Origin of the sequence: Vibrio sp. D401a, from assembly GCF_030248515.1 — a bacterium.
Classification (GTDB): Bacteria; Pseudomonadota; Gammaproteobacteria; order Enterobacterales; family Vibrionaceae; genus Vibrio; species Vibrio rotiferianus.
Genome location: NZ_JAHGAI010000010.1, coordinates 115,344 through 173,014, shown reverse-complemented (window position 1 = coordinate 173,014; position 57,671 = coordinate 115,344). Strand labels below are relative to the sequence as shown.

At 45.7% G+C, this 57,671-nt stretch carries 53 protein-coding genes (2 of these 53 cut by a window edge); 41 read left to right on the top strand and 12 right to left on the bottom strand.

Annotation, left to right across the window (positions count from 1 at the left end; all coding sequences use genetic code 11):
* The 4 genes in view from KIV41_RS06730 to phoU are tightly spaced (at most 32 nt apart) and all read left to right on the top strand, a layout consistent with a single transcriptional unit that may run on beyond the window.
* Window positions 1-1,594, top strand: the 3' portion of a protein-coding gene (locus tag KIV41_RS06730; protein ID WP_285335942.1) for an ABC transporter permease subunit. 611 nt of this gene lie to the left of the window's left edge; 1,594 of the gene's 2,205 nt are visible here — the last part of the coding sequence; the start codon falls outside the window, past its left edge; its stop codon occupies window positions 1,592-1,594.
* A 27-nt stretch (window positions 1,595-1,621) separates the two neighbouring features.
* On the top strand, window positions 1,622-3,295 hold the full coding sequence (gene pstA, locus KIV41_RS06725) for a phosphate ABC transporter permease PstA (RefSeq protein ID WP_285335941.1): 1,674 nt from the start codon (window positions 1,622-1,624) through the stop codon (window positions 3,293-3,295).
* A gap of 2 nt (window positions 3,296-3,297) precedes the next feature.
* On the top strand, window positions 3,298-4,116 hold the full coding sequence (pstB, locus tag KIV41_RS06720) for a phosphate ABC transporter ATP-binding protein PstB (RefSeq protein WP_010446113.1): 819 nt from the start codon (window positions 3,298-3,300) through the stop codon (window positions 4,114-4,116).
* A 32-nt stretch (window positions 4,117-4,148) separates the two neighbouring features.
* On the top strand, window positions 4,149-4,856 hold the full coding sequence (phoU, locus tag KIV41_RS06715) for a phosphate signaling complex protein PhoU (protein WP_285335940.1): 708 nt from the start codon (window positions 4,149-4,151) through the stop codon (window positions 4,854-4,856).
* On the opposite strand, the gene KIV41_RS06710 is transcribed toward phoU, so the two are convergent.
* From KIV41_RS06710 to KIV41_RS06685, 6 genes are all read right to left on the bottom strand, one after another.
* Complete coding sequence (locus KIV41_RS06710) at window positions 4,843-5,361, bottom strand: hypothetical protein (RefSeq protein WP_285335939.1); 519 nt, start codon at window positions 5,359-5,361, stop codon at window positions 4,843-4,845. The two genes, phoU and KIV41_RS06710, sit on opposite strands and share 14 nt — an antisense overlap.
* A gap of 50 nt (window positions 5,362-5,411) precedes the next feature.
* Window positions 5,412-6,056 (bottom strand): YadA C-terminal domain-containing protein, encoded by a 645-nt coding sequence (locus KIV41_RS06705; protein WP_010446117.1) that lies wholly within the window; start codon window positions 6,054-6,056, stop codon window positions 5,412-5,414.
* Between the two features lie 138 nt (window positions 6,057-6,194).
* Window positions 6,195-7,127, bottom strand: coding sequence for a LysR family transcriptional regulator (locus tag KIV41_RS06700; RefSeq protein WP_285335938.1), 933 nt, complete (start codon window positions 7,125-7,127; stop codon window positions 6,195-6,197).
* A gap of 9 nt (window positions 7,128-7,136) precedes the next feature.
* Complete coding sequence (ppk2, locus tag KIV41_RS06695) at window positions 7,137-7,913, bottom strand: polyphosphate kinase 2 (RefSeq protein ID WP_010446121.1); 777 nt, start codon at window positions 7,911-7,913, stop codon at window positions 7,137-7,139.
* A 66-nt stretch (window positions 7,914-7,979) separates the two neighbouring features.
* Window positions 7,980-8,723 carry a copper homeostasis protein CutC gene (locus KIV41_RS06690; RefSeq protein WP_285335937.1) on the bottom strand — a complete coding sequence of 248 codons (744 nt, stop codon included), beginning with the start codon at window positions 8,721-8,723 and terminating at the stop codon, window positions 7,980-7,982.
* Window positions 8,724-8,999: 276 nt separating this feature from the next.
* Window positions 9,000-9,608, bottom strand: a complete 609-nt coding sequence (locus KIV41_RS06685) for a peroxiredoxin C (RefSeq protein ID WP_005424820.1) — start codon at window positions 9,606-9,608, stop codon at window positions 9,000-9,002.
* 200 nt (window positions 9,609-9,808) lie between these two features.
* Between KIV41_RS06685 and KIV41_RS06680 the strand changes: the two genes are divergently transcribed.
* The 3 genes from KIV41_RS06680 to aceA all read left to right on the top strand — a co-directional run bounded on the left by KIV41_RS06680 (window position 9,809) and on the right by aceA (window position 14,411).
* Window positions 9,809-10,714, top strand: coding sequence for a hydrogen peroxide-inducible genes activator (locus tag KIV41_RS06680; RefSeq protein WP_005440336.1), 906 nt, complete (start codon window positions 9,809-9,811; stop codon window positions 10,712-10,714).
* 606 nt (window positions 10,715-11,320) lie between these two features.
* Window positions 11,321-12,949, top strand: a complete 1,629-nt coding sequence (gene aceB / locus KIV41_RS06675) for a malate synthase A (protein WP_005424786.1) — start codon at window positions 11,321-11,323, stop codon at window positions 12,947-12,949.
* 148 nt (window positions 12,950-13,097) lie between these two features.
* Entirely contained in the window at window positions 13,098-14,411 is a 1,314-nt protein-coding gene (aceA, locus tag KIV41_RS06670; protein ID WP_010446133.1) for an isocitrate lyase, read from the top strand.
* Window positions 14,412-14,551: 140 nt separating this feature from the next.
* Here aceA and KIV41_RS06665 read toward each other — a convergent pair whose 3' ends face one another.
* Together KIV41_RS06665 and KIV41_RS06660 are read right to left on the bottom strand one after the other, a co-directional pair.
* Entirely contained in the window at window positions 14,552-15,001 is a 450-nt protein-coding gene (locus KIV41_RS06665) for a CBS domain-containing protein (RefSeq protein WP_010446134.1), read from the bottom strand.
* 234 nt (window positions 15,002-15,235) lie between these two features.
* Window positions 15,236-15,457 carry a hypothetical protein gene (locus KIV41_RS06660; RefSeq protein ID WP_029560925.1) on the bottom strand — a complete coding sequence of 74 codons (222 nt, stop codon included), beginning with the start codon at window positions 15,455-15,457 and terminating at the stop codon, window positions 15,236-15,238.
* A 254-nt stretch (window positions 15,458-15,711) separates the two neighbouring features.
* Here KIV41_RS06660 and KIV41_RS06655 point away from each other — a divergent pair, with 254 nt between their 5' ends.
* The 6 genes from KIV41_RS06655 (at window position 15,712) to secF (ending at window position 22,862) form a co-directional block, all read left to right on the top strand.
* A complete protein-coding gene (locus KIV41_RS06655; protein ID WP_071236542.1) occupies window positions 15,712-16,875 on the top strand; it encodes a trypsin-like serine protease in 1,164 nt (387 codons plus the stop codon).
* A 245-nt stretch (window positions 16,876-17,120) separates the two neighbouring features.
* Window positions 17,121-18,173, top strand: coding sequence for a tRNA preQ1(34) S-adenosylmethionine ribosyltransferase-isomerase QueA (gene queA / locus KIV41_RS06650; protein ID WP_010446141.1), 1,053 nt, complete (start codon window positions 17,121-17,123; stop codon window positions 18,171-18,173).
* A 205-nt stretch (window positions 18,174-18,378) separates the two neighbouring features.
* Window positions 18,379-19,515: a tRNA guanosine(34) transglycosylase Tgt gene (tgt, locus tag KIV41_RS06645; protein WP_005424899.1), complete on the top strand. Its 1,137-nt coding sequence runs from the start codon at window positions 18,379-18,381 to the stop codon at window positions 19,513-19,515.
* Window positions 19,516-19,692: 177 nt separating this feature from the next.
* Window positions 19,693-20,022 carry a preprotein translocase subunit YajC gene (gene yajC, locus KIV41_RS06640; protein WP_010446143.1) on the top strand — a complete coding sequence of 110 codons (330 nt, stop codon included), beginning with the start codon at window positions 19,693-19,695 and terminating at the stop codon, window positions 20,020-20,022.
* Between the two features lie 21 nt (window positions 20,023-20,043).
* On the top strand, window positions 20,044-21,900 hold the full coding sequence (gene secD / locus KIV41_RS06635) for a protein translocase subunit SecD (RefSeq protein WP_081641210.1): 1,857 nt from the start codon (window positions 20,044-20,046) through the stop codon (window positions 21,898-21,900).
* A gap of 14 nt (window positions 21,901-21,914) precedes the next feature.
* Window positions 21,915-22,862, top strand: a complete 948-nt coding sequence (secF, locus tag KIV41_RS06630) for a protein translocase subunit SecF (protein ID WP_010446147.1) — start codon at window positions 21,915-21,917, stop codon at window positions 22,860-22,862.
* Window positions 22,863-23,046: 184 nt separating this feature from the next.
* Here the strand turns inward: secF and suhB are convergent, their stop codons facing one another.
* Window positions 23,047-23,850 carry an inositol-1-monophosphatase gene (suhB, locus tag KIV41_RS06625; protein ID WP_010446149.1) on the bottom strand — a complete coding sequence of 268 codons (804 nt, stop codon included), beginning with the start codon at window positions 23,848-23,850 and terminating at the stop codon, window positions 23,047-23,049.
* A 231-nt stretch (window positions 23,851-24,081) separates the two neighbouring features.
* Here suhB and trmJ point away from each other — a divergent pair, with 231 nt between their 5' ends.
* The 21 genes from trmJ to KIV41_RS06520 all read left to right on the top strand — a co-directional run bounded on the left by trmJ (window position 24,082) and on the right by KIV41_RS06520 (window position 43,802).
* Entirely contained in the window at window positions 24,082-24,801 is a 720-nt protein-coding gene (gene trmJ / locus KIV41_RS06620) for a tRNA (cytosine(32)/uridine(32)-2'-O)-methyltransferase TrmJ (protein WP_252041634.1), read from the top strand.
* 125 nt (window positions 24,802-24,926) lie between these two features.
* Window positions 24,927-25,433: a Fe-S cluster assembly transcriptional regulator IscR gene (gene iscR / locus KIV41_RS06615; RefSeq protein WP_010446153.1), complete on the top strand. Its 507-nt coding sequence runs from the start codon at window positions 24,927-24,929 to the stop codon at window positions 25,431-25,433.
* A gap of 28 nt (window positions 25,434-25,461) precedes the next feature.
* Window positions 25,462-26,676, top strand: a complete 1,215-nt coding sequence (locus KIV41_RS06610; RefSeq protein ID WP_088881286.1) for an IscS subfamily cysteine desulfurase — start codon at window positions 25,462-25,464, stop codon at window positions 26,674-26,676.
* 37 nt (window positions 26,677-26,713) lie between these two features.
* Window positions 26,714-27,097: a Fe-S cluster assembly scaffold IscU gene (iscU, locus tag KIV41_RS06605; protein WP_005424883.1), complete on the top strand. Its 384-nt coding sequence runs from the start codon at window positions 26,714-26,716 to the stop codon at window positions 27,095-27,097.
* 73 nt (window positions 27,098-27,170) lie between these two features.
* Entirely contained in the window at window positions 27,171-27,494 is a 324-nt protein-coding gene (gene iscA, locus KIV41_RS06600; protein WP_005424893.1) for an iron-sulfur cluster assembly protein IscA, read from the top strand.
* Between the two features lie 55 nt (window positions 27,495-27,549).
* A complete protein-coding gene (hscB, locus tag KIV41_RS06595) occupies window positions 27,550-28,065 on the top strand; it encodes a co-chaperone HscB (protein WP_005424897.1) in 516 nt (171 codons plus the stop codon).
* 21 nt (window positions 28,066-28,086) lie between these two features.
* Window positions 28,087-29,940 carry a Fe-S protein assembly chaperone HscA gene (gene hscA, locus KIV41_RS06590; protein WP_252041635.1) on the top strand — a complete coding sequence of 618 codons (1,854 nt, stop codon included), beginning with the start codon at window positions 28,087-28,089 and terminating at the stop codon, window positions 29,938-29,940.
* Between the two features lie 13 nt (window positions 29,941-29,953).
* On the top strand, window positions 29,954-30,292 hold the full coding sequence (fdx, locus tag KIV41_RS06585) for an ISC system 2Fe-2S type ferredoxin (RefSeq protein WP_005424889.1): 339 nt from the start codon (window positions 29,954-29,956) through the stop codon (window positions 30,290-30,292).
* Window positions 30,293-30,337: 45 nt separating this feature from the next.
* Window positions 30,338-30,532, top strand: a complete 195-nt coding sequence (iscX, locus tag KIV41_RS06580; RefSeq protein WP_005424887.1) for a Fe-S cluster assembly protein IscX — start codon at window positions 30,338-30,340, stop codon at window positions 30,530-30,532.
* Between the two features lie 172 nt (window positions 30,533-30,704).
* Entirely contained in the window at window positions 30,705-32,003 is a 1,299-nt protein-coding gene (pepB, locus tag KIV41_RS06575) for an aminopeptidase PepB (RefSeq protein ID WP_010446162.1), read from the top strand.
* 100 nt (window positions 32,004-32,103) lie between these two features.
* On the top strand, window positions 32,104-32,529 hold the full coding sequence (gene ndk, locus KIV41_RS06570) for a nucleoside-diphosphate kinase (protein ID WP_010446164.1): 426 nt from the start codon (window positions 32,104-32,106) through the stop codon (window positions 32,527-32,529).
* 210 nt (window positions 32,530-32,739) lie between these two features.
* Complete coding sequence (locus tag KIV41_RS06565; protein WP_010446167.1) at window positions 32,740-33,867, top strand: bifunctional tRNA (adenosine(37)-C2)-methyltransferase TrmG/ribosomal RNA large subunit methyltransferase RlmN; 1,128 nt, start codon at window positions 32,740-32,742, stop codon at window positions 33,865-33,867.
* A gap of 391 nt (window positions 33,868-34,258) precedes the next feature.
* Window positions 34,259-35,206, top strand: a complete 948-nt coding sequence (rodZ, locus tag KIV41_RS06560; protein WP_045393164.1) for a cytoskeleton protein RodZ — start codon at window positions 34,259-34,261, stop codon at window positions 35,204-35,206.
* A gap of 5 nt (window positions 35,207-35,211) precedes the next feature.
* Window positions 35,212-36,330, top strand: a complete 1,119-nt coding sequence (gene ispG / locus KIV41_RS06555; protein ID WP_005424674.1) for a flavodoxin-dependent (E)-4-hydroxy-3-methylbut-2-enyl-diphosphate synthase — start codon at window positions 35,212-35,214, stop codon at window positions 36,328-36,330.
* A gap of 54 nt (window positions 36,331-36,384) precedes the next feature.
* A complete protein-coding gene (gene hisS / locus KIV41_RS06550; protein WP_010446176.1) occupies window positions 36,385-37,653 on the top strand; it encodes a histidine--tRNA ligase in 1,269 nt (422 codons plus the stop codon).
* 125 nt (window positions 37,654-37,778) lie between these two features.
* Window positions 37,779-38,393, top strand: coding sequence for a YfgM family protein (locus KIV41_RS06545; RefSeq protein ID WP_285335936.1), 615 nt, complete (start codon window positions 37,779-37,781; stop codon window positions 38,391-38,393).
* Between the two features lie 12 nt (window positions 38,394-38,405).
* Window positions 38,406-39,566: an outer membrane protein assembly factor BamB gene (bamB, locus tag KIV41_RS06540; RefSeq protein ID WP_010446180.1), complete on the top strand. Its 1,161-nt coding sequence runs from the start codon at window positions 38,406-38,408 to the stop codon at window positions 39,564-39,566.
* Window positions 39,567-39,747: 181 nt separating this feature from the next.
* Window positions 39,748-41,244: a ribosome biogenesis GTPase Der gene (der, locus tag KIV41_RS06535; RefSeq protein ID WP_285335935.1), complete on the top strand. Its 1,497-nt coding sequence runs from the start codon at window positions 39,748-39,750 to the stop codon at window positions 41,242-41,244.
* 93 nt (window positions 41,245-41,337) lie between these two features.
* Entirely contained in the window at window positions 41,338-42,207 is an 870-nt protein-coding gene (locus KIV41_RS06530; RefSeq protein WP_285335934.1) for an alanyl-tRNA editing protein, read from the top strand.
* A 294-nt stretch (window positions 42,208-42,501) separates the two neighbouring features.
* Window positions 42,502-43,506 (top strand): sensor domain-containing diguanylate cyclase, encoded by a 1,005-nt coding sequence (locus tag KIV41_RS06525; RefSeq protein WP_138956051.1) that lies wholly within the window; start codon window positions 42,502-42,504, stop codon window positions 43,504-43,506.
* A gap of 71 nt (window positions 43,507-43,577) precedes the next feature.
* Window positions 43,578-43,802, top strand: a complete 225-nt coding sequence (locus tag KIV41_RS06520) for a zinc ribbon domain-containing protein (RefSeq protein WP_285335933.1) — start codon at window positions 43,578-43,580, stop codon at window positions 43,800-43,802.
* On the opposite strand, the gene xseA is transcribed toward KIV41_RS06520, so the two are convergent.
* Window positions 43,799-45,130 (bottom strand): exodeoxyribonuclease VII large subunit, encoded by a 1,332-nt coding sequence (xseA, locus tag KIV41_RS06515; RefSeq protein WP_237304536.1) that lies wholly within the window; start codon window positions 45,128-45,130, stop codon window positions 43,799-43,801. The genes KIV41_RS06520 and xseA overlap by 4 nt on opposite strands.
* A 232-nt stretch (window positions 45,131-45,362) precedes the next feature.
* Here xseA and guaB point away from each other — a divergent pair, with 232 nt between their 5' ends.
* From guaB to KIV41_RS06490, 5 genes are all read left to right on the top strand, one after another.
* The gene (gene guaB / locus KIV41_RS06510; RefSeq protein WP_038890730.1) at window positions 45,363-46,826 is read left to right on the top strand and encodes an IMP dehydrogenase; all 1,464 of its coding nucleotides are present in this window, start codon (window positions 45,363-45,365) and stop codon (window positions 46,824-46,826) included.
* 126 nt (window positions 46,827-46,952) lie between these two features.
* A complete protein-coding gene (guaA, locus tag KIV41_RS06505; protein WP_005424749.1) occupies window positions 46,953-48,506 on the top strand; it encodes a glutamine-hydrolyzing GMP synthase in 1,554 nt (517 codons plus the stop codon).
* Between the two features lie 164 nt (window positions 48,507-48,670).
* Window positions 48,671-50,194 carry a Na+/H+ antiporter NhaC family protein gene (locus KIV41_RS06500; protein ID WP_285335932.1) on the top strand — a complete coding sequence of 508 codons (1,524 nt, stop codon included), beginning with the start codon at window positions 48,671-48,673 and terminating at the stop codon, window positions 50,192-50,194.
* Window positions 50,195-50,394: 200 nt separating this feature from the next.
* Window positions 50,395-52,089, top strand: coding sequence for a chitinase (locus KIV41_RS06495; RefSeq protein ID WP_285335931.1), 1,695 nt, complete (start codon window positions 50,395-50,397; stop codon window positions 52,087-52,089).
* A 182-nt stretch (window positions 52,090-52,271) separates the two neighbouring features.
* Window positions 52,272-52,865 carry a GPR1/FUN34/YaaH family transporter gene (locus tag KIV41_RS06490; protein WP_010446201.1) on the top strand — a complete coding sequence of 198 codons (594 nt, stop codon included), beginning with the start codon at window positions 52,272-52,274 and terminating at the stop codon, window positions 52,863-52,865.
* A gap of 128 nt (window positions 52,866-52,993) precedes the next feature.
* Here KIV41_RS06490 and KIV41_RS06485 read toward each other — a convergent pair whose 3' ends face one another.
* Both KIV41_RS06485 and KIV41_RS06480 read right to left on the bottom strand, forming a co-directional pair.
* Window positions 52,994-54,541, bottom strand: a complete 1,548-nt coding sequence (locus KIV41_RS06485; protein WP_010446203.1) for a sodium:alanine symporter family protein — start codon at window positions 54,539-54,541, stop codon at window positions 52,994-52,996.
* 307 nt (window positions 54,542-54,848) lie between these two features.
* Window positions 54,849-56,105, bottom strand: coding sequence for a D-amino acid dehydrogenase (locus tag KIV41_RS06480; protein ID WP_285335930.1), 1,257 nt, complete (start codon window positions 56,103-56,105; stop codon window positions 54,849-54,851).
* A 106-nt stretch (window positions 56,106-56,211) separates the two neighbouring features.
* On the opposite strand from KIV41_RS06480, the gene KIV41_RS06475 reads away from it, so the two are divergent.
* Window positions 56,212-57,108 (top strand): LysR substrate-binding domain-containing protein, encoded by an 897-nt coding sequence (locus KIV41_RS06475; protein WP_285335929.1) that lies wholly within the window; start codon window positions 56,212-56,214, stop codon window positions 57,106-57,108.
* A gap of 215 nt (window positions 57,109-57,323) precedes the next feature.
* Window positions 57,324-57,671: the beginning of a methyl-accepting chemotaxis protein gene (locus tag KIV41_RS06470; protein WP_285335928.1), read on the top strand. Its footprint extends 1,602 nt past the window's final position; the window shows 348 of its 1,950 coding nt (coding positions 1-348); its start codon is at window positions 57,324-57,326; its stop codon lies off the right edge, out of view.

The window sequence follows — 57,671 nt, the reverse complement described above, 5'->3', positions numbered from 1 at the left end:
CCAAGTACTAGATGCGCTACCCATAACGGTTAATTACACCTTTTCTTCCGGTTTTGACTCGCCAGACCAAATACTGTTAACACCTGATGGGCAAAACTTGTACTTGCGTAATGGCTCTGAGTTAATCGTACTTGTGAAAGATGAAAGTAAGTTCTCGGTACGTGAAGTGATCGACCTAACGCAAGGTGATACAAAGCATTCAGTGAGAACGATGGATTTGCTAGCTGGGGCGTATTCTCTGCTCGTTACGCATAACGATGGTCGTGTATCGCAATGGTTTGATACGTTGCAGGGCGACAAACGTACTTTGACTCTCATTCGTGATTTTAAGTTGGCGTCTGAGCTGAAGTATTTACTTCCCGATTCACACCGCAAAGGTTTCTACAGCTTTTACACCAACGGTACGTTGCAAAGCCATTACACCACCAGTGAGAAATTGGTGTTGTTTAAGCGAGCCTACACACAAGCGCCAGCGATGGCGGGGATGTCGAATAACGAGCGCTATCTGATTACATGGCAAAACGGCGAATTGAATGTCGCGTTCGTTGATAACCCGTACCCCGAAGTCTCTCTGTCCTCCTTGTGGCAAAAGGTTTGGTATGAAGGTTACCCTGAGCCAGAATTCGTTTGGCAATCTACCTCTGCCAGTGATGACTTTGAAGCGAAATTCAGCTTAGTGCCAATTGCGTTTGGCACCATCAAAGCGGCGATGTTCGCGATGCTATTTTCAGTACCACTGGCTGTGCTTGGCGCAATTTATACCGCTTACTTTATGTCGCCACGTATGCGTCGAGTGGTGAAGCCATCAATCGAGTTAATGGAAGCTTTGCCTACGGTTATTATTGGTTTCCTTGCCGGGCTCTGGTTCGCCCCGATTGTGGAAGACCATCTGATTACCGTTGTGGTGATGCTGTTCATTCTGCCTCTAAGCACTATGGTGATGGGCGGTCTATGGGCACTGATCCCACAGCCGATACGTAACCGCCTTCCTAACGGGTGGCATGCCTTAGTATTGATGCCTTTGCTTCTGTTGTTGATCGGGCTGGGTGTGTGGGTGTCGCCAATGCTTGAGCAAGCCTTCTTTGGCGGTGATATGCGTTTGTTCTTGACTGACCACGGTATTGGCTTTGACCAACGTAACGCGCTGGTAGTTGGCTTGGCGATGGGCTTTGCGGTTATTCCAACGATTTTCACCATTGCCGAAGATGCGATTTTCTCTGTACCTAAGCACTTATCGGATGGTTCACTAGCACTCGGCGCGACGCCATGGCAAACCCTGATTTATGTGGTCCTGCTGACAGCCAGTCCGGGTATCTTCTCGGCAATCATGATGGGACTTGGTCGTGCTGTGGGTGAAACCATGATTGTATTAATGGCGACGGGTAATACGCCATTAATGGATTGGAACGTGCTAGAAGGCTTGCGCAGCTTGTCAGCGACCATTGCGGTTGAATTGCCAGAGTCGGAAGTGGGCAGTTCTCATTACCGATTGTTGTTCCTATCGGCATTAATTTTGTTTGTCTTCACCTTTGCGGTGAACGCCTTGGCAGAATGGGTTCGTCAAAGACTAAGAGATAAATATCGTGCGTTGTAATCAGTTAACGGAAGAGCGAGTAATAGCGTGTTAAATTGGATTCGTTCTGGCGCACCTTGGATTTGGTTAACCGGGGGAGCAGTAAGTATCAGTTTGCTTTCTGTCCTCGGTTTATTGCTATTGATTGGCTGGAAGGGGCTTACTTACTTCTGGCCTGCGCCACTTTATCAATGGAATGTTGCTGCGCTGACTCCAGTGCAGGGCGAAGTGCTGCATGAAAACTCGATTCTGGTTGGCCAGGTTTACGAGCGCAGTTTCGTACCCAGAAGTTACCTACCAAAAGAAGCGGCAAATAAACTCGCGGATGACGAAGAATTTGCGATACGTTTGAACATCAAAATTGCCAACCGCGAATTGTACCCAGCTGACTTTATCTCGGTACTGAAAATGCAGTTGGATGAGCCGACGACGCCGGGCGAATGGGCAGTGATTGAGCGCAGCAGTGGTGGCTACTTTTTCGGTAAGTTTGTTGCTTTCCAAGATGGTAACACGCGCTACGAAAACAACATTCAAACGCTTTTGGATCAGAAGCTTGATGATGCAGAAACCTTGCATCACGAAATCGACATGCTGGTGGATGATCAAGTAAAAGACTTGGGTTGGAAGCTAGAACAGCTTCGCTTAGACAAGCGCAAGCACGAGCTTAATGACACTATCACCGAAGAGTTTTTGGCAAACAACAGCCAACGCAAAGCAGAAATTGAAGCAGAGTTAGCCAAGCTAGACATGCAGCTTGATGGATTGCGTTTGGGCTTCTCCGATTATGCGCTCATTGTCGAAGACATGACCGGGACTCAAGTTTCGATTCCGTTAGAAGACATTTTGGACTACTGGTATCCCAACCAAATGTCACTGCCTGAAAAGGTGGCTCATTGGGGGAAACAGGTTTGGAAGTTCCTCTCAGAGGACCCACGCGAATCGAATTCTGAAGGTGGTGTTTTCCCAGCGATTTTCGGTACAGTTTTCTTGGTTATCATTATGTCGATCATCGTGATGCCATTGGGGGTGGTGGCAGCGATCTATTTGCATGAGTACGCTAAGAACAATGCGCTTACTCGAGTCATTCGCATTGCGGTTATTAACCTTGCTGGTGTTCCTTCGATTGTTTACGGTGTATTTGGTTTGGGCTTCTTTGTTTACACCATTGGTGCCTCGATCGATAACCTGTTTTACGCTGAAAGATTACCCGCTCCAACCTTTGGTACGCCGGGCTTGTTGTGGTCAGCATTGACGTTAGCTGTATTGACGTTACCGGTGGTGATTGTCACCACGGAAGAAGGTTTAACCCGTATTCCAAGCTCTGTTCGTCATGGTTCGCTAGCCTTAGGCGCAACGCAGTTTGAAACTCTGTGGCGTGTGGTGTTGCCTATGGCAACCCCTGCGATCATCACTGGTTTGATTCTAGCGATTGCTCGTGCTGCGGGGGAGGTTGCACCCTTGATGCTAGTGGGAGTTGTGAAGCTGGCTTCTAGCTTGCCAGTGGATGGGCAATTCCCTTACGTGCATTTGGACAGAAAGTTCATGCACCTAGGCTTCCACATCTACGATGTCGGATTCCAGACGTCAAATATTGAAGCCGCGCGTCCGCTGGTTTACGCGACTTCCTTCTTACTCGTGACCGTGATTGTGGGACTAAACTTAACAGCAATCAGTATTCGTAATAACCTGCGTGAGAAATACCGAACTTTAGGACAAGATTAAGCATGTTTAACTTTGATAATACATTGGGTTATGAGCCGCCGTTGGATGTTCATAATCTAACGGATGAACAAACGGCTATCTCTATCGAGAACCTTAATCTTTTCTATGGTCAGGCTCAGGCGCTGCACGATATTTCCATGCGCATTCCGAAAGGGCGTGTAACGGCATTCATTGGCCCATCAGGCTGTGGTAAATCAACACTATTACGTTGCATTAACCGTATGAACGACTTAGTGGAAGGCTGCAAGGTGACGGGTAAAGTTCGTTTGCACGGTAAGAATGTCTATAACCCAAGTGTTGACGTGGCAACATTGCGTCGCCGTGTCGGTATGGTATTCCAACGCCCTAATCCATTTCCTAAATCAATTTATGAGAATGTGGTTTACGGCCTCCGTCTGCAGGGCGTTAAGACTCGCCGAACTTTGGATGATGCGGTCGAGCGCTCGTTGCGGTCTGCGGCATTGTGGGATGAAGTTAAAGACCGTTTACATGAGAACGCATTTGGACTTTCTGGCGGACAACAGCAGCGCTTGGTTATTGCACGTGCCGTCGCGATTGAGCCAGAAGTACTATTATTAGATGAGCCGACATCAGCATTGGATCCAATATCAACTTTAACTATTGAAGAGCTTATCAATGAGCTCAAGACTCAATATACTGTGGTTATCGTTACCCATAACATGCAGCAGGCGGCGCGCGTAAGCGACCATACTGCGTTTATTCATATGGGTAAGTTGATTGAATACTCGGATGCGGATTCGATCTTCACCTCTCCAATGAAGAAACAAACCGAAGATTACATCACCGGTCGTTACGGTTAAGCCGCGACCTTTCAAGGATTAAAAAGAAAGCCATGCACTTTGGACGTCATATCTCAGGACAATTTAACGTAGAGCTAGAATCGATTCGTACCCATGTACTTACCATGGGTGGCTTAGTAGAGCAGCAACTGTCGTATGCTATTCAAGCCTTACATAAGGAAGACATCGAACTGGCACGTAAAGTTGTGCGTGATGATCATAAAGTGAACGCGATGGAAGTCTCTATTGACGACGCTTGTACTCGTATCATCGCTAAGCGTCAGCCTACGGCAAAAGACTTACGCTTGATCATGGCTATCATTAAGACCATCACAGATCTTGAACGCATTGGTGATGTTGCGACACGCATTGCCTACGTAGCGATCGAAAGCCCATCATCGCAAGAGCGCCAATTCCAAGTCTCGTTAGAGCCTTTATGTCGTCAGGCGATCCAAATGCTGCACCAAGTACTCGATGCTTTTGCTCGAATGGATGTGGAAGCGGCCGCAGAAGTACATAAGCTTGACGATAAGTTAGACGCGGAATATGAAGCAGTGATTCGCCAGTTGATGACTTATATGATGGAAGACCCAAAAAATATTCCTCACATTCTGCAAGTGATGTGGTCGGCTCGTGCCATTGAACGTGTAGGTGACCGTTGCCAGAATATTTGTGAGTACATTATCTACTTCGTGAAAGGGAAAGATGTACGCCACCTTGGCGATCAAAGTATTGATGACGTTTTATCTAAAGATGAATAACAATGCCTGTCGAAAAGGTCGCGCTCCAACTATTGCCTAGTAAGGTTTTCTTTTTATCAATATAGTTGAAGTCGCCTCCTATTCTAAGCCCAACATGTTCGTTTAAAAACAGAACCCACGCGCCTGAAATGCTTGCTCCTGAACCATGGGCGCTTCTTGATTTATCGGACCAGATATAGTCCCGTTGCCCTTCATACGCTACGAGGCCAGCTTCAATTTGAAAGCCAAGCTTATTCGGATGGTCTAAAAGTTGATATTGGCCTCCTATTCGGTAGGTCTTTAATCGGTCTTTATCCCATAATAACTCAGCGGATGTGTGAGAGTAGCTCATATAGAGGGCATCCAATCCGAGGACATCCGTTCCCCCAAGTTGCAAGCCTCCCCCTGAAATACCGGCCCCCCAGTATGGGCCCATTTTTATTTCAGGGGATATGTGTAGACTCTTCGCTGAAGTGACACCTGGTAGCAAAACTAAGGTGAACACTAATAAAAGGGTGTTTTTCATATTTATTGCTCCTGTAATCGCCCTCCTTGGCAACATGCAAAATTAATTTATCATCTGAAGTTAAACTGGATACCTACACCTCCAGCAACGTCAGACGATGAATATTTGCCTGATGATTCATAGTGGAATGTACCTGAAAGGCTAACTTGGTCCGTTAAGCCGTAAGCGCCGCCAATTGCTATTGCTTCTTTACTTCCCGCGAAACCAACACCAGCACCGATAGCCAGTTCACCATTTGTCGCATAAGGTCGAGCATTAGTGACAGCGTGTAAGCTTGCTCGGACTCCGTCCATTTGTTCTGCTTGCTGGTTTAAGCGGTAATCATATTCTGCCGCTAGCCCTTCCAAGTGAATCAATCGATCATCGGTGGTATCGCGCTCAATAGGTTGCTCTGGAGAAGCTGGTTGAGGTCGATTGGGTGGGGTAGAGTCTTCAATTGGGTGAACAGGCTGCTCTTCAATTGGATTAGTTGGAAGTTGTGGTTTTGGTCGCTCAGGTACACCTGGAATACCGTTGTCTGGCTCAGGAAGCGTTGGATGCTCTGGTGCAGGCTCAATCGGTGGAGCAATGGGGAGCTCTTCAATTGGGTTAGTTGGAACTTGTGGGATTGGACGATCTGGGACAACCGCGGAAACTGAGCTGAAAGAAGCCAGTAGGGTGCAAGCAGCGGTTAGCTTTACAAGTTTTTTAGTCATGTCTGAACTCTCAATAAGTAAACGAGTGACAGCATCCTTACTGTAAGCAATCGCTTTTTGTCATTTCCCTTAAAAGCAGGGCTATCTTATTGAGAAGTTTTATTTATGACCAAGTGACCGTTGTTATCTTGATGATAATCAGAACTTATTAGCTTGTAGTTTTAGACCTTGTTGGATAAGCTCTGTTAACCATTTTACTAGTGGGTTATTCCGGTTTCGAACATGCATGTGACAATGCACGGATTTCATTTGTGGTTGACCATCAATCGTGACGTCAACGGCTCTTAATCCCGGAAATTGCTCAACCGGAAGTAAATTGGAGTGAGGTAAATACATGTCAGTGTGTTTAACGACATCAAGTATTGCAGAGATCATTTCTGAGCGAAATCCAATGCTGTGTTCAACGCCCATTTCGGTGAGAAGCTCAGACGCGTAACTGAACTTGTCGTTCCACCCTGGGGAGATCAAAGAAGCAATTGGGTATCCGCCAAGATCATGTGGTTCAACATGAGGTTTGGTGATTGGGTGATCTTCACGGACAAAAATACGCCCTTTCAAATCCAGTAGCTTCGGCGTGTAGATCTCTTTATTGGTTAGAAGTAACTCGTAATTTACTCCCATCAGTGTCTCACCTTTCAAGATCTCATCAACCGTGCTGTTCGACCAACCAACTAATTCAAGTTGAGCGTTAGGGGCTAACGCTCTCATTTGTTCGAAGAGGAAACCGGGCAAGCAAGTCATTGTGATTGGTGCCAGTGCAATTCGGATTTTGTTGTCCACTTCAGCAGGATCAAATTGATGAGAGCGGTTAACTGCAGCCGCTAAACCATCGAGGTGCGACGTAATATCGTTGGCGAGAGATTCGGCGAACGGTGTCGGTTCAAGACCTGTTTTTACTTTTACAAACAGCTCGTCACCGAAGTGATTACGTAGCTTTTGTAGCGCTTGACTGATGGCTGGCTGGGAGACAAACAAGCGCTGTGAGGCTTTACGCATGTTTCGCTCTTGCATCAATATCATAAAGGTTTTGAGCAGATTTAGGTCAAGGGTATGGAACAGGTCTTTTGCCATGGTGTATCTCTAGTATTTTTCGGGAACAAAGGTTTGCTCATCAATTGGTGCTCTGACGTAGCCTTTTTTATTCAGTTTCGGCAGTTCGATTTCTGGATGTTCTAGCTCTTCATACTCGACTTGACTGAGCAGATGGCTGATGCAATTCAACCGAGCTTTCTTTTTATCATCAGAAGGGACTACCCACCAAGGGCAACTTTTGGTATCAGTGTAAGCAAACATTTTATCTTTGGCTTCGGAATACTCTGCCCAGCGATTACGCGACTCCAAATCCATCGGACTGAACTTCCAGTGTTTTATCGGAGTGTTGATACGTTCCAAAAAGCGTTTCTCTTGCTCTTCATCTGAAACTGAAAACCAATACTTTATCAATATGATACCTGAGCGAAGTAACATGCGTTCGAACTCCGGACAAGAGCGGAGAAATTCTTCATATTGGTCTGGAGTGCAAAAGCCCATCACTTTCTCAACACCGGCTCGGTTGTACCAACTGCGGTCAAATAAAACGATCTCTCCTGCAGCTGGTAAATGCGCCACGTAGCGCTGGAAATACCATTGTGTTTTTTCTTTTTCAGTAGGCGTGGGAAGGGCTGCGATACGGCAGACGCGAGGATTGAGTTTTTCTGTGATACGTTTGATGGTTCCGCCTTTACCTGCTGCATCACGACCTTCGAACAGAACCACGACTTTGAGCCCTTTATGCTTAACCCATTCTTGGAGCTTAACTAACTCAATCTGTAGCTTCTCTAACTCTTTTTCGTATTCCTTTTTCTTAAGTTTCGCCATGAATCCTCCCATCCTTAGTTATCAACATGTTAGCACTCAATAACCAAAGACGGGATTTAAAAGCCCTTAATTGAGAGCTGTTACCATGTTCGCGATAGCTTCGGTGTTAGTGACTGGAATCGAAAAATCATCCATATCGGTAGCGCCCATTTTGCTTTGATCGGCAATAAAGGTCATGTGACTAGGGCGAGTTGTCTTGCCCGATAAATGCACTTCGGTGACTTTGGCTTGTTCAACGATCTGACCAACATTGTCTGCATTCACACCGGCGCCCGCCATGATCGCAATACGTCCTTGTGCTTGCTCAACTAAGGCTTTAAGCACATCGATACCTTGCGGTGCAGAAGGTGCTAGGCCGGAAGTCAAAATACGCTCACAGCCTAAATTGATCACTTCTTCCAAAGCTTTTTCAGCGTCACGACACTGGTCAAAGGCACGATGGAAAGTCACGCCTAAGCCAAGCGCTTGAGCAAATTCACACAGTGCCGTTGCGTACGGCATATGAATGTTGCCGTCTTGAGTGAGCACGCCGAGCACGACACCATTCAAGCCAGCTTGTTTAGCAGCTTCAATATCCCAACGCATCATTTCGATTTCTTCCTCACTGTAGAAGAAGTCACCTTGGCGTGGGCGAATCATACCGTAAACCGGAATCGTAGACTGTTTAGCGGCTTGCTGCATAAAGCCGTAGCTTGGGGTTAAACCACCCAAAGCAAGTGAAGAGCAGAGTTCGATGCGGGTTGCACCACCGGCAATCGCGTTGTGGAGAGATTCAATGTTATCAATACAGACTTCAAGTTGAGTGTTCACGAGGTTGTCCTGAATTATTGTAATTACAGCAAATACTAGCAGGACGAAAGGGGAGAATCTGTACTAAGACCGAGTGAAATAGAGGTAAACTTTTTGTGTGGTGCTTGCCTCTTTTGCTTTTCAAAAGGGCAGATAAAAAGAAAGCCCAGAGCAGAACTCTGGGCTTTTTTATGACTTTACTTAGACTGATTGGCGTTTGCGGTTTTTCCGCTATAGCTTTTTGCTTTATATATACATCCAACCAACACACCCATTGAGCTTGGGTGGCAGTGTCTATTACTTGCTTAGGTCGTCTGCGTGCTCAGATAGGAACGCTGCAACACCTTTTGGAGATGCGTCCATACCTGCTTTACCTTCTTCCCATTGTGCAGGACATACTTCGCCGTGCTTCTGGTGGAAGTTTAGTGCATCAACCATGCGTAGCATTTCGTCGATGTTACGACCTAGTGGTAGATCGTTAACTACTTGGTGACGTACAAGACCGTCTTCGTCGATTAGGAAGGAACCACGGAAAGCAACGCCTGCTTCTGGGTGCTCTACATCGTACGCTTTACAGATTTCGTGCTTAACGTCAGCAACTAGTGGGTATTTAACTTGACCGATACCGCCATCTTCGATAGCAGTGTTACGCCATGCGTTGTGAGAGAACTGAGAATCGATAGAAACACCGATTACTTCAACACCTTTAGCTTGGAAATCAGCTAGACGGTTGTCGAATGCGATTAGCTCAGATGGGCAAACGAAAGTGAAATCTAGTGGGTAGAAGAATACTACTGCTTTCTTACCTTTAGTGAATTCTGCAAAGTTGAAGTTTTCAACGATTTCACCGTTACCTAGAACAGCTGCTGCAGTAAAGTCAGGGGCTTGACGACCTACTAGTACCATTTTTTTGCTCCTAAAAAATTTGGTTTGATCCAAACCTATATTCAGTTATTTAGGTTTGGTCCTTGTTTGTGCGAGACAAACTATAGTACAGATTGTAGTATGGAAAAAAGCGAAATAAATAGATTGAGTTCATCGAAAAAAGCGATAATAACGAAACTATTATCTCGATCACTGGAACAGCAATAGATACAAATAGAATTATGAATAAATGGCCTAGCTTGAAGCAGTTACACTATTTGGTCACTCTGCACGAAACTCGACATTTTAGTGACGCGGCTGAGCGTTGTTTTGTTAGTCAATCGACTTTAAGTAAGGGAATCCAAAACCTTGAAGAGTTGATTGGTTGCCCGCTTTACGAGAAGAAAGATAAGAAAAGCCCATTGGTATTCACCCAAGCAGGCGAGATGGTGGTACAGCACGGTCGCGAATTGCTTGCGAAAGGACAAGATCTCGTCGAACTGGGTCGCCTATGTCAAGGCGATGATATGGAAGGGCAGCTTAAAGTAGGTTGTATTCCGACCATTGCTCCTTTCTTGTTGTGCGACCTTGTTCAAGAGGTGAACTACCGCTTCCCTCAATTAAACCTTCTGTTAAGAGAAGACACGACGACTAACTTGCTGCAAGCGCTCCGCCACGGTGAGTTGGACGTGTTGATTCTTGCTCTGCCTGTTGAGATAGAGGGAATGGAAAGTCGCGTAGTCGGTCAAGACCCATTCCGCATGGTGATCAGCGCCAATCAAGCGGATTCCGTACCGGTGCCGATCCGTTATGCGGACTTGCCAGATGAATCTGTCTTCTTATTAGAGAAAGAGCACTGTCTTACAGAGCACGCAGTGTCGGCGTGTAAGTTGACTGATAAAGAGAAGATCAACCCATTCACCGCAACCAGTCTTCATACTTTGGTGCAAATGGTGGCGAATGGTCTGGGCACCACGTTTATTCCGCAAATGGCGATTGATCATGGTTTGCTTCACAACCAGAACTTGGTGGTAATCGACCCTCCTGGTCAGCAAGCATATCGCGATATTGGTTTGGTTTGGCGTCCAAGCTCGTCACGATCAAACACTTTCAATCAATTGGCAGAAGTCGTCTCTGAACTGCTTTAGCTATTAGTATTAGCCTGCTACTCCCGATCTAATATCAAAAAGCGCACTAGAAATGGTGCGCTTTTTAGCATTTTATTCTGTGCGTGAACTTTGACTTGTAAAATTTTACAGATGAACTTTCATGAAGCTTTCATAAAATAGTGAAATTTCACAATGTTAATTTTACACAACTGCCTGTGTAAAGCGTTTAAGTCGTGTTTAATTTCCTCTTCCTAGCCCTTGTGAATACAAGGATTTTTCTCCTGCTTCACTATTCATACACTTGTTTGAATTCAAAAATAGCCTATAAAATTTGTGTAATTAAATTACGTAATAACTTACAAATTGAACTCAAAAATCAAACACTTGTTTGATACCGAATAAAACTTTGAATTTAACGTTTTGTTTACTTGAGGGGTTTCGCTTAAACCTTTGTTGGGTTAGCTTAATTAAAGGCTTGTAAGACTTATGTCTAGATTGAAAAAGCAATTCAGGTTGCGCAAGGTATAGACACAATGAAACGAAGTGGACACCAAATCTAAGGATGTAATTTGTTGTTCATAACTTACAAATGTAGCTTTAGGCTGACTGCCCAAGATGGATAAAGCACGTTAAGGATGAATGATTATGCTTGCTCAGACAGAACAAAAAACACAACAACTAAAGCAAACCCAAGGCATGCTTGAGGTGAATGGAGTCGTTGCTCCTGAACATCAAGCAATTTTCCCTGTTGAAGCCCAAACCTTTTTATCTCTACTGTGTGAAAAATTTGCCGGACGTGTTGAACAGTTACTGGAAGCACGAGAAGAGAAGCAAGCACGCATCGACGCTGGTGAACTGCCAGACTTTCTACCAGAGACACAAGATATTCGTGAAGGAAGCTGGAAGATCCTTGGAATCCCGCAAGATCTGCAAGATCGCCGAGTGGAAATCACTGGACCAACCGATCGCAAGATGGTGATTAACGCACTGAATGCGAATGTAAAAGTGTTCATGGCAGACTTCGAAGATTCGATGTCCCCTGCGTGGAGTAAAGTTCTGGATGGTCAAATTAACCTGCGCGACGCTGTTAATGGCACCATCAGCTACACCAACCCTGGCAATGGCAAACACTATCAGCTGGCAGAAGACCCAGCGGTGTTGATCTGCCGTGTTCGCGGACTGCATCTAAAAGAAAAACACGTAACGTGGCACGGTCAGATCATTCCAGGTGCGCTATTCGATTTCGCTCTGTACTTCTACAACAACTACAAAGCGCTACTGAAAAAGGGAAGCGGTCCTTACTTTTACATTCCAAAACTGCAATCGCATCATGAAGCGAAGTGGTGGAGCGAGGTGTTCCATTTCACCGAAGAGTATTTCGGTTTGGATACAGGCACCATCAAAGCGACTGTATTGATTGAAACATTACCAGCCGTATTCGAAATGGATGAGATTCTGTTCTCATTGAAAGAGCACATCGTTGGTTTGAACTGTGGTCGCTGGGATTACATCTTTAGCTACATCAAAACACTGAAAAACCACCCAGATCGCGTACTTCCGGATCGCCAAGTGGTGACCATGGACAAGCCATTCCTCAACGCTTACTCAAGATTGTTAGTGCGTACTTGTCATAAACGTGGCGCATTTGCGATGGGCGGCATGGCAGCCTTTATTCCGGCTAAAGACCCACAAGAAAACCAAAAAGTACTGGATAAGATCCATAACGATAAATCGCTAGAAGCTAACAACGGTCATGACGGCACTTGGGTTGCTCACCCGGGGTTGGCAGACACTGCTATGGAAGTGTTCAGTGCCACACTGGGGCAGCGCACTAACCAATTGGATGTGAGCCGCTCAGAAGACGCGCCAATCACCGCCGCAGAGTTACTTGAACCGTGCGAGGGTGAACGCTCAGAAGAAGGTATGCGTCATAACATCCGCGTTGCGTTGCAATACATCGAAGCTTGGATCTCTGGCAACGGTTGTGTGCCGATTTACGGACTGATGGAAGACGCAGCAACGGCAGAAATCTCACGCGCCTCTATCTGGCAATGGATTCAACACGGCAAGTCGCTCGACAACGGATTGAAGGTCACTAAAGAGCTGTTCGAACTCTATCTGAAAGAAGAGATTGAAGTCGTGAAGCAAGAAATTGGCGAGCAGCGCTACCAAGCAGGTCGATTTGAAGAAGCAGCAGACTTGATGGCTAGGCTCACCACCAGCGATGAGCTGACCAACTTTTTAACCATTCCAGGTTATGACTACTTGGATTAAGCCAAAGATTTAGAACACTAATTTTATTTCACTAATACATGTTTATTTAACCAATACGTGAAGGATTCGAGGCAGATAAGGATGTACTGCCTGAGAACGGAAAACTCAACGCACATGCACAAGTGCACATTATAAGAGGGATAGACCAATGACTAACTTAACTCGCCGCCAACAAATTGAAGCTTTGGAAAAAGATTGGGCAACCAACCCACGCTGGAAAAACGTAAAGCGCACTTACACAGCAGAAGAAGTAGTAGAACTGCGTGGCTCTATGGTGCCTGCGAACACAATCGCACAACGTGGTGCTGACAAACTTTGGTCACTGGTCAACGGTAGCTCAAAGAAAGGCTACGTAAACTGTCTTGGTGCACTGACGGGCGGTCAAGCCGTACAGCAAGCGAAAGCGGGTATTGAAGCGATTTACCTATCTGGCTGGCAGGTAGCGGCGGACAACAATACCGCTTCGACTATGTACCCAGACCAATCTCTGTACCCTGTAGATTCTGTACCGTCGGTAGTAAAACGCATCAATAACTCATTCCGTCGTGCAGACCAAATTCAGTGGTCAGCAGGTAAGTCACCAGAAGACGAAGGCGGTATTGATTACTTCCTACCAATCGTAGCGGATGCAGAAGCAGGCTTTGGTGGTGTACTTAACGCTTACGAGCTAATGAAATCGATGATCGATGCAGGTGCGGCAGGTGTTCACTTTGAAGACCAACTGGCATCAGTGAAGAAGTGTGGCCATATGGGCGGTAAAGTACTGGTTCCGACTCAAGAAGCGGTGCAAAAACTGGTCGCGGCTCGCCTAGCAGCGGACGTTGCTGGCACGACAACACTAGTAATCGCACGTACCGATGCAAACGCAGCAGACCTACTAACATCTGATTGTGACCCTTACGATAAAGATTTCATCGTTGGTGAGCGTACGCAAGAAGGTTTCTACCGTGTTCGCGCAGGTATCGACCAAGCAATCTCTCGTGGTCTAGCTTATGCACCATATGCGGACCTTATCTGGTGTGAGACAGCAACGCCTTGTCTAGAAGAAGCACGTAAGTTTGCAGAAGCAATTCATGCAGAGTACCCAGACCAACTGTTGGCATACAACTGTTCGCCTTCATTCAACTGGGAGAAGAACCTAGATGCTGAAACTATTGCTAAGTTCCAACAAGAGCTGGCGGACATGGGCTACAAGTACCAGTTCATCACACTAGCTGGCATACACAACATGTGGTTCAACATGTTCGAACTGGCACACGCTTACGCACAAGGCGAAGGCATGCGTCATTATGTTGAGAAGGTTCAACGTCCTGAGTTTGAAGCGGCAGAAAAAGGTTATACGTTCGTAGCGCACCAACAAGAGGTTGGTACGGGTTACTTCGATAGAATGACCAATACCATCCAAGGTGGACAATCATCAGTGACGGCACTGACAGGTTCTACTGAAGAAGATCAGTTTTAATCACTAGTAGGTGGTAGCGAGAAAAAGCAGGCTTTCTCGCTACACATCAAAAGTGGATAATCGATTCTGGTAAAAATTGATATGTTTTGAGCGGCGGGAATCGCCGCTTTTTTTTGTTATCGCAATGGGTATTTTACCACTTATTCATTGGACTCGAGCTCTTCTGGCTCTACCTCTTCTTGTAGTTCAAGTAAGTTAATAGCGATGGTCACAAAATCGGTATCAGTGATGATCCCAACCAAATGTCCTTTATTGACCACAGGAAGACAACCTACTTTATGTTTTTGCATATAGATGGCGCTTTCTTTCAGGCCTGCTCTTGGTTCTGCAGTCATGATGTTGGTATGCATCACTTCATATAAAGGAGTATCGAGAGTAAACGATTGTTCCGCCTCGTCTGGGTGCAAACAGGATTCTTGTGCGGCAAGAATATCGCGGTGAGTCACCAAGCCTTTTAAATGTTTATTGGCATCAACAACCGGAATATGTCGAATATCAAGCGCCTCCATCATGCTTTTTGCATCACGCAATGTGTGTTCGCGCAATAAAGTATGAGGGTTACGAGTCATCATATCTTCAACCTTGATCATAAAGACCTCCAACGGTGTTGTCCTTTTCTTAAATATAGAGAAAAAATCAAACTATATCTGGGAGCTAACTCGTTTTTCATTAATAAAATAAGACGATTAGATGGAGATCAATCAGAGGTGTAAATGGGCTGGTATTTTCCATAAATCCAGCTACTCAATTGGGGGAGATTTAGAATGTAAGCGCTATCATAAATAACCAAAGCTAAGGCGCTTAAACCTTAGCTTTGGTTACTCTTAACGTTGCTTAAAATGCACACAAATAAGACCATAAGCTTTCGCGTCGACACAGCGACCGATGTAGCTTTTATCTGGCAGGTTGACGGCACATAAACGAGGCACCTGTTTTAGGTAACAGGCGTCTTGTATCACTTTGAGTCGATCATTGCTGGTGTTTGCTATTGCACCAGATGAAAACGCGAGTACGGCAGCACTCAGCGCTAGAGTTAACATCTTCATACTTACCTCAATAAATGTCTAAAGAGCAAATGCTCACTTTCAATATAGTTCATCGACCTTACTACTGGCATATTTGTTAGTTATTGCAGTTGGTTGCTGAAAAATGCCATGCGAGTCAGTTTGCATTTTTCACTGATAAGGTATGTGGTCAGAATGTAATCTAATGAGTTGAATCGCACATTTTTACTTGCTTGATTTTACTAGATAAGCCTGTGATAGAAGATACGCGCAACCTAATTAGAACGAAGATAATTATGTATAAAACACTGAGGTACAAAAAACTCATCGCGATGGCTATTGCGACATTGAGCGTACAATCTGCTCAGGCTATCGTGCTCGGTTCGTTGGAGAGGAATCCTTCTGATCGCGTAACAATACGGGCGAGCAACATGGCGGAGTTTCCAATATGTGGGGGAACTCTTATTGATAAGCAATGGGTACTGACTGCGGCACACTGTGTTGTTATGGGGCAAGGCACTGATGAGAGTTCATATTATGTTACAACTCCTGGTGATCTTGCGGTTACCGCCAAAGCTTACGACCTCAATAGTACCTCTATAGATAATTATTACACGGTTTCTCATGTTGTAGTTCATCCGTACTACACTCGAATTGCTAAAGCTAAATTGGATAAAAAAGGCAACGTTGTGCCAATTCAAACGGCTCTAGATAGTGATATAGCCTTACTATACCTTGATCGCCCAGTTACTAATGCCGCTGTTGCAACACTGGCTTCCATGGACGATATGATCGAGATTGAAGCAAGGTTAAACCTCGATTGGAGTCAGGAGTACACGACAAATCAGCGCTACCCAAATGTATCCGTATTTGGTTGGGGAACCACGACACCAAAAGCTGAAATTCCATCAGTTTATCTTCAAAAAACTACGAGTGCATTTTTACCAATTGATCAGTGCTATGAGCGTTTGGAAGTTGGGCATAGTTACCCTGGTGTGATTAACTCGAGAAATAATCAAACTAAACTTTGTACCTTACCAACAGAGGTTGATGTTCTCGAACCGCACGATCGGACGCAGTATGGCAATAGTGCTTGTAAAGGAGACAGTGGTGGTCCGTTAATTGATGATGCGACTGGTTTGCAAATCGGTATCGTGAGTGGGGGGCCGATTATTTTACCGACTTGTGGTTCTGTCACGATACCTAGCTTTTTTACCAAAGTAAGTCACTATTATGACTGGATACAGTCTTACGTTACCGCTGATGCGCCGCCCACGAGTTATATTATTGAGCCGAACTTTATTATTGTGGCCAGAGAAGAAGATGAAAAAGAGTGCCATGACGGTATTGCTACTAACAACTGTAACTTTAGAGGCTCTGAAGACGAGGGTGGTAGCTTAGGCGCTTGGCTATTCGGCTTGCTTGTTCCACTGGTGTGGGCGCGCCGACGCAAAAGTTAAACGATCAACGACTGATAAATACATTTGGACATTTTAAAAAGCAGCGCACTTCGCTGCTTTTTTTATGTGTGCCTTTTCTGCATCTTTCACGTTTTATTACACTCTTAGTGAAAGCTTTTACAGTCAATCTAGGGGGATTTGCTTGCTATTGCAGCATGTAAACATATACTAGTCTGCTGCGAAAAACTCGTCGCAATTTTATCGTCGTTCTTGACGTGATTTGACCAATAGATAAGACAAGTAACATGCAAGTATCAGATTTCCATTTCGACCTTCCAGATGAACTTATCGCTCGTTACCCTCAGCCAGAGCGTACTGCTAGCCGACTGCTGCAAATGGACGGCAATACTGGTGAGCTAATCGATGGCACGTTTACCGATGTGTTAGAACAAGTTCAAGCCGGTGACCTAGTGGTTTTCAACAATACTCGCGTAATTCCTGCGCGTATGTTTGGTCGAAAAGCGTCCGGCGGTAAGCTAGAAGTGCTGGTGGAGCGTATGCTCGATGAGAAAAGCATTCTGGCTCACGTTCGCTGTTCTAAGTCGCCTAAACCAGGCACAACCATCCTTGTTGGCGAGAACGACGAATACTCAGCTGAGATGGTGGCACGTCATGACGCGCTGTTTGAGCTGAAATTTAACTCTGATAAGACGGTACTCGAGATTTTGGAAGAAATTGGTCACATGCCACTTCCTCCATACATCGACCGCCCAGATGAAGACGCGGATAAAGAGCGTTACCAAACGGTTTATAACCAAAAGCCAGGTGCGGTTGCAGCGCCGACGGCGGGCCTTCACTTTGATGATGTTCTGCTTGAGAAAATCAAAGCGAAAGGCGCTGAGTTTGCATACGTTACTTTGCACGTGGGCGCGGGTACGTTCCAACCAGTAAAAGTGGATGACATTAACGATCACCACATGCACGCAGAATACGTAGAAGTACCGCAGGATGTTGTGGATGCGATTAACGCAACTAAAGCGCGCGGCGGTCGAATCGTCGCAGTCGGTACAACATCAGTGCGTTCACTAGAAAGTGCAGCTCAAGACGCGCTGAAAAAGGGGACAGAATTGGTTCCATTTTTTGGCGATACTGAAATCTTTATCTACCCTGGTTACGAGTACCAGCTGGTGGATTGCTTGATCACCAACTTTCACTTACCAGAATCAACGTTAATTATGTTGGTGAGTGCGTTTGCTGGTTACGAGAACACCATGAATGCTTACAAGCACGCGGTGGAAAACAAATACCGTTTCTTCTCGTACGGTGACTCAATGTTTATTAAAAAGAAGACAGCATAATGTTTTAACCCCTCTCTAGCCCTCTTCCTTGTGACGGGGTCGGTTAGGAAGGGTTAGAAAGCTAACGATTTACGAGTGCTAGCAGTACGCTAGGAAACAGAGCAGAACTTCTGCTTTGTCTCTCGCACGGAAGGCGACCGCTCCTTAAAGTGGGGGAAACCCCAAGATACATAGTCAGACTGTTTCTCTGACACTCGGAGGCATCGTGAAATTATCATTCGATCTTAAAAAGAAAAACGGCAATGCGCGTCGTGGTCAATTGACCTTCGAACGTGGCACTGTTCAAACTCCAGCATTCATGCCAGTAGGTACTTACGGTACCGTTAAAGGTATGACTCCGGAAGAAGTAAAAGGCACGGGTGCAGAAATCCTGCTAGGCAACACTTTCCACCTATGGTTACGTCCTGGTCAAGAAGTGATGAAAATGCACGGTGACCTGCACGATTTCATGAACTGGCACGGTCCTATTCTTACTGATTCAGGCGGTTTCCAAGTATTCAGCCTAGGTAAAATGCGTAAGATCACTGAAAAAGGTGTTCACTTCCGTAGCCCAGTAAACGGCGACAAGATTTTCATGGACGCTGAAAAGTCGATGGAAATCCAAAAAGACCTAGGTTCTGACATCGTAATGATCTTCGACGAGTGTACGCCATACCCAGCGACACACAACGAAGCGAAAAAATCGATGGAAATGTCACTACGTTGGGCACAACGCTCCCGTGACCACTTCGATAAGCTAGAAAACCCGAACAACCTATTTGGTATCGTTCAAGGTGGTGTTTACGAAGATCTGCGTGATGTGTCTATCAAAGGCCTGACGGAAATCGGTTTTGATGGTTACGCGGTTGGTGGTCTTGCAGTAGGCGAACCGAAAGAAGACATGCACCGTATCCTTGAGCACACGTGTCCACAGCTTCCAGAAGACAAGCCTCGTTACCTAATGGGCGTAGGCAAACCGGAAGATTTGGTTGAAGGTGTTCGTCGTGGTATCGACATGTTTGACTGTGTAATGCCAACGCGTAACGCGCGTAATGGTCACCTATTTGTGACTGGTGGTGTGATCAAGATCCGTAATGCGAAACATAAAACGGATACAACTCCGCTAGATCCGCATTGTGACTGTTACACTTGTCAGCACTACAGCAAATCGTACCTTCACCACCTAGAGCGTTGTAACGAAATCCTAGGTGCTCGCCTGAACACTATCCACAACCTACGCTACTACCAGCGTCTGATGGAAAGCATTCGTAAGGCGATTGATGAAGATCGTTTCGATGAGTTCGTTACTGAATTCTATGAGCGTCGTGGTCGTGAAGTACCACCGCTAGCAAAAGAGCAGTAATTAACAGATTAAAAGAATTAAAGCCTTTGGCATGTTGCCAGAGGCTTTTGCTAATAAAGTAGGCTAACGTACGTTATTTTTGAGAAGGTGATCTCTATTACTTAATCTCAAACTTGAATCTAAATTACGAAAGCCCAACTTGTTGGATTATCAATAAAATATAATGAGGATGTTTTAATGTTTATTTCTCAAGCTCACGCAGCAGCAGAAGGCGCACCAGCAGGCGGCGGTTTTGAAATGCTAATCATGCTAGGCATGTTCGCGGTGATCTTCTACTTCATGATCTACCGCCCACAATCTAAGCGTGTTAAAGAACACAAGAACCTGATGTCTTCAATGGGCAAAGGCGATGAAGTTCTAACAAGCGGTGGTCTAGTGGGTAAAATCACTAAGATTGCTGAAGACAACGACTACATTTCAATTGAGCTTAATGCAAACAATGAAGTTGTAATCAAGAAAGACTTCGTAACTGCAGTGCTACCAAAAGGTACACTGAAGTCTCTATAAAACAGCTAAAGGATCCTCGCTGTGCTAAACCGTTATCCATTATGGAAGTACTTGATGGTATTTTTTGCCATCGTCACCGCGGCGTTATACGCGCTTCCAAATATCTACGGTGAAGATCCGGCTATTCAAGTTACAGGGGCGCGTGGCGCCTCTGTAGATATGTCAACGCTGGATGCTGTCACTAAAGCTCTTGATAAAGAGCACCTTTCTCATAAATCCATTGCTCTCGAGAATGGATCAATCCTTGTACGTTTCAATGACACTGATACTCAAATCAGTGCACGCGATATTATCAGCGAAGCGCTTGGCAAAGATAAAATTGTTGCACTAAACCTTGCTGCATCTACGCCAGATTGGCTGGAAGCAATTGGTGCGTCGCCACTGAAACTAGGTCTTGACCTACGTGGTGGTGTTCACTTCTTGATGGAAGTGGATATGGACGCAGCAATGGAGAAGCTTGTTGGGCAACAAGAAGAAGCTTTCCGTAGTGAACTTCGTGAAGCTAAGGTTCGTTATCGCGCGATTCGCCCTTCTGGTAAAGATGGTGTCGAAGTCTTGCTACGTAACGAGGAGCAACTAGCGGAAGCGAAAGCAACGCTAGAAAAGAATCACCCAGACATGAACTTTGTCGAATCTGATTCTAATGGTCGTTACGCGTTGATTGCCACCTTTACCGAGCAACGTTTACAAGAGATACGTAACTACGCAGTTGAACAAAACATCACGATTCTTCGTAACCGTGTTAACGAACTGGGTGTTGCTGAACCATTGGTTCAACGTCAAGGTGCTAGCCGCATCGTAGTTGAACTACCTGGTGTTCAAGACACAGCTCGTGCGAAGGAAATTCTAGGTGCTACGGCAACACTAGAGTTCCGCGAAGTTGACGATAAAGCTGACCTATCAGCGGCGGCAAATGGTCGCGCGCCAGCAGGTAGCGAAATCAAGATGGACCGTGATGGTCGCCCAGTTGTGCTTAAGAAGCGCGTTATTCTTGGCGGTCAAAGCATCACGGATGCAAGCTCAAGTGTTGATGAATACGGTCGCCCACAAGTTAACATCTCGCTAGACAGCGAAGGTGGCAACAAGATGTCTGCGTTCTCTAAGAAGAACATCGGTAAGCTAATGGCTACCGTGTTTGCAGAATACAAAGACAGTGGTCGTCGTACGCCGGAAGGCAAAGTTATCCTTGATAAGCATGAAGAAGTTATCAACCAAGCAACGATTCAATCGGCTCTTGGTCGTAACTTCCGTATCACTGGTATCGACTCTGCAGCAGAAGCGCACAACCTAGCACTTCTACTACGTGCTGGTGCTCTAATCGCACCTATCTCTATCGTTGAAGAACGTACCATTGGTCCATCAATGGGTCAGCAAAACATCGATATGGGTATCCAAGCATGTATCTGGGGTATGGTAGCCGTAATGCTGTTTACGCTGCTTTACTACCGTGGCTTCGGTTTGATTGCAAATATCGCGTTGATGGCAAACTTGGTTCTTATCATTGGTGTAATGTCGATGATTCCAGGCGCTACCATGACGTTGCCAGGTATTGCCGGTATCGTATTGACGGTCGGTATGGCGGTCGATGCGAACGTGCTGATCTTTGAGCGTATTCGTGAAGAGCTTCGAGATGGACGCAGTCCACAGCAAGCAATTCACCAAGGTTACGCAAACGCATTCAGCACCATTGCCGATGCGAATATCACAACGCTTATCACTGCGATCATTCTATTTGCAGTGGGTACAGGCGCGGTGAAAGGTTTCGCAGTAACACTCTCTATCGGTATCTTAACTTCAATGTTCACCGCTATTGTGGGTACACGTTGTATCGTGAACCTAATTTACGGTGGCAAACGCGTTGATAAATTGTCGATCTAAGGCTGGGAATTAATATGTTTCAAATTCTAAAAGCAGAAAACACGATCGGCTTTATGCGTTGGTCGAAAGTCGCGTTCGTATTCTCTATCGTTATGATCGCTGCTTCTATCTTCACGCTATCAACCAAATGGTTGAACTGGGGCCTAGATTTTACGGGCGGTACGCTTATCGAGGTGGGTTTTGAACAACCAGCAAACCTTGAAGAGATTCGTGCAGCCCTAGACTCGAAAGGCTTCGGCGATGCGACAGTACAAAACTTTGGTAGTGCTCGTGATGTAATGGTTCGTTTGCGTCCACGTGACGACGTTTCAGGTGAAACGCTGGGCAACCAAATCATCGGTGCTATTAAAGATGGTACAGGTGAAAGCGTAGAAATGCGTCGTATTGAATTCGTAGGTCCAAACGTTGGTGATGAGCTAACGGAAGCGGGTGGTCTAGCGATTCTTGTATCGCTGATCTGTATCCTGATCTACGTATCAATGCGATTCGAATGGCGCCTAGCGGCTGGTGCGGTAATGGCACTGGCACACGATATCATTATCACGCTGGGTGTCTTCTCACTTATGCAAATCGAAGTGGACCTAACCATCGTAGCGGCGCTACTCACGGTAGTTGGTTACTCGCTCAACGATACCATCGTTGTATTCGACCGGATCCGTGAAAACTTCCGTAAGATGCGTAAGGGTGAACCTTCAGACATCATGGATGCTTCAATCACTCAAACGTTGAGCCGTACATTGATTACGTCTGGTACGACATTGTTCGTGGTTATTGCACTATTCATGCAGGGTGGTGCGATGATTCATGGTTTCGCGACCGCGCTTCTACTAGGTATTACTGTAGGTACTTACTCTTCTATCTATGTAGCATCAGCACTTGCGCTAAAACTGGGTATCCAGAAAGAGCACTTGATGCCACCTCAAGTAGAAAAAGAAGGTGCAGAGTTCGACGAGATGCCATAAGGCTGATTGAGAACCGAAAACAAAAACCGCTGAGCAGTCAGCGGTTTTTTTATGCCTGAAATACATGTAGTGCTATTTAATTGCTTAAGTCATATCTCGAAATTAGGATATAAAAAAGCCCCGCTCAATGAGCGGGGCTATTCAAAAGTCATCAGCGTGACGGGCTTAGTATGACTTCAGAATCTTACTTAAGGATCGCGCTGTTGCCGTTTTCGCGAACGTGCTTAAGGATAGATTTCACGCCACGAGCGCTAGAAGCAACAATGTTACCAGACTTCATGTAGTCAGTACCGCCAGCGAAGTCAGTTAGGATTGCGCCAGCTTCACGAGCGATAAGCTCACCTGCAGCCATTTGCCAAGGTTTTAGACCTAGCTCGAAGTAACCATCTACACGGCCAGCTGCCACGTAACATAGGTCAAGAGCAGAACAACCGCTACGACGGAAATCAGCACACTCAGTGAATAGAGAACCTACGATCTTGATGTAAGACTCAGAGTGTTGCTTCTGTTTGAATGGGAAACCAGTCGCTAGAACCGTACCGTGTAGGTCTTTAAGTTGAGTAACACGGATACGAGCGTTGTTTAGCTGAGCGCCAGCACCGCGTTGTGCAGTGAATAGCTCGTTTTGCATTGGATCGTATACACAAGCCACTTCAGTTTTACCTTTGAAGCGAACCGCGATAGATACTGCGAAAGTAGGGTAACCTTTTACAAAGTTATTAGTGCCATCCAGTGGGTCGATGATCCATTGTACGTCTTTATCTTTACCTTCGATAAGACCGGCTTCTTCAGCAACGATACAGTGCTCTGGGTAAGAGTGCTTGATAGTATCGATGATGATAGCTTCTGCTTCTTTGTCTACATTAGTAACAAAGTCATTAGTGCCTTTTAGCGTAGATTCAATTTTATCTGTGTTTTCTAATGATTTAGCAATGTGATTGCCTGCCTTTCGCGCAGCGCGAATAGCAATGTTTAGCATTGGATGCATACGAATTTCCCAACGGATGTTAAAGAACAATTTAAAGCGGCGGCGAGTATACCAGAGTGAAAGCAAAAAGGAAGTGGTTATTTTTTGTTCGCAGATAAAAGTAACCGCATTAGTTTTGTCGTAAAGCTCGAAAACAATTGATGAGAATGCGAATAGAAACCTGCTTCACTCTAGGGTGTGTTAGAAAGTTATGGTAACATCTTTCGGTTTTAAATCAGGTAGCAAATACAGATGTTGGATCAAGTAAAAATCGTACTCGTCGGAACTTCTCATTCAGGCAACATTGGCTCCGCTGCAAGAGCAATGAAAGTCATGGGGCTAAGCCAACTTGTATTGGTTGATCCGCAGTGTGAAGTGGATGAGCAAACCCTTGCTCTTGCTGCTGGTGCTGGCGATATCGCTCAAAATGCCACGGTTGTAAAGACGCTCGAAGAAGCCATTGCTGATTGTGGCCTTGTGGTTGGTTCGAGTGCTCGTTCACGTACACTTGAATGGCCGATGCTTGAGCCTCGTGAGTGTGGTGAGAAGTTTGCTGTTGAAGGGCAAAAACACGCTGTAGCATTAGTTTTTGGTCGTGAGAGAACAGGTCTCACCAATGATGAGTTACAGAAGTGCCACTACCATGTTTGCATCCCTGCTAACCCTGAATACAGCTCGCTCAATCTAGCCATGGCGGTACAGACGCTGAGCTATGAAGTTCGCGTTGCGCACCTCAATTTAGAGCAAAGCCAATATGCGCCGAGTGAGCCTGAAGAGTATCCACGCCATAAAGAGCTAGAAATGTTCTTTGAACACCTTGAAAAGGTGATGGTTGAGACCCAATTTATTAGCAAAGAACAGCCTGGCCAGGTGATGAACAAGCTACGTCGTTTGTACTCACGAGCACGACCAGAAGCTCAAGAATTAAACATTCTACGCGGTGTTCTAACGGCGATTGAAAAGAAGCTCTGATTAAATAATAACCTTTTTAGGTGTATGGATGAATACCTGACTAAAATAGTCAAACAAATACTTGACCAATTTGGTCGGGTATGGAAAAATCCTAATCATTACAAACCATGTGGATACGGTGTGGTATGAAACTTACATCTAAAGGAAGATATGCGGTGACAGCCATGCTGGATGTGGCACTGCATTCGCAACAAAACCCAGTACCTCTTGCTGACATCTCAGAGCGCCAAGGGATCTCGCTCTCATACTTAGAGCAGCTTTTTTCAAAATTACGTAAAGCAGGTCTTGTTGCCAGCGTTCGTGGTCCTGGCGGTGGTTACCGACTTGGCGCCGACGCGCACAGTATTGCTATTGGTACTGTAATCGCAGCCGTTGATGAGTCAGTCGATGCGACAAAATGCCAAGGCAAAGGCGATTGCCAAGGTGGCACTCGCTGCTTAACACATACATTGTGGCGTGACCTAAGCTCTCGCATTAGTGACTTCTTAAATAACATTACGCTCGGTGAGCTAATGACAGACAACGAAGTTTTAGAAATTTCTGATCGTCAGGACATTGATCTGGTGGTCACTCATGGGTTATCAAACAAAAATACAACCACCGCGCCCATCGGTGTAAACGTCCGCTCTTAGCGGTCAGCATTTTACATTGGAGTAGAGAATGAAACTGCCGATTTATCTTGATTATTCCGCTACATGTCCAGTAGATCCACGTGTTGCTGAAAAAATGGTTCAGTACATGACAATGGATGGCACATTTGGCAACCCAGCTTCGCGTTCGCACCGTTACGGCTGGCAGGCAGAAGAAGCTGTAGATACTGCTCGTGAGCAAATTGCTGACCTTCTAAATGCAGATCCTCGCGAAATCGTATTCACATCTGGTGCGACAGAGTCTGACAACCTTGCTATCAAAGGTGCAGCACATTTTTACTCTAAGAAGGGTAAACACGTAATCACTTGTAAAACAGAGCACAAAGCGGTTCTTGACCCATGTCGTCAGCTAGAGCGCGAAGGCTTTGAAGTGACTTACCTAGAGCCAGAATCAAACGGTCTGATTGATCTAGACAAACTTCAAGCGGCAATGCGTGAAGACACTGTTCTGGTATCAATCATGCACGTTAACAACGAGATTGGTGTAATCCAAGACATCGCTGCAATCGGCGAGCTATGTCGTGAACGTAAGATTGTGTTCCACGTGGATGCTGCACAGTCTGCGGGTAAACTGCCAATCGACGTTCAAGAATTGAAAGTTGACCTAATTTCACTGTCTGCGCACAAAGTATACGGTCCTAAAGGTATTGGCGCACTATACGTACGTCGTAAGCCTCGCATCCGTCTTGAAGCGCAAATGCACGGTGGCGGTCATGAGCGTGGCTTCCGTTCGGGCACACTTCCAACTCACCAAATCGTGGGTATGGGTGAAGCGTTCCGCGTAGCAAAAGAAGACATGCAAAAAGATTACGATCATGCGCTAGCACTTCGTAACCGTCTTCTAGATGGCGTTAAAGATCTAGAAGCAGTAACGGTGAACGGTGACCTAGAACAGCGTGTTCCACACAACCTAAACGTGAGCTTTGCGTTTGTAGAAGGCGAATCTCTTCTGATGTCACTGAAAGACCTAGCAGTATCTTCTGGTAGTGCTTGTACATCAGCGAGTCTAGAGCCATCTTACGTTCTTCGTGCACTTGGTCTAGATGACGAGTTGGCACACAGCTCTGTACGTTTCTCATTTGGTCGTTTCACGACTGAAGCAGAAATTGATTACGCAATTGAACAAATCCGCGTTGCAGTGACTAAGCTACGCGACATGTCTCCTCTATGGGATATGTACAAGGAAGGGGTTGATCTGAGCACTGTTGAATGGGCTCACCATTAATCTCACGGACTGAATAGAGGATTCGAGGTAATTTATCATGGCATACAGCGAAAAAGTAATTGATCACTACGAGAACCCACGTAACGTTGGTTCGTTCGATAAAGAAGATCCATCAGTAGGCAGCGGCATGGTTGGCGCACCAGCTTGTGGTGACGTAATGAAGCTTCAAATCAAAGTGACGCCAGAAGGCATCATTGAAGACGCGAAATTCAAAACATACGGTTGTGGTAGTGCAATCGCTTCAAGCTCACTAGTAACTGAGTGGGTAAAAGGTAAGTCTATCGACGAAGCGGCATCTATTAAAAACTCTGAGATTGCAGAAGAGCTAGAGCTTCCACCAGTGAAAGTTCACTGCTCAATCCTAGCGGAAGATGCAATCAAAGCAGCAGTTGCTGACTACAAGAAAAAACACCAGGAATAATTATTCCGTATATAATGGGAGCCCTTAAAATGCTCCCATTCCAAAACGTAATTTAGACAGACTAAGGTGCAGTATGGCCATCACAATGACAGAATCAGCGGCAAGTCGCGTAAAAGCATTCCTAGATAACCGAGGCAAAGGTATCGGTTTGCGTCTTGGGGTGAAGACGACAGGCTGTTCCGGCATGGCTTACGTCCTTGAGTTTGTGGATGATCTAAACGAAGAAGACGAAGTGTTTGAACTGTCGGATGTGAAGATCATCATTGATAAGAAAAGCCTAGTATACCTAGACGGTACTGAGCTGGATTACGTTAAGGAAGGGTTGAATGAAGGTTTTGAATTCAACAACCCTAACGCAAAAAGTGAATGTGGTTGTGGTGAAAGCTTCAACGTCTAATTGATTGTCCTTCTGGGCAAACGAGTCCAGAAGGCTTTACTAGGACCCGATCTTAATGAATCACTTTGAATTATTTGGGCTACCAAGTCAGTTTCAGCTGGATGGTAGCCTTCTTTCTTCTCAGTTCCGAGAACTACAAAAACGCTTCCACCCAGACAATTTTGCGACCGCTTCTGAGCGTGACCGCTTGATGGCAGTTCAAAAAGCAGCGCAAATCAACGATGCGTATCAAGTACTTAAGCATCCTATTTCTCGCGCTGAATACATTCTGGCAGAAAACGGCACAGAAATTCGTGGTGAGCAACAAACCATGCAAGATCCTATGTTCCTAATGGAGCAAATGGAACTGCGTGAAGAACTGGAAGACATTGCTGACAGCTCTGATCCTGAATCAGCGCTTTTTGATTTCGACTCTAAGGTCAGCAAAATGTACAAACAGCATTTGGCGAGTGTAGAACAAGAACTAGACCAAGGTCTTTGGGCGGAAGCTGCAGACCGAGTTCGTAAACTCAAATTCATTGCCAAGCTAAAGAATGAAATTGAACTGGTTGAAGACAAACTCCTCGGCTAGTTAGCGCGACAAGGACCCATCATGGCACTACTTCAAATCGCAGAACCGGGACAAAGCTCGGCACCTCATGAGCACAAGTTAGCAGCGGGTATCGACTTAGGTACCACCAACTCTTTGGTTGCATCTGTTCGCAGCGGTGACGCAAAAACACTGACAGACGACCAAGGCCGCAGTATTTTGCCTTCTGTGGTGAACTACGCTCAAGATACGGCGTTAGTTGGTTACGACGCAAAAGCAAAAGCGGAGCAAGAACCAGAAAACACCATCATTTCGGTAAAACGTCTGATTGGTCGTTCACTAAAAGATATTCAAGCTCGCTACCCATCTTTGCCTTATCAATTTAAAGAAAGCGACAACGGTCTGCCTATTCTGCAAACCGCTCAAGGTGACAAAAACCCGATTGAAGTGTCTGCCGACATTCTTAAAGCACTAGGCAAACGTGCTGAAGAGACACTAGGTGGCGAGTTGGCTGGCGTAGTTATTACCGTTCCTGCTTACTTTGATGACGCTCAACGTGCAGGTACAAAAGATGCGGCTAAATTGGCGGGTCTTCATGTGCTACGTCTGCTTAATGAGCCGACTGCCGCAGCGATCGCTTACGGTCTAGACTCTGGCCAAGAAGGCGTGATTGCGGTTTACGATCTAGGTGGCGGTACGTTCGATATCTCTATCCTTCGCCTGTCGAAAGGCGTCTTTGAAGTATTGGCAACAGGCGGTGACTCTGCGCTAGGCGGTGATGATTTTGACCACCTATTAGCGGATTACCTAATGGAGCAAGCAGGCCTAGAAGCGCCGCTTTCTGCTGAGAAAAACCGTGCACTTCTGAACATTGCAACAGCAACTAAGGTTGCTTTCTCTGAGCAAGACAGCGTTGATGTTGATGTATTTGGCTGGAAAGGCTCCGTGACTCGCGAACAGTTCGAAGATCTGATTCGTCCGCTAGTGAAGAAAACCCTAATGTCTTGCCGTCGTGCACTGAAAGATGCGGATGTGGATGCGGAAGATGTACTTGAAGCGGTCATGGTCGGCGGTTCAACACGCACATTGCTTGTACGTGAAATGGTTGGCGAATTCTTCGGCCGTACACCACTGACAAGCATTAACCCAGATGAAGTAGTTGCAATCGGTGCGGGTATCCAAGCAGACATCTTGGCAGGCAATAAGCCTGACTCTGAAATGCTGCTTCTGGACGTAATTCCTTTGTCCCTTGGTATCGAAACCATGGGCGGCTTGGTTGAGAAAATCATTCCACGTAACACCACCATCCCAGTGGCTCGCGCACAAGAATTTACGACGTTCAAAGATGGCCAAACAGCCATGAGCGTACACACCGTACAAGGTGAGCGTGAAATGGTGGACGACTGTCGCTCATTGGCTCGTTTCTCATTGAAAGGCATTCCACCAATGGCAGCAGGTGCTGCGCATATTCGCGTGACTTACCAAGTGGATGCTGATGGCCTGTTGTCTGTCACCGCGATGGAAAAGAGCACGGGTGTTCAGGCTGAAATCCAAGTGAAACCTTCTTATGGTCTAAGCGATGATGAAGTAGCAAATATGCTACGTGACTCGATGACTTACGCGAAAGAAGACATGCAGGCTCGTGCATTGGCAGAGCAGCGCGTAGAAGCGGATCGTGTCATTGAAGGTTTGATTGCAGCACTGCAAGCTGATGGTGATGAGCTACTATCAGACCAAGAGAAACAAGAACTATTAAAAGTGATTGAAGCGCTGATTGAACTGCGCAATGGCGAAGATGCTGACGCTATCGAGCAAGGCATCAAAGACACCGACAAAGCAAGCCAAGATTTTGCGTCGCGCCGTATGGATAAATCGATTCGAGCTGCACTGTCAGGTCAGTCAGTTAATGATATATAAGAGATAAGTAGTTATGCCTAAGATTATTGTATTACCACACGAAGATTTGTGCCCAGAGGGTGCAGTGTTGGAAGCAAACACTGGTGACACCGTTCTAGACGTAGCGCTAAAAAATGGCATTGGTATTGAACACGCATGTGAGAAGTCGTGTGCATGTACTACCTGCCACGTGATCATTCGTGAAGGTTTTGATTCGCTAGAAGAGAGTGAAGAGCTAGAAGATGACATGTTAGATAAAGCATGGGGTCTTGAGCCTGAGTCTCGTCTTGGTTGCCAAGCGAAAGTAGCGGATGAAGATTTGGTTGTTGAGATTCCAAAATACACGCTAAACCACGCGTCGGAAGATCACTAATACTATCTCCCCAATATAAGGGGTGAAGCAAAAGGAAGACGAGCAATGAAATGGACAGATTCTCGCGATATCGCGATTGAGCTTTGTGATAAGTTTCCCGACTTGGATCCTAAAACAGTACGTTTTACCGATCTTCATCAATGGATCATGGAGTTAGATGAGTTTGACGATGAGCCAAACCATTGTAACGAAAAGATTCTAGAAGCGGTTATCTTATGCTGGATGGACGAAGCGGATTAATGCTCGATTCGGCGGTAAAACGCAGCAGACTTAACAATTCTCACTAAAAAAAGCGGACCTTAAGGTCCGTTTTTTTATCAAGTTGACATTTTTACCCTACATAATGCTAACATCCGGTAGTTATTAAAAAAGAAGAGGCGTAGGCAACGCCGTTATAAGACAAGGAGAAACCATGTCTACACAGATGTCTGTATTTCTAAGCCAAGAACCAGCGGCACCACATTGGGGCGACAAAGCACTGCTTTCTTTCGCTGAGAATGGCACAACCATTCACCTGGGTGAAGGTCATGATCTTGGTGCAGTTCAACGTGCAGCGCGTCAGCTCGATGGCCAAGGAATTCGTTCAATTCTACTTGCAGGTGATAACTGGGATTTGGAAAGCATTTGGGCTTTTCACCAAGGTTACCGCAACCCGAAAAAACACGGCACGCTAGAGTGGGTTGCGCTTTCTGAGCAAGACCAAGCTGAGCTACATGCTCGCATCACCTCAACAGACTTTACTCGCGATATCATCAACAAAACAGCAGAAGAAGTGGCCCCTCGTCAATTGGCGACCATGGCTGCAGAATTCATCAAGTCTGTGGCGCCTCAGGGCACAGTAACAGCGCGTATCGTGAAAGATAAAGATCTGCTTTCAGAAGGTTGGGAAGGTATTTACGCTGTGGGTCGCGGCTCTGAGCGCACATCGGCAATGCTGCAACTTGATTACAACCCAACTGGCGATGAAAATGCACCAGTCTTTGCGTGTCTAGTAGGTAAAGGCATTACCTTTGATTCAGGCGGTTACAGCTTGAAGCCATCAAACTTCATGACGGCAATGAAAGCGGATATGGGCGGTTCAGGTACGATTACTGGCGGTCTTGCTCTTGCTATTTTGCGTGGTCTGAACAAGCGCGTGAAACTGATCCTTTGTTGTGCAGAGAACATGGTTTCGGGTCGTGCACTTAAGCTTGGCGACATCATCACTTACAAAAACGGTAAGACTGTAGAAATCATGAACACTGACGCAGAAGGTCGTTTAGTGCTTGCTGATGGTCTTATCTACGCAAGTGAGCAGAACCCTGAGCTGATCATCGACTGTGCAACCCTAACGGGCGCAGCGAAGAATGCACTAGGTAATGACTACCATGCACTGATGAGCTTTGATGATGAGCTTTCACATCAAGCGCTAACGGCGGCGAACCAAGAGAAAGAAGGTCTATGGCCACTGCCTCTTGCTGATTTCCACCGTGGCATGCTGCCGTCAAACTTTGCTGATCTATCTAACATCAGTTCTGGTGATTACTCACCAGGCGCAAGTACAGCTGCGGCATTCTTGTCTTACTTCGTTGAAGATTACAAGAAAGGTTGGTTGCACTTTGACTGTGCAGGTACGTACCGTAAGTCAGCTTCAGATAAGTGGTCTGCTGGCGCAACAGGTATGGGTGTGCGTACTCTTGCTCGATTCCTGAACGAACAAGCCACAAAATAAGACTTTTACCAGTGCAGACTTAGTGTCTGTGCTGGTATAACTAAGAGAGACGTAAGTCACTCATATAAAACTATTATTACAAGTACAAAAAGGAAACTTTATGGCTCTAGAAAGAACGTTTTCAATTGTTAAGCCCGACGCTGTAGAACGCAATCTGATTGGTGAGATTTACCACCGTATCGAAAAAGCGGGTTTACGTATCATTGCAGCGAAAATGGTTCACCTGACTGAAGAGCAGGCGAGCGGTTTTTATGCTGAACATGAAGGCAAGCCTTTTTTCCCTGCACTGAAAGAATTCATGACATCTGGCCCAATCATGGTTCAGGTTCTTGAAGGTGAAGATGCAATCGCACGCTACCGTGAGCTAATGGGCAAAACAAACCCAGAAGAAGCTGCATGCGGCACCATCCGTGCAGATTACGCATTGAGTATGCGTCACAACTCTGTGCATGGTTCTGACAGTCCTATCTCTGCGGCTCGTGAAATCGAATTCTTCTTCCCAGAGTCAGAGATTTGTCCTCGTTAATCTTGTTCTAATATGAATGTTAAGCCTCGGAATTTTCCGGGGCTTTTTATTATCAGAAATGGATTGAGAATTGATTACACGCATTGTCTAAATTTTAATCGGTTGGAATTTAATGCCTTAGCAAACTCAGGGTCTTACAGCCCTTGTTGTAGCTGCATAAAGGCTGTACAATTCGCGCCCTTATTCTTGTTTCAGTCATTGAGAGGCAACATGACCACTGAAAAAATCAATCTACTCGACTTTGATCGCAAGGGCATGCGTCAATTTTTCGCGGAAGAGCTAGGCGAAAAAGCGTTCCGTGCGGATCAAGTTATGAAGTGGATCTACCATTTCGGTGTTGATGACTTCGACAACATGACGAATATCAACAAGAAGCTACGTGAAAAACTGCAACACAAGTGTGAAATCAAAGCACCAACAGTAGCAGAAGCTCAACACTCTTCAGACGGCACGATTAAGTGGGCGATGAAGGTGGGTGACCAAGACGTAGAAACGGTTTACATCCCTGAAGATGATCGTGCGACTTTGTGCGTATCTTCTCAGGTAGGCTGTGCATTGGAATGTAAGTTCTGCTCAACTGCTCAACAAGGCTTCAACCGTAACCTAAAAGTATCTGAAATCATTGGTCAGGTATGGCGTGCCGCGCGTGAAATTGGTTTGCAAAAAGAAACCGGTCGTCGCCCGATCACTAACGTGGTAATGATGGGTATGGGCGAACCTCTTCTTAACATGAAGAACCTTATCCCTGCGCTAGAAATCATGCTTGATGATCTTGGTTTTGGTCTTTCTAAGCGCCGCGTAACCGTATCAACTTCAGGCGTGGTATCTGGCCTTGATCAGATGACAGGTAAAATTGACGTAGCATTGGCTATCTCTCTTCATGCGCCAAACGATAAGCTGCGTAGTGAAATCATGCCGATCAACGACCGTTGGGATATCCAAGATTTTCTAGCGTCTGTTCGTCGTTATATCGCGTCTTCAAATGCTAACCGCGGTAAAGTAACGGTAGAGTACGTGCTACTTGATCATGTGAACGATGACATGGACCACGCACGTGAACTGGCGGAACTGATGAAAGATACGCCATGTAAGATCAACCTGATTCCGTTTAACCCGTACCCAGGTTCTCCTTACAAGAAACCAAGCAACTCGCGCATCGACCGTTTCCAGAAAACACTGATGCAATACGAGCACACAGTAACGGTACGTAAGACACGTGGTGATGATATCGATGCGGCATGTGGTCAGTTGGTCGGTGATGTTATTGACCGCACGAAACGTACAGCGGCTTTAAAAGCTGCGCGTGGTGCAGACACCATTGAAGTGAAAGCGGTTTAACTCGCAACGAACTGATAAATAGCCAGAGCCTTATGCTCTGGCTATTTTTTTCTATCAGAGATCAATTAGGTAAGCAAAAAAGAGAACTTGTGTCATTTTTTGGACAAAAGCTTGAGCTATCTGTTAATTTGATAGTAAAGAGTTTTTGTCTTCCTAGAACATTCGCTTATCATGGAAGTTGTTTTATTACTATCGCTCTGACAGCACGCTAAGTTTGTCTCATAACGTTGTTTGAAATCTGCGTCTTCTAATACATTCAGATTCCAGCCTCAGAGCGTTTCAAAAAAGAATTTTGGTTAACGCGTTCAAGCTAGCTATCTTTAAGTAAGGCTTAAGAATAAGAACGAAAAATATACTGCGTTAGCCACCTAACAGATTTATTACCGCCATTATGACTGAACACGAAAAAAACAATGAAACTCCGCTGTCTATTGAAGCGGGCACTTTACTGAAGAATAAGCGCGAGTCTTTAGGCATGACTCAAAAGCAAATTGCTGATCGCCTAAGATTGCGTGTATCTGTCATCGAAGATATCGAAAACAACCAATTTGATTCTCATCAAGTCGCGACATTCATCCGTGGCTACTTACGTTCTTATGCAAAACTGGTTTCTGTTGATGAGCACTTAGTGCTTTCTGCTTTAGATACGACAGGTGAAGCGCAGCACCAAGAGCAGGAGATGCAGAGCTTCTCTCGAAAAACCAAAACAGAGAAACACAATAGCCGAATTATGTTGCTAACATGGGCTATTGCTATTGTGATTACAGGCATTTCCGCGGTGTGGTGGTGGCAAAACCAACAAGAGAACAGTTTAGCTCAAGTGGTTAATGAAGCTGCGGTTGAGACTGAAATCGTTGATGATTCTGCATTCGATACAGAGCCTACTGTGTCAACGGAAACTATTGCTGTTGAAGCTACTGCAGATGAAGCTCCAATCGTTGATGATGCGCCAGTTATGGTTTCGGAGGTTTCAACTGATACATCACCTGTTGATGCTGTGAATGAAGAAGAGACCAGTTCTACTGAAGAGTTAGCTCAACCAGTAACAAAGCCTACTGTTGTTGAAGTTGAAGAAAAGCCAGCAGTAATTCCAGCAGGTATGACACCAGTGACAATGACGTTTACCTCTGATTGCTGGATCCAAGTTAAAGATGCTAATGGCAAAACGTTAGTTTCAGGTACTCACAAGCCCGGTCAAAATGTCGAGCTTGCCGGAAAAGCACCATTTAAAGTGATTTTAGGTGCGCCAGAAGCCGTGACAATGACATTTGCAAGTGAACCTGTCGACCTTTCTGGGTATACTTCAGGCAAAGTAGCTAGATTCACTCTACCGTTATAAATATTATGCAACACGAATCTCCAATTATTCGTCGTAAATCGACGCGTATTTATGTGGGTGATGTACCAATTGGTGATGGTGCACCAATTGCTGTACAGTCAATGACAAACACTCGCACGACTGATGTGGAAGCCACAGTCGCACAAATCCGAGCATTAGAAAAAGTGGGTGCAGACATTGTACGTGTTTCTGTTCCTACCATGGATGCGGCGGAAGCCTTTAAGCTCATCAAACAGCAAGTGTCTGTGCCGCTCGTTGCAGACATTCACTTCGACTACCGTATTGCACTGAAAGTGGCAGAGTATGGTGTCGACTGTTTGCGTATTAACCCAGGTAACATCGGCAACGAAGAGCGTATTCGTTCGGTTGTTGATTGTGCCCGTGACAAAAACATCCCAATCCGTATTGGCGTCAATGGTGGCTCTTTGGAAAAAGATCTGCAGATGAAGTACGGTGAGCCGACGCCAGAAGCATTGGTGGAATCGGCGATGCGTCACGTGGACCACCTTGATCGCCTTAACTTTGACCAGTTCAAAGTGAGTGTGAAAGCGTCTGATGTTTTCCTTGCGGTGGATTCATACCGCCTATTGGCAAAACAGATCGACCAGCCACTACACCTTGGTATCACCGAAGCAGGTGGTGCAAGAGCGGGTGCTGTGAAGTCCTCTGTTGGCTTAGGTATGCTTCTAGCGGAAGGGATCGGTGATACGTTGCGTATTTCATTGGCTGCAGATCCAGTAGAAGAAATCAAAGTTGGCTTTGATATTCTTAAATCTCTACGTATTCGCTCTCGCGGCATCAACTTTATTGCTTGCCCAAGCTGTTCACGTCAGGAATTCGACGTGATTAACACAGTAAATGCATTGGAAGAGCGCTTAGAAGACATCATCACACCTATGGATGTGTCGATCATCGGCTGTGTAGTAAATGGCCCAGGTGAAGCCGAGGTTTCACATTTAGGTCTAGCAGGCAGCAACAAGAAGAGCGCATTCTACGAAGACGGTAAACGTCAGAAAGAGCGTTTCGACAATGATGATCTAGTGAACCAACTAGAAGCGAAAATCCGTGCGAAAGCGTCTGTGTTAGATCAAGCTAACCGCATCGATATCAAACAAGAAGATTAATCTCATAGCTCGAGCATGTAAGCGTGCTCGGGTTACTAAGCGACGGTAATTATTGTGGCAAAGAAAATCCAAGCAATCCGAGGCATGAACGACTGCCTTCCAACTCAATCTCCACTGTGGCAGAAACTTGAAAACGCAGTGAAAAGTACCGTGAGCGCATACGGCTACAACGAAGTGCGCATGCCTATCGTTGAAGAAACAAACCTATTCAGCCGCGCTGTTGGTGAAGAGACAGACGTCGTTTCAAAAGAAATGTACACCTTTGATGATCGTAACGGAGACAGCCTAACACTTCGCCCTGAAGGTACTGCGGGTTGTGTACGTTCATGTATTCAAAACAGCTTGATCAACCGTGACGAACAGCGTCTGTGGTACATGGGGCCAATGTTCCGCCATGAGCGTCCGCAGAAAGGTCGTTACCGTCAATTCCACCAGTGTGGTGTTGAGGTGTTTGGTCTTAATGGTCCAGATGTTGATGCTGAGCTTATCATGATGACAGCACGTCTATGGCGTGAACTGGGTATCAATGAACATGTTCGTCTTGAGCTTAACTCTATCGGTTCTCAAGAAGATCGCGCAGACTACCGTACGGCACTGGTTGCATTCCTTGAGCAACATATTGATGTGCTAGACGAAGATTGTAAGCGTCGCATGCACACTAACCCACTGCGTGTTCTGGATACAAAGAACCCTGACGTTCAGGCTATTTTAGGTGATGCACCTCGTCTTTCTGAGTACTTAGGCGAGGAATCTAAAGCTCACTTCGCAGGTCTATGTGAACTTTTAGACGCTGCAGGTATCGAATACACAGTTAACGAACGTCTAGTTCGTGGTCTGGATTACTACAACCGCACGGTATTTGAGTGGATCACTGAGAGCCTAGGTGCTCAAGGCACAGTATGTGGCGGTGGTCGTTACGATGGTCTTGTAGAGCAATTAGGTGGTAAAGAAACACCAGCAGTTGGTTTTGCAATGGGCCTAGAACGTCTTGTTCTGATGCTAGAAACACTAGAGCTAACAGACGTTCGTCGCAGTGTAGATGTTTACGTAGTAACAGCAGGCGAAGGCACCATGATGGCGGGTATGAAGCTAGCAGAACAGCTTCGTGAAGCTGTTCCTGGCGTTCGCGTGATGAGTCACTTCGGTGGCGGTAACTTCAAGAAACAGTTTAAGCGCGCAGATAAAGTGGGTGCTGTAGTAGCATTAGTTCTGGGCGAAAACGAAGTTGCGGATAACACCGTAGTACTAAAAGACTTGGTTGGTGGTGAGCAAGAGACTTACAACCAAGCAGAAGTTGCTGAGAAGATCGCAGCACTGATTTAAGTCTTTTAATAAGCTAAAGATTAAATCCTAATTCGTAATAGTAAGGCTCCCAAGATAGGAGCCTTTCGACGAAATAGGAACAATGGCAGTCTTGCTGCCATTTACATGTTTTAAGAGGACAGGAAGTGGAACTTTACGATACTGAAGAACAACAAGTTGAAGCAATTAAAGACTGGTGGAAGGAAAACGGCAAAGCCGTAATCATCGGTGCCGTGGTTGGTTTAGGTGGCCTATTTGGTTGGCGTTACTATCAAGATTCTGTTGTTCAGGCGAGTGAAGCGGCTTCTTTGAGCTACACAACGACAATGAACGCGCTACAAGCGAAAGGTGTTGATGCTCAAGCAGACGTGCAAGCGTTTATTGATTCAAACAAAGTACAAGAGTACTCAGTGTTGGCCGCGATGCAGCTTGCTAAAGCCCAAGTTGATGCGAAAGAGTTACCAGCTGCATTAACGCAACTGAAATGGGCTCAAAGCAACACTAAAGACGCAGCTCTAGCTTCACTAATTAGCTACCGTATTGCTCGAATTGAAGCTGAACAAGGTAACTTTGATGCTGCTAATGCAGAACTGAACAAAGTGACTGATACAGCGTGGGCTGGTCGTATTGCCGAGTTACGTGGTGATATTGCGCTTCGTCAAGGAAATCAAGATGCCGCTTACACAGCTTATACCGAAGCTCAACAAGCTGCAGATGCAAGCCCAACCTTGCAGATGAAGTTGGACGATCTAGCCAAATAAGGACCGCAGTGGATGAAAAGAGTCTTAAAGCATGCCTTATTGAGTGCGATGGCAGTGGGTATTCTTGCTGGCTGTGCCGGCGAGGAAGATACAATCGTTATGGCACCGCTACCGAAGGTTGATAATCAATTTACGCCAAGTACGAATTGGAGTACTTCAATTGGTGATGGCGTAGGCCATTACTTTTCAAAGCTATCTCCAGCTTTTGCTTACGACAAGTTATTTGTAGCAAGCCGTGATGGTCTGGTAAAAGCTCTGGATGCTGAAACCGGCAAAACGTTGTGGCAAACAGACTTAGAGCAAGATGTGATTGCGCGCCTATCAGGTGGCCTAACTGCCGCTTATGACCATGTTTACATTGGTTCTGAAAACGGCGAAGTCATTGCTTTAGACCAAGAAACTGGTGAAGTCACATGGCGTGTTGAAGTCGGTGGTGAAGTTCTTGCTAACCCTGTTGCTGATTCTGGTTTAATTATTGTAAATACCAGTCGTGGTACTTTGTTTGCTCTTGACCAGTTAACTGGTGAGCAAAAGTGGGCGATCAGTACTGAAGTTCCAAACCTAACCCTTCGTGGCGATAGCACACCAACAGCGGTTGCTGGTGGGGTATTTTGGGGCACGGCAAATGGTCGATTGGCAGCCGCGATTGTTGAGCGTGGCCAATTGATTTGGCAACAGCCGATCGGAACCCCTAAAGGGGCAACGGAAATTGATCGTCTTGTCGATGTAGACTCTTCACCGATTGTACTGGGCGGCACTCTTTTCACTGTTGGTTACAATGGACAGTTAATTGCCATTGATCTACGTTCAGCTAAACCTTTGTGGAAGCGTAATTACTCGTCTGCAAATGATTTAGCGACGGATGGTAGTCGTATCTTCGTTATCACTGAGAAAGATCATGTGGTTGCTGTTGATGCGCGCAGTGGTACTGAGCTGTGGGAAAATGCATCACTTGAGTATCGACAACTTACCGCACCAGTAGTAATCGATAACTACTTGGTCGTAGGTGATACTCTTGGCTATTTACATTGGATCGACCGCTCTACTGGTGAGTTCGTTGCTCAACAAGAAGTAGACAGTAGTGGCTTTGCTGTTGGTCCAGTCGCAGTTTCTGACGGTTATGTCATTACTACTCGTAATGGCGATGTAAAGAAACTGAGCATTAACGAATAATATCGTGATATAATTCACATTCGGCTCCTGGCTGGTAACAGTTAGGAGCCGTTTTGTTGTTTGAAATTTTTATTTATTAACCGTTATTCCTGACGTGGTTATAGGTAAAAAGCTTGTTTGATTTGGCATTGAGCAAGTCGTTACCTATAACTACAGAAGAAAGATTATTGTAGAGGTTGTTATGGTACCTGTTGTTGCTCTAGTAGGGCGTCCGAACGTAGGTAAATCTACACTATTTAACCGATTGACACGCACACGTGACGCGTTGGTTGCGGACTTCCCTGGCCTAACGCGAGACCGTAAATATGGCCAAGCTCGCCTTGGTGAAGAACATGAATTCATCGTTATTGATACCGGTGGTATTGATGGTACGGAAGAAGGCGTAGAAACGAAGATGGCAGAACAATCGCTAGCTGCGATTGATGAAGCTGATGTAGTACTATTCCTTGTTGATGGTCGTGCTGGATTAACGCCATCGGATGAAGCGATTGCCGCGCACCTGCGTAAAATCGAAAAACCAGCAATGCTGGTAGTAAACAAGATCGATGGTATTGATGCAGATGCAGCTTGTGCTGATTTCTGGCAGCTTGGTGTTGACGACATGTACCAAATTGCTGCGGCGCATGGTCGTGGTGTAACAGCATTGCTAGAACGCGCATTAGCGCCATTCTTTGATGATCTGCTGGCAAGTGAATCTGAAGAAGGTGAGATTGAAGATCTGACTGAATTCGAAGATGAAGAGCTAGCGACTGAAGATTACACCGAAGAAGACGCAGAAGCAGAGTTCAAACGTTTACAAGACCAGCCAATCAAACTGGCAATCATTGGTCGTCCAAACGTTGGTAAATCAACACTGACAAACCGTATTCTTGGCGAAGAGCGTGTTGTGGTATACGACATGCCAGGCACTACGCGTGACTCAATCTACATTCCAATGGAACGTGATGGTCGTGAGTATGTGTTGATCGATACTGCAGGTGTACGTCGTCGTGGTCGTATCAACGAAACCGTCGAGAAATTCTCTGTTGTTAAAACACTGAAAGCCGTAGAAGACGCAAACGTGGTTCTATTGGTTATCGACGCACGTGAAAACATTTCTGACCAAGATTTGAGTCTACTTGGCTTCGCATTGAACGCAGGCCGTTCAATTGTACTAGCGGTAAACAAGTGGGACGGTCTAGATAACGAAGTGAAAGAGAACGTGAAGAAAGAACTCGACCGTCGTTTAGGCTTCGTTGATTTTGCACGTATTCACTTTATCTCAGCACTTCACGGTACAGGCGTTGGCCACTTGTTCGAATCAATTCAAGAAGCGTACAAGTCGGCAACGACACGTGTTGGTACTTCTGTACTGACTCGTATTATGAAGATGGCAACAGACGATCACCAACCACCAATGGTTCGTGGCCGTCGAATCAAACTGAAGTACGCGCACGCGGGTGGTTACAACCCACCTATCGTGGTTGTTCACGGTAACATGGTTCGCGATCTACCAGATTCGTACAAGCGCTACTTGATGAACTACTTCCGTAAGTCGCTGGAAATCATGGGTACACCAATCCGTATTAACTTCCAGAACAGCGACAACCCGTACGAGAACCGTACAAACAAGCTAACTCTATCTCAAGAGCGTAAGCGCAAGCGTATGATGTCTGCAGTGAAAAACCGCAACAAATAATCGCTAAGATTTTCTGAATACCCAAGTTTCGACTTGGGTATTTTTTTATAAGCAGATTTTTACTCGAAGAAACTTATTAGAAGAACTCCAAACATGACAATCACAGCAACCAAGACCCGCTTCTGTCATCAGACATGGCAAATGGAAGCGCCAATACAACTTGTTCAGTCTACACATGAAGTCACTTACGTGATTACAGAAGTGACACCTTTCCATCCTGTGAGTCATATTTGGCCAGATCATCCTGCAGATAAAGGTACACTGACAGCAATGGGCACTGGATATGAAGTGATGGATTGCCAGGTTGGCGCGGTAGAGCTTGCAAGTGGAGAATTGCATGTCGGCACTGCAATTCCTGTAAAACGCGATACCGAAGGGTGGGTATTTGTGGTTGTCCATGTATTACCACGAACGGAAGTCCTTACTGTAGGTAATGTCGTGTCATTAGAAGTCGACAAAGAGTACCAGCTATCGCTGAGTCGTGGACATAGTGCAGGGCATATCGCATACCTTGCACTTAATAAAATATTGGCACAGAGCTACTGGCGAAAAGATGCAGACCGCAAAGACCCTCATGGGAATTACGACTTCAACAGCTACGCACAAGAAACCAGTTTTGTTACTCCAGATAAATGTCTGGACACCTATCGTTTAGGTAAAACACTCCGTAAAAGAGGTTTAAACAGTGCAGATATGTTGTCTGACTTGAAAAGCATCGAACAACAGGTGAATGTTCTGTTGGGAGATTGGCTAAAAAGAGATGCTGCGATCACCATCGATTGCCATGGTGAACGCCTTACTGATTCACGTTACTGGCAATGTGATTTAGGCGAAGGTGAAATTGCTGTCATCCCTTGTGGGGGAACGCATGCGAGCCATTTGAATGACTTTGGTTCTATTCGTGTAACACTGACGGAAATAGACTCACAGACAATTGAAATGCACACTGATGTAATAAGCTAAACTTCAAATTCGATCTTTTTATTAAATTCTGTTTATGTGCTTTTTTAATCTGCATTCTGGTTGTTTATTTTATTTAAAATTGAGATGCAGAATATGTAACTTATGCTTTCGGTGTGTGGTTATATAAATATTCTTTTAAGGGGTGATCGCTGATCAAAAGGGAAATATCCGATGATCAGCATATGATCTTTTATAGTGCCGCATTCACATAATGTGAGTTAGTTACCTGCGTCATATTTATAGATCTATTATATTTCGGGCTGATAAACATAATAACGATATGAATACAGCACAATGGACAAAGATAGACTGTTAGATGCTCACCGAGCAGTCAATCGTCTTTTGGGTAAGCTTGCACTCGGAATGGAACGAGACAGCCTCAACCACGAGGTTATTGAGTTAAGTGAACACCTATTTGGGAAGAGGCAAGCTTCCATACTACGATTGCACCCCGATACCAATACATTGCACTTGGAATTTGCCCCACACTTACCTGATTTCTACAATCAAGCGATCGAAGGAGTTCCAATTGGACCAGAAATTGGTTCATGTGGTGCTGCTGCATTCTTGAAGCAAATCGTGGTTGTTAGCGATATTGATCATCATGCTAACTGGGCTCCTTTCCTCGAACTGACTCAACAGGCTCAACTCCGTGCATGTTGGTCTGTCCCGATCATTGCTTCGGACGGCCATGTATTGGGAACATTTGCCGTATACAGCAATGCGCCTTCTGAACCTCACCCCTATGAGCTCGAAGTGCTCGAAATGTTGGCCGCTTTATATGCGGTGGCATTAGAGAAGTATCGTCTAGAAGAGCAACTTCACTTTCACGCTAGCCGCGATCCACTCACGCACTGCTTTAACCGTCGTGCTCTGTTGACAGAAGTCGACCGAAAAATTAATCACAAATGTGATCGTAATGCATTAGTCGGATGTTTCTTTGTTGATATCGATGAGTTTAAGTACATCAATGATCGCTTTGGTCATGAGACTGGTGACCAAGTCTTGGTGCTGGTAGCTGAGCACCTGAAACAGGCGTTTCGTTCTTGTTCAGTGATAGGGCGGTATGGTGGTGATGAGTTTGTTGGTTTCTGTTGTTTTCCAGATGAGCAGACCTACCTTCACTTTGTTTCTCGTTTAGCGGATGAACTTAATCAGATTTATCATCTAGAAGAATATCAAGTCAAAGCCAGCATTGGCGCTTCTTGTAGTACTGCTAGTGAGCGCTCGGTGTTACAAGAGCTTATTCAGCAAGCTGATGTGGCAATGTACCAGAACAAACGCGCCAAACGAGCGTGATTAAGATCAAAGCACCAATTTGGCTTATGATTAGACTGTAAGTCAGTAAATTGAAGTTTTTAGGGGTAGTCATGCAACCGAATATTTGTCCAACTTGCGATGTAGAATTGGAGTGGACGGGACAATACCATTGCAATCAATGTGAGTCGGATTATAAGAAGGTAGGGTTTTGCCCAGATTGCGATGCTGAGTTGGAGAAAGTACAGGCTTGCGGCGCGGCAAACTACTTTTGCAACAGTTGTAATGAACTCAAATCGAAATCACGTGTTCGATTTGAGTTTCAAAAAATCAGTTAATTAACGGTTGAGCGAAGCTCGCCATCAGATAAGCGGGTGACCAATACGTCGCCCGTTTTTACATCTTTCGCCTGGGTAACAACCTGACCTTGCTCAGTTTGAGTGATCGAGTAGCCACGTTTTAGTGTTGCCAGTGGGCTTACCGTATCTAGCTTCTCAGCCGCGATTGCAAGTTGATGGCGCATGGTCAGTAGCTTACGGTCCATCGCATCCAACAATTTTTGCTCAACTCTATCAAGCTTCGACTTCTGCTCAGCCAAGCGCTTTACTGGTGAGTTCAGTTGTAGGCGATGATGCTTACGCTCAACAGCTTGTTGGCGCGTTGTGATGAATCGTTGCATTGCGCGTTGTAGGCGCATGTCCAACTCATCAAGTTGTTGCGTCTGGCGCTGCAATTGATAGCTTGGATGCTGGCGCTCTAAGCGGTGCATCAGTTGAGCCGATTGCTGTTTTTGTTGCGTTAGGTAGTAACGCATTGCACTGGCTAGCTTATGTTGGCGAGTCACCAAAGCTTGATCTTTGTGGCTGTTATCGCGGCTTACCAATTCAGCCGCCGCTGATGGCGTCGGCGCTCGCATGTCCGCAACAAAGTCGGCAATTGTCACATCAACCTCATGACCAACGGCACTGATGATCGGAATTTGGCTTGCAGCAATAGTGCGAGCAAGGATTTCGTTGTTAAAGCACCAAAGGTCTTCTAACGAGCCGCCACCACGACCAACAATCAATACATCACATTCATCACGACTGTTTGCACGGCCGATTGCCTGCGCAATTTGAATAGCAGCCTCTTCACCTTGCACCATAGTTGGGTAAACCACCACGGGTAAGGAAGGATCTCGGCGTTTCAATACATCTAGGATATCGTACAGTGCGGCACCGGTTTTAGAGGTGATCACACCAACGCGTTTTGGGTGCTCAGGTAAAGGCTGCTTATTGGTTTGAGCAAACAAACCTTCTGCTGCCAGTTTCATCTTAAGTGCTTCGAACTCTTGTTGCAGACGACCATCGCCTTCTGGCTGCATACTTTCGATGATCAATTGATAGTCACCACGCGGCTCGTACAGAGACAGGCGTGCTTTAACTAGAACTTGATTGCCGTTAGCAGGTTTGAAAGTGACGCGACGATTGTTACCACGGAACATGGCACATTTAACTTGAGCGCGAGAATCTTTAAGAGTGAGGTACCAGTGACCAGAGACGGGAGCTGAGAAGTTGGATATCTCTCCCACAAGCCAGACTATCCCCATTTCGTTTTCGAGCAGCAGACGCACTTCGGCATTGAGACGAGAAACAGTGAAGATGTTTTGATTGGTCTGGGAGAGCACAGCTAATTTCGTAGACGTGAGTATGGAAATTAGCGGCAATATAATACATAGCAAGGGGGTAATTGCAAGAAAAAAATTAAAAAATTTGTGGTCAAGCGATTGCGTTAACCGTATAATCCCTCCGCAATATCTAATCCAAATGTAGCCAACAACCTAAAATTGGTTACCCTCATTATGCGAAACGATGAGATTGGATTGTTCTTTTTACTCCTATTATTGTGAGATATTGCAAATGCTAAGAATTGCCAAAGAAGCGCTGACATTCGATGACGTACTACTCGTGCCAGCTCACTCCACTGTTCTCCCAAACACAGCTGATCTTCGCACTCAGCTTACCAAGAACATCACCCTAAACATCCCAATGATTTCAGCGTCTATGGACACTGTTACTGAAGCTCGTCTAGCTATCGCGCTAGCGCAAGAGGGTGGCATTGGCTTTATCCACAAAAACATGTCTATTGAGCAGCAAGCTGCTGAAGTTCGTAAAGTTAAGAAGTTTGAAGCTGGCGTCGTTTCTGATCCAGTAACGGTTAACCCTGAAGCGACAATCGCTGACGTGGTTGCACTGACTGAAAAACACGGCTTCGCTGGTTTCCCTGTAATCACAGAGAACAACGAGCTTGTAGGCATTATCACCGGTCGTGATGTGCGCTTTGTTACTGACCTTTCTAAGAAAGTGTCTTCAGTAATGACAGCAAAAGAAAACCTTGCAGCAGTAAAAGAAGGTGCAACACGTGAAGAAGTGCAAGAGAAGATGCACGAAGCACGCGTTGAGAAAGTATTGGTTGTGAACGATGAGTTCCAACTAACCGGTATGATCACTGCGAAAGACTTCCACAAAGCAGAACGTAAACCAAACGCATGTAAAGATGAGCGCGGTCGTCTTCGTGTTGGCGCAGCCGTTGGTGCTGGTGCTGGCAACGAAGAGCGTGTTGCTGCTCTAGTTGAAGCGGGCGTTGACGTTCTACTTATCGACTCTTCACACGGTCACTCTGAAGGTGTACTAAACCGCATCCGCGAAACTCGCGCTGCTTACCCAGATCTAGACATCATCGGCGGTAACGTTGCGACAGGTGCTGGTGCTAAAGCACTTATCGAAGCGGGTGTTAGCGCAGTGAAAGTGGGTATCGGCCCTGGTTCAATCTGTACAACTCGTATCGTAACAGGTGTTGGTGTTCCTCAAGTAACAGCAATTGCAGACGCGGCAGAAGTGGCGAACTCATTCGGCATTCCAGTTATCGCTGACGGCGGTATCCGTTTCTCTGGTGACATCTGTAAAGCAATCGTAGCAGGCGCATCTTGTGTGATGGTTGGTTCAATGTTCGCAGGTACAGAAGAAGCACCGGGTGAAGTGATTCTTTACAACGGTCGTTCTTACAAGTCTTACCGTGGCATGGGCTCTCTTGGTGCAATGTCTCAAGGTTCATCTGACCGTTACTTCCAGTCTGACAATGCAGCAGACAAGCTAGTACCAGAAGGTATCGAAGGTCGTATCGCATACAAAGGTCGTCTAAAAGAAATCGTACACCAACAAATGGGTGGTCTACGTTCAAGCATGGGTCTTACTGGCTCTGCAACGATTGAAGATATGCGTACTAAAGCTGAATTTGTTCGTATCTCAGGTGCGGGCATGGCTGAATCACACGTACACGACGTTCAAATCACTAAGGAAGCTCCAAACTACCGTCGCGGTTAATTTTTACTGTTGTAAAAATAAAACCTATACACTCGACGTAAACGTTTGCTTTTTTCCTTGAAGCATTAATAAGAGGCGAGTACACTCGCCTCCGTTTTAATAACCTAGCTTATAAGACTGCTCAAAATGACTAAAAATATTCATGACCAACGTATTCTGATCTTGGACTTCGGTTCTCAGTACACTCAGCTAGTAGCGCGCCGTGTACGTGAAATCGGTGTTTACTGTGAACTGTGGAGCTGGGACGTTGAAGAAGCGGATATTCGTGAATTCAATCCAGACGGTATCATCCTATCTGGTGGTCCAGAAAGCGTAACGGAAGATAACTCTCCACGCGCTCCTCAATACGTATTTGACTCTGGTGTGCCAGTACTAGGTGTATGTTACGGCATGCAAACTATGGCTGAGCAGCTAGGTGGTAAAGTAGCGGGTTCTACAGAACGTGAATTCGGTTACGCACAAGTTAAAGTGTCTGGTGAATCTGCACTATTTAAAGATCTTGAGCTAACTCAAGACGTGTGGATGAGCCACGGTGACAAAGTAGTAGAAATTCCTGCTGACTTCGTGAAAGTTGGCGAGACAGACACATGTCCGTACGCTGCGATGGCGAACGAAGAGAAGAAATACTACGGCGTTCAGTTCCACCCAGAAGTAACGCACACGAAAGGCGGCCTACAAATGCTAGAGAACTTCGTTCTTGGCGTATGTGGCTGTGAGCGTCTATGGACTTCTGAATCTATCATCGAAGACGCGGTTGCTCGTATTAAAGAGCAAGTGGGTGACGACGAAGTTATCCTAGGTCTATCTGGTGGTGTTGATTCATCGGTAGTTGCTATGCTAGTTCACCGTGCAATCGGCGACAAGCTAACGTGTGTATTCGTAGATAACGGTCTTCTTCGTCTAAACGAAGGTCAACAAGTAATGGATATGTTCGGCGACCAATTTGGTTTGAACATCATCAAAGTTGACGCTGAAGATCGCTTCCTAAAAGCACTTGAAGGCAAGTCGGATCCAGAAGAGAAGCGTAAGACAATCGGTCACGTATTCGTAGACGTATTTGATGAAGAGTCTAAGAAGCTGAAAAACGCGAAATGGCTAGCTCAAGGTACGATTTACCCAGACGTTATCGAGTCTGCTGCATCTAAGACTGGTAAAGCGCACGTGATCAAATCACACCACAATGTGGGCGGTCTTCCAGATGACATGGAAATGGGTCTTGTTGAGCCACTACGTGAGCTGTTCAAAGATGAAGTTCGTAAGATCGGTCTAGAGCTTGGTCTTCCGTACAACATGCTTTACCGCCACCCATTCCCGGGTCCTGGTCTAGGTGTTCGTGTTCTTGGTGAAATCAAGAAAGAGTACTGTGACTTGCTACGTCGTGCAGACGCTATCTTCATTGAAGAACTACACGCTGCAGACCTATACAACAAAGTATCTCAAGCGTTCACGGTATTCCTACCAGTTCGTTCTGTAGGTGTAATGGGCGATGGTCGTAAGTACGATTGGGTTGTCTCTCTACGAGCGGTAGAAACTATCGACTTTATGACTGCGCATTGGGCACACCTACCATACGACTTCCTAGGTAAGGTTTCTAACCGTATCATCAACGAAGTTGACGGTATCTCTCGCGTGGTTTACGACATTTCTGGTAAGCCACCAGCGACAATCGAATGGGAATAATTTCCCGTTAGATATACCAAATTGAAAACCAGCCTTCGGGCTGGTTTTTTTATGCCTGAAAAGTGTGAACGCAGGTCTCAACTTTTTTATTAGAAAGTATATACATGCGATATTATTGAATGTACATTCATTTTTGGTGTTTAAATATTAAAGTTGGTATTGCTATGGAACAGGCAGAAGTTACCTCCCTCATCCCCATCATCATTACGTTAGTCCTCGCGTTAACTACAAGAAACGTTGTTGTCGGTCTTTTTGCCGGCGTTGTTAGCGGTGTGGCTATGTTAGAAGGCACATTCGTTGACAAAGGTCCGCTCGATTCGTTTAGCGCACTGATGAAAAGTTATCTGTTGCCGCAACTGACTGACAGTTACAATGCGGGCGTCATTCTTCTATTGGTTTTCATTGGTGGCTTTGTAGCCTTAATGGAGAAATCTGGCGGTGGCGTAGCGTTCGCTAAAAAGGTCACTCAATGGGTTGCTAGTAAATGCCAAGCGCAGCTTTCTGCTTGGTTCGGCGGCGTTGTTATTTTCTTTTCGGACCTTGGTACACCGTTAATTGTTGGCCCTGTCTTTCGTCCTCTTTTTGATAAACTGAAAGTCTCTCGCCAGAAACTAGCCTTTATCATCGATTCAACTTCATCCCCAGTGGCGATCCTCATCCCTTTCATCGGTTGGGGCGTTTACATCATGAGCCTGATTCAAAAAGAGTTTGCTGCACTGGATGTGGGTATCAGTGATTGGGATGCCTTTATTGGCGCTATTCCTTACCAGTTTTATGCCTTTTTAGCGATCGCGATTGTGCCGATTGTTTCTTTCTTCAAACTGGATTTTGGACCAATGGCGAAAGCTGAGCAGTTTGCAGAGCAGGGTTCTGATTTTGGAAAAGTGCAAGATTCACTGAATGTGTTTGAGCATAAAAATGCAAAAACAAGTTTTGTTTGGGCACCGCTTCTCGTCATGCTTGTGGTGCTTTGTTCAATATTGGTTCCTCATGGTTTTCCATTTCAGAAAGTAGCAGGCTCAACATTCCGTGCTGCACTGTCGTCGGCGTATTTCTTTGCTGCAATTACCCTAATTAGTTTGATGGCGTTTTATGGCGTGAGAAAGCTCTCTGATGGCATTCAGGTTTACCTAAAAGGGATGTCGAACATGATGTCCGTTGCGGTGATCTTGGTGCTGGCTTGGTCACTGAGTTCTGTCGGTAAAGAGCTTGGCGCAGCGGCCTACATTGCAGAGCAAGCACAAGCTGGCTTCCCATATTGGTTATTGCCTGCCGTAGCTTTTCTATTGGCAGGTATTATCTCTTTTGCCACAGGGTCGTCATGGGGCACTTTTGCCATCATGATGCCATTGGTCATTCCCACCGCAGTCGCGATTGATGCGCCATTGCTGGTGTGTATCGGTGCGGTGTTATCTGGTGGCTTATTTGGTGATCATTGTTCGCCAATCTCGGAAACCACCATCTTGTCCTCTACAGGAGCGGGGTGTGAGCAGTATGAGCACTTTAGAACCCAGTTGCCTTATGCGGTACTCAACGGCGCTATTGCCTTGACAAGCTTTCTCGTCGCCGGAGTAATGGCTTCTCCTGTAATTGTGCTGGTGGTAATCGTCGCGCAGTTTGCCATTTACTTGGTGCTCTCTAAGCAGCAATCTTCACCGACGTTAGAGCAAGCAACAGCAGAGCAATAGCAATAAATGAGAGCGGGGGAGTATCCCCCGTTTTCTTTTGAGTCGAGGTAACAGTTTTTGTGATACCCGCTGTGTAACAGTATTTATTTATGAAATTTGCGTCGCAGAATTAATTCACTTCACTCGGCGTTTTTTCTACATGATCCACTATGTGTCTAGTTATTCCTTGTATATTGTATTGTTAAATACGGAGATTAGACATGTTTGCACTCAAACATCTGCCTCTTGCATTAAGCTGTGTGCTCGCGGCACAAGCTCATGCCAGTATGAATATCCAACCTGATCCTCAAAACCCGAATGGCTACGTGATCGCTCGTGGTGACATTCAAGCGGTTGAGCAAAGCAAAACATCTGACCCAATGTATGCCATCTGGGCACAGGCGTTAGAGACTCGTCCGAACAGCGTTGTAGAAGCTATCGTACCGGGCGCAGCAGGTAACCCAGAAAACGTTAAACGTGTTGAACGTGTATTCCCCGAAAGTGAGTGGGACTTCCTAACGCAAATGGCTGCGCCTGAATACACTTATACTCGTTTCCTGCGCGCGATTGGTAAGTTCCCTGCATTCTGTGGTGAGTACACAGACGGGCGTGATTCAGATGCAATCTGTAAGAAATCCATCGTGACAGCATTTGCGCACTTTGCTCAGGAAACCGGTGGCCACATTGCGGTTGATAACGTATCGGACAACCCGCTCGCGCTAGAAGAGTGGCAGCAGGCACTTGTTCACGTACGTGAAATGGGGTGGTCTGAAGGTCAAGAAGGCTACACAACAGGCTGTGGTCAAAACGATTGGCAAAATAAGCGTTGGCCTTGCGAGCCTGGTCAGGGGTATTTTGGTCGTGGTGCAAAACAGCTTTCTTACCACTTTAACTACGGCGCGTTCTCTGAAGTGATGTTTGATGGTGATGCATCGGTATTGTTGAAAAATCCGGGCTTAGTAGCAGACTCTTGGTTGAACTTAGCTTCTGCAATTTGGTTCTTCTTAACCCCTCAAGCGCCCAAGCCAGCGATGCTGCACGTAATTGATCGTACTTGGGTGCCATCGCAACGTGAAACTGATGCGGGCATTGGTTACGGCTTTGGTACCACGATTAACGTCATCAACGGTGGTATCGAATGTGGTGAGCAAAACAAAGACAAAGGTCAGCCAGTTAACCGTATTCGTTACTGGGAAGGTCTCGCAGCGCACTATCAAATTCCTATCGAAACCGATGAGACCAATACCTGCTGGCAGCAAACGCCTTACGGTAGCCTAAATTTAAATGGCGCGACGGACGTGCTATACACCAACTGGGATGGTAACTGGAAGTACTACTCAGATCGTCCAGGTGGCCATTCATTTGAGTGTGAATTGGTAGGGTTCCAAACTGCGTATTCGGCACTGGTAGCAGGAGATTATGAGAAATGTGTTACCAACTTCTATCAATCCCATGCTGGCTGGCCAGAAGTGCGCATTGTCGACAAATTAGACCCAGTTGATCCGGTGGATCCACCAGTGGATGGCGTTGCTGCTTGGGATTCAAGCAAGGTATACAACACGGGTGATCAAGTCTCTTACCAAGGTGCAGTGTATGAAGCGAAATGGTGGTCACAAGGTAATGAACCAACCAAAGGTGACCCTTGGAAGCTAGTTTCGGGTACGCCAACCGAGCCACCAACGATAGAGCCGCCTGTGACAGAGCCACCAGTAACTGAGCCTCCAGTAACCGAACCACCGGTGACGGAGCCTCCTGTATCGGGTGACTTTATCGCATGGGAACCGGGTTTCACTCAAGTTGCCAATGGCGACAAAGTGACTTATCAAGGTAAGTGTTTTATTGCGAAAAATGGCCCGGGAGTATGGGAAACACCAACACAGAGCAATTGGTTCTGGGATGAGATTTCTTGCCAGTAATTGAACAATAAATAGTCTAACTATCTATAAAGACTCTGCTTTTTAGTAGGGTCTTTTTTTATTCATTTAATTGCTTATTTGTGCAATCTAAGTTTCCAATAACGTCTTTTCTCTTTTGTTTTTTAGTCCATTAAAATTCGCGCGCAATTTTTATCAACATTTTTGAAAACAGGTACGCTTACATGTCTACTAAACTGGCTAACCCAGCGCCGCTAGGCCTAATGGGTTTCGGTATGACCACGATTCTGCTTAACATCCACAACGCAGGATTCTTCCCAATTGACTCAATGATCCTAGCAATGGGTATTTTCTACGGTGGTCTTAGCCAAGTTCTTGTTGGCATGATGTGCTTCAAACGTGGTGATACTTTCGGTACGACTGCATTTACGTCTTACGGTCTGTTCTGGCTAACACTGGTTGGCCTAATCGTAATGCCTTACATGGGTCTTCCTGCAAGCCCAGCACACTTTATGGGTTGGTACCTACTGCTATGGGGTATCTTCACAGGCTTCATGTTCATCGGTTCTCTATGTTACCCAGTAGCGAAGCAAGTCGTATTCGGTTCTCTTACTATTCTGTTCTTCCTACTAGCGGCACGTGACTTCACTGGTAGCGAGCTTATCGGTACTATTGCAGGCTTCGAAGGTATCTTCTGTGGCGCAAGCGCAATCTACTTCGCAATGGCTCAAGTACTTAACAATGAGTACGGTCGTACAGTGCTTCCTATCGGCGAAAAGCAAAAGCCACAAATTGCTACGCAAGAAATCGCAGCTTAATCGCTTTGAGTTGAATGCAAAAGAAAAGGGTTAGCCACTGGCTAACCCTTTTTTAATGCCCATTATTTGGACCACTGCTTTTTCTTATATACCTGCCAACCCGTTAGGGGAGGATGCTAAGTGAAGCGTTAGGTAGATGGCTGTTCTACCGTCTCTAACGTATCGCTATCTGCAGTTGGTGCTTTTCCTGTCTTGCGTTTGTACTTCTCTTCCCAGTAATCCGCGCCTTTAATGCCTAACGCTACAGGGTTAAATGTGTACTCGGTAACACCACGTTTTTGTTGTTCTTCATAATCGGCCAGTGCTTTTAGAGCCGGCTTTGACATGAAGAAGATGATCAGAATACCGACGATGTTCAGCCAAGCCATCAAACCTACACCTACGTCACCCATTGCCCATGCAAGATTGGCTGTCTTAACCGTACCGTAGAAAACGGCGGTGATAAGAATGACTTTCAGAACAAACATCAAACCGTTTACTTTGAAAGTACGACGGATGTACGCGATGTTGGTTTCTGCAATGTAGTAGTACGCTAGGATTGTTGTGAAAGCGAAGAAGAACAATGCAACAGCAATGAATGGCTTACCAACACCAGGAAGTGCACTCTCAATCGCCATCTGAGTAAATACAGGGCCATTCGCGCCGATATCTGCTGGTAGGTTTTGTACAAGGAATGTTCCTTCCACCGCACCTTGTACGTTGTACGCACCAGTGATAAGAATCATAAACGCGGTTGCAGAACATACTAGTAGTGTATCAATGTAGATAGAGAACGATTGAACCAGACCTTGTTGTGCTGGGTGATCAACACTTGCCGCCGCCGCTGCATGAGGACCTGTACCTTGGCCTGCTTCGTTAGAGTAAACACCACGTTTTACACCCCAGCCAATCGCAGCACCGATACCTGCCATTGGTGTAAATGCGTCACCAAGGATCATACCAACAATACGTGGGATTTCACCGATGTTAAGCAGGATGATAACGAACGCTGTGATGATGTAAGCCAATGCCATGAAAGGAACGACAATCTGAGTGAAGTTCGCGATGCGTTTTACGCCACCAAAGATGATGAAAGCGAGAATGACACAGACAACCGTACCAGTGAAAATTTTAGCGAAACTGAAGGTACCAATAGCGGTTTCAATCATGTCACCTGAGCCAAATGCTGCTTCTACTGCGTTACCAATACTGTTCGATTGAACACCTGGAAGTAGAACACCACATGCAAAGATGGTTGCGATAGCAAAGATCCATGCGTACCACTTCTGACCCATTGCTTTTTCAATGTAGTAAGCTGGACCGCCGCGGAATTCGCCTTCGTCTTCTTCTTTATAAATTTGTGCTAGTGTTGATTCTGCGTATGCGGTTGCTGCACCAAAGAAGGCAACGACCCACATCCAGAAAACGGCACCCGGACCACCGAAACCGATAGCGGCTGCAACACCGGCAATGTTACCTGTACCTACACGGCCAGATAGTGAAACGGCCAAAGCCTGAAATGATGAAATCCCCTTGGTTGAACTCTTACCATTAAGTAGCAAGCGCCACATTTCAAAGAAGTGACGAATCTGCACAAAGCGCGTCATGATCGAGTAGAACAAACCAGCGCCAAGGCACAAATAAATCAGTACCGGACTCCAGATAATTCCATTCAGAAAATCAACTAATGACTGCATGAGTATTTTCCCTGTTTGTTATGGTTGTGGTTGTTTTTCGTACAACACATTACCCTTTTTTGTAATGTAATTGTTAATCTTTTTAACTAAAAATCCTTTGTAGCGTGATGGTGAACACAGAATGCTTAAATATTGTTAAAAATTGGTTCTTGTTATGTATCTGAGTGGTTTTTATTGGAATTGGCAATGAATTGATTGAATATGCAGCACATTGTCATGAAAATGTGCTGCTAGAGCTGGAAGTTGTATCTTCTGGTTGTTATTCAACTTGTGGAGTAATGTACTGTTTGAAATGGTTTGCAGTTGTTTAAGCGTAACGGCTCAAGCTTAATTCTGAGTGATTTGTTACTTTGGCATTTGTGTTCATCATGACGTCTGCAAGTATCTGCCCTGATCCGCAAGCCATGGTCCAACCGAGCGTTCCATGTCCTGTATTAGTGAACAAATTCTCGTAGGGTGTCGCCCCAATAACTGGTGTGCCATCTGGGGTCATAGGGCGAAAACCGGTCCAAAATTCGGCTTGAGTGAAATCGGCGCTTTGCGGAAACAGATCTCGAATCACCATTTCAATCGTATTTTTGCGATTTTGCGGCAACGAAGGATCAAAGCCAGCAAGTTCTGCGGTTCCCGCGACACGAATGCGGTCATCAAAACGCGTCATTGCGACCTTATAGGTTTCATCCATGACGGTAGAACGAGGCGCAAATTGCTCACATTCAATTGGCACCGTCAGCGAATATCCTTTGACGGGATAGACCGGAATATCGATTTCAAGCTGCTTGAGCAATGCCGTCGAATAACTGCCCGAAGCAAGCACAAACTGGTCAGCTTTAAACAAACCACGGTCCGTTTGGACACCCATGATCTTTTTGCCTACAGTAACCCAATTGCTCACCTCAGTATTGAATTCAAACCTGACACCATGAGCTTTCGCTAGCTCAGTTAACTGCTGACAGAACTGGAAGCAATCTCCGGTTTCGTCATCAGGTAGGTATAACCCACCGACCAGTTTTTCTTTCACTAATGCCAACCCTGGTTCTTGTTTGATGCAGTGCTCGACATCCATTAACTGAAAGCGTGTACCGCTTTGCTCTAACAACTTGAGGTCTTTTTCTATGGCATCGAGCTGCTGTTGAGAGCGAAATACTTGTAAGGTACCTAACTGACGACCTTGGTATTCAATGGCATGATCACGTCTTAGCTGCTCTAGACAGGCTCGGCTATGATTGGCAATAGATAGCATTCTTGCTTTGTTGATCTGATAGCGAGATAAGGTGCAGTTCGATACCATTTGCGTTGCCCAGCGGATAAGCTCTGGGCTGAGAGACGGCTTTATCTTGAGTGGTGCATGCTCTTCAGTGAGCCACTTTATGGCTTTGAGCGGGATACCCGGGGCAGCCCACGGCGAGGAGTAACCGTAAGATATTTGTCCGGCGTTGGCGAAGCTGGTTTCCATAGCACTGCTTGGTTGGCGATCAATCACGGTAACCTGATAACCTGCCTGAGATAAGTACCAAGCTGAGGTCAAACCGATAACACCACTGCCGACTACGATGACTTCCATTGATGCGCTCCACACATTTTCAATGTTGCGCAGTGTGTATTCTTTACCTTTTATTAACAATCGATATAAATTACATCCAGAGTTTAGAAAAACTATAGGCTCAAGGATGAAAAGTAGTGTCGTTAGCGGATTGTGGTTATTCAGCCAAGTGGCAGAACACAGCAGTTTTACAAGTGCAGCAAAGGCATTGCACCTGACGACGGGCGCAATTAGTCAGCAAATCATCCAGTTAGAAGAGCTGCTTGGTTTTACTTTGTTTGAACGCCATTCGCGAGGAATTCGATTGACGCCCAAAGGAATGCAGCTATCTCAATCCACACAATTTCACTTCTCAGAGCTAGGAAAAACGCTTGAAGAGCTACAAGCTGAAAAGCTCCACAATGAAATTCGACTCAAACTGACGCCTTCTTTTGCATTTAAATGGTTGGTTCCACGCCTTGAAAGTTTCCACCTCGAAAATCCCGATCTCCAAGTGCAGATTTTTGCCGAGGGAGCGTTGGTGAATAGCGAGCTAAAAGACTACGACGTTGCGGTAGACTACGGTTCTCACCCCTATCGAGATAAAAGCGCAGAGCGGATTCTCGATGAGCAACTTTTGCCAGTAATGAGCCCAAAATACCTTGAGGATCATGGGTGGCTAAAAGCTCTTAAAGCGTCACCAGAACAATGGCGAGGGGCGACGTTACTGCACGATGCTATGCCGTGGGATAAAGCTCCGCGTGACTACGAATGGCTGTATTGGGCATCAAGTATGGGGCTAGATTTCAAAACGGATTTAGGACACTTCTTCAATCGTACTGATATGGCGATGTCTGCGGCTGAAGCTGGGGTTGGCATTGCAATGGCACGCATGGCGCTGGTGGAAGATGAGCTCGAAACTGGCCGCTTAGTCTCGCCATTTGAACCTGTAGATGCTAACGCTGGTTATTATCTGATTATTAATACAAAAAGCGAGCCAACTGAGCGGTTCCGACACTGGTTGATACAGCAAATTCGGCAATAACTCGAGCCTGTTCACTAAAAGGATTGCCTGTTCACGTCCTGATACATTTAATCTACTTAAATATCAGTAACTTCCTTGATTGTGCTGAGTCAAGCTCCTACCATCCGGCGTGTGTTAAATATCTGTGTAGATTGCTAATGCTTTGATCTGTTTTTGACCTTCCGTGAGAGCAGAGGGTACCGACAGGATTCATTTTTCTGAACATGGAGCCGTATATGAAGTTCAGTACACAAGTCAAAGGTTGGGTGGTTTTCGCGAGTATTGTACCAGTATTGGTCGCTTTGCTTGTCTCTGTTTACTCCTCTACAAATAGTCTTAATACCTTGAATGAAGAGCGTTTGGTCGCACTTCGAGATACCAAACAAGCGCGTCTTGATGAATTGTTTGACCGCTATCAAAACAACACCTCAGCGGTGGCTAAGGTGGTTGCAACGAATATACATCAGCTGTTTAGCGATGACTTTCATCGGTTATTGACTGACTTAAATCGAGAACTAGATTTCTACGACATTTTTATCGTTGATGAAGCTGGTGATGTTATTTATACCGTCGCTCGAGAAGCC

Excerpts from the sequence above, each read along its gene's own strand:
- rodZ (WP_045393164.1), top strand. The coding sequence starts at position 34,259 with ATGACTGAACACGAAAAAAACAATGAAACTCCGCTGTCTATTGAAGCG.
- iscU (WP_005424883.1), top strand. The coding sequence starts at position 26,714 with ATGGCATACAGCGAAAAAGTAATTGATCACTACGAGAACCCACGTAAC.
- guaB (WP_038890730.1), top strand. The coding sequence starts at position 45,363 with ATGCTAAGAATTGCCAAAGAAGCGCTGACATTCGATGACGTACTACTC.
- KIV41_RS06490 (WP_010446201.1), top strand. The coding sequence starts at position 52,272 with ATGTCTACTAAACTGGCTAACCCAGCGCCGCTAGGCCTAATGGGTTTC.
- KIV41_RS06480 (WP_285335930.1), bottom strand. The coding sequence starts at position 56,105 with ATGGAAGTCATCGTAGTCGGCAGTGGTGTTATCGGTTTGACCTCAGCT.
- KIV41_RS06610 (WP_088881286.1), top strand. The coding sequence starts at position 25,462 with ATGAAACTGCCGATTTATCTTGATTATTCCGCTACATGTCCAGTAGAT.
- ispG (WP_005424674.1), top strand. The coding sequence starts at position 35,212 with ATGCAACACGAATCTCCAATTATTCGTCGTAAATCGACGCGTATTTAT.
- suhB (WP_010446149.1), bottom strand. The coding sequence starts at position 23,850 with ATGCATCCAATGCTAAACATTGCTATTCGCGCTGCGCGAAAGGCAGGC.
- guaA (WP_005424749.1), top strand. The coding sequence starts at position 46,953 with ATGACTAAAAATATTCATGACCAACGTATTCTGATCTTGGACTTCGGT.
- der (WP_285335935.1), top strand. The coding sequence starts at position 39,748 with ATGGTACCTGTTGTTGCTCTAGTAGGGCGTCCGAACGTAGGTAAATCT.
- iscR (WP_010446153.1), top strand. The coding sequence starts at position 24,927 with ATGAAACTTACATCTAAAGGAAGATATGCGGTGACAGCCATGCTGGAT.
- KIV41_RS06475 (WP_285335929.1), top strand. The coding sequence starts at position 56,212 with ATGAAAAGTAGTGTCGTTAGCGGATTGTGGTTATTCAGCCAAGTGGCA.
- KIV41_RS06660 (WP_029560925.1), bottom strand. The coding sequence starts at position 15,457 with ATGAAGATGTTAACTCTAGCGCTGAGTGCTGCCGTACTCGCGTTTTCA.
- trmJ (WP_252041634.1), top strand. The coding sequence starts at position 24,082 with ATGTTGGATCAAGTAAAAATCGTACTCGTCGGAACTTCTCATTCAGGC.
- pepB (WP_010446162.1), top strand. The coding sequence starts at position 30,705 with ATGTCTACACAGATGTCTGTATTTCTAAGCCAAGAACCAGCGGCACCA.
- KIV41_RS06705 (WP_010446117.1), bottom strand. The coding sequence starts at position 6,056 with ATGACTAAAAAACTTGTAAAGCTAACCGCTGCTTGCACCCTACTGGCT.
- queA (WP_010446141.1), top strand. The coding sequence starts at position 17,121 with ATGCAAGTATCAGATTTCCATTTCGACCTTCCAGATGAACTTATCGCT.
- iscX (WP_005424887.1), top strand. The coding sequence starts at position 30,338 with ATGAAATGGACAGATTCTCGCGATATCGCGATTGAGCTTTGTGATAAG.
- phoU (WP_285335940.1), top strand. The coding sequence starts at position 4,149 with ATGCACTTTGGACGTCATATCTCAGGACAATTTAACGTAGAGCTAGAA.
- fdx (WP_005424889.1), top strand. The coding sequence starts at position 29,954 with ATGCCTAAGATTATTGTATTACCACACGAAGATTTGTGCCCAGAGGGT.
- yajC (WP_010446143.1), top strand. The coding sequence starts at position 19,693 with ATGTTTATTTCTCAAGCTCACGCAGCAGCAGAAGGCGCACCAGCAGGC.
- KIV41_RS06685 (WP_005424820.1), bottom strand. The coding sequence starts at position 9,608 with ATGGTACTAGTAGGTCGTCAAGCCCCTGACTTTACTGCAGCAGCTGTT.
- KIV41_RS06665 (WP_010446134.1), bottom strand. The coding sequence starts at position 15,001 with ATGATCAAGGTTGAAGATATGATGACTCGTAACCCTCATACTTTATTG.
- KIV41_RS06525 (WP_138956051.1), top strand. The coding sequence starts at position 42,502 with ATGGACAAAGATAGACTGTTAGATGCTCACCGAGCAGTCAATCGTCTT.
- KIV41_RS06700 (WP_285335938.1), bottom strand. The coding sequence starts at position 7,127 with ATGGCAAAAGACCTGTTCCATACCCTTGACCTAAATCTGCTCAAAACC.
- KIV41_RS06680 (WP_005440336.1), top strand. The coding sequence starts at position 9,809 with ATGAATAAATGGCCTAGCTTGAAGCAGTTACACTATTTGGTCACTCTG.
- aceA (WP_010446133.1), top strand. The coding sequence starts at position 13,098 with ATGACTAACTTAACTCGCCGCCAACAAATTGAAGCTTTGGAAAAAGAT.
- KIV41_RS06655 (WP_071236542.1), top strand. The coding sequence starts at position 15,712 with ATGTATAAAACACTGAGGTACAAAAAACTCATCGCGATGGCTATTGCG.
- aceB (WP_005424786.1), top strand. The coding sequence starts at position 11,321 with ATGCTTGCTCAGACAGAACAAAAAACACAACAACTAAAGCAAACCCAA.
- pstB (WP_010446113.1), top strand. The coding sequence starts at position 3,298 with ATGTTTAACTTTGATAATACATTGGGTTATGAGCCGCCGTTGGATGTT.
- KIV41_RS06530 (WP_285335934.1), top strand. The coding sequence starts at position 41,338 with ATGACAATCACAGCAACCAAGACCCGCTTCTGTCATCAGACATGGCAA.
- KIV41_RS06500 (WP_285335932.1), top strand. The coding sequence starts at position 48,671 with ATGGAACAGGCAGAAGTTACCTCCCTCATCCCCATCATCATTACGTTA.
- ppk2 (WP_010446121.1), bottom strand. The coding sequence starts at position 7,913 with ATGGCGAAACTTAAGAAAAAGGAATACGAAAAAGAGTTAGAGAAGCTA.
- KIV41_RS06710 (WP_285335939.1), bottom strand. The coding sequence starts at position 5,361 with ATGAAAAACACCCTTTTATTAGTGTTCACCTTAGTTTTGCTACCAGGT.
- iscA (WP_005424893.1), top strand. The coding sequence starts at position 27,171 with ATGGCCATCACAATGACAGAATCAGCGGCAAGTCGCGTAAAAGCATTC.
- secF (WP_010446147.1), top strand. The coding sequence starts at position 21,915 with ATGTTTCAAATTCTAAAAGCAGAAAACACGATCGGCTTTATGCGTTGG.
- KIV41_RS06495 (WP_285335931.1), top strand. The coding sequence starts at position 50,395 with ATGTTTGCACTCAAACATCTGCCTCTTGCATTAAGCTGTGTGCTCGCG.
- KIV41_RS06520 (WP_285335933.1), top strand. The coding sequence starts at position 43,578 with ATGCAACCGAATATTTGTCCAACTTGCGATGTAGAATTGGAGTGGACG.
- hscA (WP_252041635.1), top strand. The coding sequence starts at position 28,087 with ATGGCACTACTTCAAATCGCAGAACCGGGACAAAGCTCGGCACCTCAT.
- bamB (WP_010446180.1), top strand. The coding sequence starts at position 38,406 with ATGAAAAGAGTCTTAAAGCATGCCTTATTGAGTGCGATGGCAGTGGGT.
- ndk (WP_010446164.1), top strand. The coding sequence starts at position 32,104 with ATGGCTCTAGAAAGAACGTTTTCAATTGTTAAGCCCGACGCTGTAGAA.
- hscB (WP_005424897.1), top strand. The coding sequence starts at position 27,550 with ATGAATCACTTTGAATTATTTGGGCTACCAAGTCAGTTTCAGCTGGAT.
- KIV41_RS06565 (WP_010446167.1), top strand. The coding sequence starts at position 32,740 with ATGACCACTGAAAAAATCAATCTACTCGACTTTGATCGCAAGGGCATG.
- KIV41_RS06485 (WP_010446203.1), bottom strand. The coding sequence starts at position 54,541 with ATGCAGTCATTAGTTGATTTTCTGAATGGAATTATCTGGAGTCCGGTA.